General features: G+C 40.6%; 46 protein-coding genes and 1 tRNA gene. 28 read left to right on the plus strand and 19 right to left on the minus strand.

What is annotated here, in order from left to right:
- Window positions 1-591 precede the first annotated feature (591 nt).
- From CWB85_RS05880 to pspF, 6 genes are read right to left on the minus strand one after another with little or no spacing between them, the layout of a single operon-like run.
- Window positions 592-1,353 carry an ATP-binding cassette domain-containing protein gene (locus CWB85_RS05880; protein WP_138554372.1) on the minus strand — a complete coding sequence of 254 codons (762 nt, stop codon included), beginning with the start codon at window positions 1,351-1,353 and terminating at the stop codon, window positions 592-594.
- Window positions 1,353-2,345: a peptide ABC transporter ATP-binding protein gene (locus CWB85_RS05885; protein WP_016710244.1), complete on the minus strand. Its 993-nt coding sequence runs from the start codon at window positions 2,343-2,345 to the stop codon at window positions 1,353-1,355. Before CWB85_RS05885 ends, CWB85_RS05880 begins: the two co-directional genes overlap by 1 nt.
- Window positions 2,346-3,239, minus strand: a complete 894-nt coding sequence (locus tag CWB85_RS05890; RefSeq protein ID WP_064713890.1) for an ABC transporter permease subunit — start codon at window positions 3,237-3,239, stop codon at window positions 2,346-2,348.
- Window positions 3,226-4,260, minus strand: coding sequence for an ABC transporter permease (locus tag CWB85_RS05895; protein ID WP_138554373.1), 1,035 nt, complete (start codon window positions 4,258-4,260; stop codon window positions 3,226-3,228). The genes CWB85_RS05890 and CWB85_RS05895 overlap by 14 nt, the downstream gene beginning before the upstream one ends.
- Window positions 4,260-5,867, minus strand: coding sequence for an ABC transporter substrate-binding protein (locus CWB85_RS05900; protein WP_016710247.1), 1,608 nt, complete (start codon window positions 5,865-5,867; stop codon window positions 4,260-4,262). The genes CWB85_RS05895 and CWB85_RS05900 overlap by 1 nt, the downstream gene beginning before the upstream one ends.
- 18 nt (window positions 5,868-5,885) lie before the next feature.
- Window positions 5,886-6,944, minus strand: coding sequence for a phage shock protein operon transcriptional activator (pspF, locus tag CWB85_RS05905; RefSeq protein ID WP_016710248.1), 1,059 nt, complete (start codon window positions 6,942-6,944; stop codon window positions 5,886-5,888).
- A gap of 187 nt (window positions 6,945-7,131) precedes the next feature.
- Here pspF and pspA point away from each other — a divergent pair, with 187 nt between their 5' ends.
- The 8 genes from pspA to CWB85_RS05945 all read left to right on the plus strand — a co-directional run bounded on the left by pspA (window position 7,132) and on the right by CWB85_RS05945 (window position 13,678).
- Window positions 7,132-7,791, plus strand: a complete 660-nt coding sequence (pspA, locus tag CWB85_RS05910; RefSeq protein WP_016710249.1) for a phage shock protein PspA — start codon at window positions 7,132-7,134, stop codon at window positions 7,789-7,791.
- Window positions 7,792-7,861: 70 nt separating this feature from the next.
- Window positions 7,862-8,095 carry an envelope stress response membrane protein PspB gene (pspB, locus tag CWB85_RS05915; protein ID WP_016710250.1) on the plus strand — a complete coding sequence of 78 codons (234 nt, stop codon included), beginning with the start codon at window positions 7,862-7,864 and terminating at the stop codon, window positions 8,093-8,095.
- The gene (gene pspC / locus CWB85_RS05920) at window positions 8,092-8,493 is read left to right on the plus strand and encodes an envelope stress response membrane protein PspC (RefSeq protein WP_138554374.1); all 402 of its coding nucleotides are present in this window, start codon (window positions 8,092-8,094) and stop codon (window positions 8,491-8,493) included. Before pspB ends, pspC begins: the two co-directional genes overlap by 4 nt.
- Before the next feature lie 55 nt (window positions 8,494-8,548).
- The gene (locus CWB85_RS05925; RefSeq protein ID WP_493850809.1) at window positions 8,549-9,964 is read left to right on the plus strand and encodes a YcjX family protein; all 1,416 of its coding nucleotides are present in this window, start codon (window positions 8,549-8,551) and stop codon (window positions 9,962-9,964) included.
- Entirely contained in the window at window positions 9,961-11,004 is a 1,044-nt protein-coding gene (locus CWB85_RS05930; RefSeq protein WP_016710253.1) for a TIGR01620 family protein, read from the plus strand. The genes CWB85_RS05925 and CWB85_RS05930 overlap by 4 nt, the downstream gene beginning before the upstream one ends.
- 128 nt (window positions 11,005-11,132) lie before the next feature.
- Window positions 11,133-12,314 (plus strand): methionine gamma-lyase, encoded by a 1,182-nt coding sequence (gene megL, locus CWB85_RS05935; protein WP_138554375.1) that lies wholly within the window; start codon window positions 11,133-11,135, stop codon window positions 12,312-12,314.
- A gap of 212 nt (window positions 12,315-12,526) precedes the next feature.
- Window positions 12,527-13,324 (plus strand): phenylalanine 4-monooxygenase, encoded by a 798-nt coding sequence (gene phhA, locus CWB85_RS05940; RefSeq protein ID WP_016710255.1) that lies wholly within the window; start codon window positions 12,527-12,529, stop codon window positions 13,322-13,324.
- A 9-nt stretch (window positions 13,325-13,333) separates the two neighbouring features.
- Complete coding sequence (locus CWB85_RS05945; RefSeq protein WP_016710256.1) at window positions 13,334-13,678, plus strand: 4a-hydroxytetrahydrobiopterin dehydratase; 345 nt, start codon at window positions 13,334-13,336, stop codon at window positions 13,676-13,678.
- A gap of 237 nt (window positions 13,679-13,915) precedes the next feature.
- Here CWB85_RS05945 and CWB85_RS05950 read toward each other — a convergent pair whose 3' ends face one another.
- The gene (locus tag CWB85_RS05950; RefSeq protein ID WP_138554376.1) at window positions 13,916-14,839 is read right to left on the minus strand and encodes an AEC family transporter; all 924 of its coding nucleotides are present in this window, start codon (window positions 14,837-14,839) and stop codon (window positions 13,916-13,918) included.
- A gap of 49 nt (window positions 14,840-14,888) precedes the next feature.
- Complete coding sequence (gene smrB, locus CWB85_RS05955; RefSeq protein WP_016710258.1) at window positions 14,889-15,446, minus strand: endonuclease SmrB; 558 nt, start codon at window positions 15,444-15,446, stop codon at window positions 14,889-14,891.
- Between the two features lie 132 nt (window positions 15,447-15,578).
- On the opposite strand from smrB, the gene prmB reads away from it, so the two are divergent.
- The gene (prmB, locus tag CWB85_RS05960) at window positions 15,579-16,514 is read left to right on the plus strand and encodes a 50S ribosomal protein L3 N(5)-glutamine methyltransferase (RefSeq protein ID WP_138554377.1); all 936 of its coding nucleotides are present in this window, start codon (window positions 15,579-15,581) and stop codon (window positions 16,512-16,514) included.
- A 67-nt stretch (window positions 16,515-16,581) separates the two neighbouring features.
- Window positions 16,582-17,679, plus strand: a complete 1,098-nt coding sequence (aroC, locus tag CWB85_RS05965) for a chorismate synthase (protein ID WP_138554378.1) — start codon at window positions 16,582-16,584, stop codon at window positions 17,677-17,679.
- A 78-nt stretch (window positions 17,680-17,757) separates the two neighbouring features.
- Here the strand turns inward: aroC and CWB85_RS05970 are convergent, their stop codons facing one another.
- Window positions 17,758-19,767, minus strand: coding sequence for a spermidine synthase (locus tag CWB85_RS05970; protein WP_138554379.1), 2,010 nt, complete (start codon window positions 19,765-19,767; stop codon window positions 17,758-17,760).
- A 129-nt stretch (window positions 19,768-19,896) separates the two neighbouring features.
- Here CWB85_RS05970 and CWB85_RS05975 point away from each other — a divergent pair, with 129 nt between their 5' ends.
- A complete protein-coding gene (locus tag CWB85_RS05975) occupies window positions 19,897-21,897 on the plus strand; it encodes a winged helix-turn-helix domain-containing protein (protein ID WP_138554380.1) in 2,001 nt (666 codons plus the stop codon).
- A 13-nt stretch (window positions 21,898-21,910) separates the two neighbouring features.
- On the opposite strand, the gene CWB85_RS05980 is transcribed toward CWB85_RS05975, so the two are convergent.
- On the minus strand, window positions 21,911-22,765 hold the full coding sequence (locus tag CWB85_RS05980) for a LysR family transcriptional regulator (RefSeq protein WP_138554381.1): 855 nt from the start codon (window positions 22,763-22,765) through the stop codon (window positions 21,911-21,913).
- A gap of 109 nt (window positions 22,766-22,874) precedes the next feature.
- Here CWB85_RS05980 and CWB85_RS05985 point away from each other — a divergent pair, with 109 nt between their 5' ends.
- Both CWB85_RS05985 and CWB85_RS05990 read left to right on the plus strand, forming a co-directional pair.
- Complete coding sequence (locus tag CWB85_RS05985) at window positions 22,875-23,525, plus strand: glutathione S-transferase family protein (protein ID WP_138554382.1); 651 nt, start codon at window positions 22,875-22,877, stop codon at window positions 23,523-23,525.
- A gap of 30 nt (window positions 23,526-23,555) precedes the next feature.
- On the plus strand, window positions 23,556-23,915 hold the full coding sequence (locus CWB85_RS05990; protein ID WP_138554383.1) for a DUF4112 domain-containing protein: 360 nt from the start codon (window positions 23,556-23,558) through the stop codon (window positions 23,913-23,915).
- Between the two features lie 5 nt (window positions 23,916-23,920).
- Here the strand turns inward: CWB85_RS05990 and CWB85_RS05995 are convergent, their stop codons facing one another.
- The gene (locus CWB85_RS05995; protein ID WP_138554384.1) at window positions 23,921-24,622 is read right to left on the minus strand and encodes a 2'-5' RNA ligase family protein; all 702 of its coding nucleotides are present in this window, start codon (window positions 24,620-24,622) and stop codon (window positions 23,921-23,923) included.
- A gap of 255 nt (window positions 24,623-24,877) precedes the next feature.
- Here CWB85_RS05995 and CWB85_RS06000 point away from each other — a divergent pair, with 255 nt between their 5' ends.
- From CWB85_RS06000 to CWB85_RS06020, 5 genes are all read left to right on the plus strand, one after another.
- On the plus strand, window positions 24,878-25,432 hold the full coding sequence (locus tag CWB85_RS06000; protein ID WP_138554385.1) for an elongation factor P hydroxylase: 555 nt from the start codon (window positions 24,878-24,880) through the stop codon (window positions 25,430-25,432).
- Entirely contained in the window at window positions 25,422-26,558 is a 1,137-nt protein-coding gene (locus CWB85_RS06005; protein WP_138554386.1) for an ATP-NAD kinase family protein, read from the plus strand. The genes CWB85_RS06000 and CWB85_RS06005 overlap by 11 nt, the downstream gene beginning before the upstream one ends.
- 2 nt (window positions 26,559-26,560) lie before the next feature.
- Window positions 26,561-26,836 carry a YfcL family protein gene (locus CWB85_RS06010; RefSeq protein WP_138554387.1) on the plus strand — a complete coding sequence of 92 codons (276 nt, stop codon included), beginning with the start codon at window positions 26,561-26,563 and terminating at the stop codon, window positions 26,834-26,836.
- A 153-nt stretch (window positions 26,837-26,989) separates the two neighbouring features.
- The gene (locus CWB85_RS06015) at window positions 26,990-28,549 is read left to right on the plus strand and encodes an AbgT family transporter (RefSeq protein WP_016710270.1); all 1,560 of its coding nucleotides are present in this window, start codon (window positions 26,990-26,992) and stop codon (window positions 28,547-28,549) included.
- 215 nt (window positions 28,550-28,764) lie between these two features.
- Window positions 28,765-29,667: a hypothetical protein gene (locus tag CWB85_RS06020; protein WP_016710271.1), complete on the plus strand. Its 903-nt coding sequence runs from the start codon at window positions 28,765-28,767 to the stop codon at window positions 29,665-29,667.
- A 51-nt stretch (window positions 29,668-29,718) separates the two neighbouring features.
- Here the strand turns inward: CWB85_RS06020 and CWB85_RS06025 are convergent, their stop codons facing one another.
- The 6 genes from CWB85_RS06025 to CWB85_RS06050 form a co-directional block, all read right to left on the minus strand.
- Window positions 29,719-30,090 (minus strand): hypothetical protein, encoded by a 372-nt coding sequence (locus tag CWB85_RS06025; protein ID WP_016710272.1) that lies wholly within the window; start codon window positions 30,088-30,090, stop codon window positions 29,719-29,721.
- Between the two features lie 86 nt (window positions 30,091-30,176).
- Window positions 30,177-30,383, minus strand: coding sequence for a hypothetical protein (locus CWB85_RS06030; protein WP_084440777.1), 207 nt, complete (start codon window positions 30,381-30,383; stop codon window positions 30,177-30,179).
- A 7-nt stretch (window positions 30,384-30,390) separates the two neighbouring features.
- On the minus strand, window positions 30,391-30,651 hold the full coding sequence (locus tag CWB85_RS06035; RefSeq protein ID WP_050901607.1) for a hypothetical protein: 261 nt from the start codon (window positions 30,649-30,651) through the stop codon (window positions 30,391-30,393).
- Between the two features lie 395 nt (window positions 30,652-31,046).
- Window positions 31,047-32,864, minus strand: coding sequence for a DEAD/DEAH box helicase (locus CWB85_RS06040; protein WP_138554388.1), 1,818 nt, complete (start codon window positions 32,862-32,864; stop codon window positions 31,047-31,049).
- A gap of 160 nt (window positions 32,865-33,024) precedes the next feature.
- Window positions 33,025-33,288, minus strand: coding sequence for a GrxA family glutaredoxin (locus tag CWB85_RS06045; RefSeq protein ID WP_138554389.1), 264 nt, complete (start codon window positions 33,286-33,288; stop codon window positions 33,025-33,027).
- An 88-nt stretch (window positions 33,289-33,376) separates the two neighbouring features.
- Window positions 33,377-33,874, minus strand: coding sequence for a TlpA family protein disulfide reductase (locus CWB85_RS06050; RefSeq protein WP_138554390.1), 498 nt, complete (start codon window positions 33,872-33,874; stop codon window positions 33,377-33,379).
- 112 nt (window positions 33,875-33,986) lie between these two features.
- Here CWB85_RS06050 and CWB85_RS06055 point away from each other — a divergent pair, with 112 nt between their 5' ends.
- Window positions 33,987-34,514: a redoxin domain-containing protein gene (locus CWB85_RS06055; protein ID WP_029216061.1), complete on the plus strand. Its 528-nt coding sequence runs from the start codon at window positions 33,987-33,989 to the stop codon at window positions 34,512-34,514.
- Between the two features lie 225 nt (window positions 34,515-34,739).
- On the plus strand, window positions 34,740-35,186 hold the full coding sequence (locus tag CWB85_RS06060; RefSeq protein ID WP_138554391.1) for an Hsp20 family protein: 447 nt from the start codon (window positions 34,740-34,742) through the stop codon (window positions 35,184-35,186).
- Between the two features lie 132 nt (window positions 35,187-35,318).
- Here CWB85_RS06060 and CWB85_RS06065 read toward each other — a convergent pair whose 3' ends face one another.
- Entirely contained in the window at window positions 35,319-36,875 is a 1,557-nt protein-coding gene (locus CWB85_RS06065) for a cryptochrome/photolyase family protein (protein WP_138554395.1), read from the minus strand.
- A gap of 126 nt (window positions 36,876-37,001) precedes the next feature.
- On the opposite strand from CWB85_RS06065, the gene CWB85_RS06070 reads away from it, so the two are divergent.
- Complete coding sequence (locus CWB85_RS06070; RefSeq protein WP_138554392.1) at window positions 37,002-37,814, plus strand: hypothetical protein; 813 nt, start codon at window positions 37,002-37,004, stop codon at window positions 37,812-37,814.
- 20 nt (window positions 37,815-37,834) lie between these two features.
- On the opposite strand, the gene CWB85_RS06075 is transcribed toward CWB85_RS06070, so the two are convergent.
- Window positions 37,835-38,311 (minus strand): globin, encoded by a 477-nt coding sequence (locus tag CWB85_RS06075; RefSeq protein WP_016707666.1) that lies wholly within the window; start codon window positions 38,309-38,311, stop codon window positions 37,835-37,837.
- Between the two features lie 330 nt (window positions 38,312-38,641).
- Between CWB85_RS06075 and CWB85_RS06080 the strand changes: the two genes are divergently transcribed.
- From CWB85_RS06080 to rpsO, 7 genes are all read left to right on the plus strand, one after another.
- A tRNA-Met gene (locus CWB85_RS06080) sits at window positions 38,642-38,718 on the plus strand.
- A gap of 315 nt (window positions 38,719-39,033) precedes the next feature.
- Entirely contained in the window at window positions 39,034-39,489 is a 456-nt protein-coding gene (gene rimP / locus CWB85_RS06085) for a ribosome maturation factor RimP (protein WP_016707664.1), read from the plus strand.
- Window positions 39,490-39,528: 39 nt separating this feature from the next.
- On the plus strand, window positions 39,529-41,028 hold the full coding sequence (gene nusA / locus CWB85_RS06090; protein ID WP_016707663.1) for a transcription termination factor NusA: 1,500 nt from the start codon (window positions 39,529-39,531) through the stop codon (window positions 41,026-41,028).
- A 25-nt stretch (window positions 41,029-41,053) separates the two neighbouring features.
- On the plus strand, window positions 41,054-43,711 hold the full coding sequence (gene infB / locus CWB85_RS06095; RefSeq protein WP_016707662.1) for a translation initiation factor IF-2: 2,658 nt from the start codon (window positions 41,054-41,056) through the stop codon (window positions 43,709-43,711).
- A 111-nt stretch (window positions 43,712-43,822) separates the two neighbouring features.
- On the plus strand, window positions 43,823-44,224 hold the full coding sequence (gene rbfA / locus CWB85_RS06100) for a 30S ribosome-binding factor RbfA (protein WP_016707661.1): 402 nt from the start codon (window positions 43,823-43,825) through the stop codon (window positions 44,222-44,224).
- The gene (truB, locus tag CWB85_RS06105) at window positions 44,224-45,174 is read left to right on the plus strand and encodes a tRNA pseudouridine(55) synthase TruB (protein WP_138554393.1); all 951 of its coding nucleotides are present in this window, start codon (window positions 44,224-44,226) and stop codon (window positions 45,172-45,174) included. Before rbfA ends, truB begins: the two co-directional genes overlap by 1 nt.
- Window positions 45,175-45,282: 108 nt before the next feature.
- The gene (gene rpsO, locus CWB85_RS06110) at window positions 45,283-45,552 is read left to right on the plus strand and encodes a 30S ribosomal protein S15 (RefSeq protein WP_016707659.1); all 270 of its coding nucleotides are present in this window, start codon (window positions 45,283-45,285) and stop codon (window positions 45,550-45,552) included.
- Window positions 45,553-45,812: the final 260 nt, after the last annotated feature.

Raw genomic sequence — 45,812 nt, forward strand, 5'->3', positions numbered from 1 at the left:
GCCTCTTAAACGGAGCTCGTCTATGACGCGTTGTCTTAATGGGGTCATTGGTTTTCTCCGGTGAATAGGGGGAAGTCCCAATGACAAGTGTGGCAATTATGCTAGAGGTTGCTAGCTCCGCGTAGCGGCTTTGTTCAACATTTTATTGAACACTATTTTGGTGGTTTATAACACACCAAAACGGCGTATATTACATACCCTGATAATTTCACCAATAATTACCTTTGTAAACAAGTAATTAAAACCGCGGGGAACTAAGCGTGTTATTTTTCCCCAAAACGGCGTTTAATAATGTTATCGGACAAAATTAAGCTTCTACTCAAATAAGCAGGAATAAATTTAACTTTTCAATGACCGCTTATCGCTCTAAACCGTCTACCAGCTCACACACTAAATGTTGGGTTTCGTTGCTCTCTACTCAACCTACGGTGATAAATTCAACGCTGGGCTGCTCTGGCTTTTCCTAGAACCTTTCACCTCGAATCTTTTCCTTCAACATACACCCAACGGTAAAATTTAACGCCGGGCTGCTCTAAAACTGATAGCTGATAGCTGATAGCTGACAGCTTACGGCTTACAGCTATAACTTCTTCAACAGCTCAACAATTTCTGAGTGACTTTTGATTTTGGATTTTGAAATACATCTCTAGTTTTACCGTATTCAACGATTTCACCGTGATCCAATACCACGAGTTGGTCGCTAATATGGCGTACGAGACTTAAATGGTGGGTGATCAAAATATAGCTTAGGCCAGTGTCTTGTTGAAGCTTGAGTAACAGGTTAACGGTTTGCGCGCGTACGGATGGATCTAAAGATGATAACGCTTCATCGAGTACCACCACTTTGGGATCTAAAATTAATGCGCGGGCGAGGGCGACTCGTTGTAGTTGACCACCACTGAACATGTGTGGGTAATAATGTTGGTGGTCGTTTAACAAGCCTACTTTAGATAAGGTGGCGGTGATTTTTTCAGCACGACTTTGTTTATCTAAGTGAGTATTATATTGCAGGCAGTCGTTGAGCATTTCGCCTATGGTGAGGCCCGGGTTTAATGAAGCTTCTGAGTCTTGGAAAATCATCCGAATATGGCGACATTGTTGGTCGCGAATGCCTTTGTCTTCAATGATATTGCCACTGAGTAAAATTTGCCCTGCATCTGCGCTATCAGCTCCAGCAAGCAATTTTGCAAGGGTGCTTTTTCCTGAACCTGTTTCGCCGATAATAGCGAGTGTTTCACCTTGCTCTAGGCAAAATGAAATGTTTTTTAATACTTCGAATCGTTTTCGTGAAAATAAGCCAGCTCTAAGGTTAAAGCTTTTCGATAAGGCTTGCACTTTTAACAGAGGTTGCATTATTTCATTGCCTTAATTAAAGGAAAATGACACGCATAGCTGTGGCCATGCTGCTTAGTTAAAGGCGGTGTAACAACACAAGCTTTCTGGGCTTGTGGACAACGAGGGCCTAGTCGGCAACCGATTGGTAAATGTTGCAAAGTGGGAATTGTCCCTTTGAGCGCATAAAAAGGCTCTTTATGAGCAAGCCCTTGCTCGTAATCTGGCAAGCTTTTTAATAACGCTTGTGTATACGGATGACGTGGCAAAGTAAAAATACGTTGGGTTGGGCCAGCTTCAACCATTTGTCCGCAGTAAAGTACGTGAATGCCATGAGACCAGTTGACGATTTCTTCAAGTTCATGAGAGATCATTAAAATAGACATATTTTTCAGCTGATTTAAGCTTTTTAATAACCTAAAGACTTGTGCACGAGTGGTGCTTTCAAGGGCGGTAGTTGGCTCATCGGCAATCAGTAACTTAGGGGTACGAGCAATGGCCATTGCAATCATTACTTTTTGACACACGCCTTCTGAGAGCTCATGAGGGTAGCTTGATAGTACTTTCTCGTGATCTTTAATGCCCACTTTATGGATCAATGCTTTGACACGCTCTTTGCGCTCGCGGTTGCGCTTTAAGAAAAAGCCAGAGCTTGCTATTTCAGGAAGCGTTTCAGCAATTTGCTCAAATATTTTGGCGGTTGGATCAAGGCAGCGACTGGGATCTTGATAAATCATGGCGATATCGCTGCCAACAATTTTACGGCGCTGCTCGTTTGATAAACGCATTAAGTCAACACCGCGCCAGTGCATCCGGTCGGCGGTGATATGCCAGCGCTTATTTAAAACGCCAACAATGGCTTTGGCGATCAAGCTTTTACCAGATCCTGATTCACCAACCAATGCATGGACTTCGCCTTCTTTGAGGCTCAGGCTCACTCTATCTACGGCTCGGATCACTGTATCTGAAGTACGTAGCTCTATGGTTAAGTTTCGTATATCAAGTAATTGCATTTAGTCAGCCTTACGTGCTTTAAGCACTTGGCGTAGCCCGTCGCCAACTAAGTTGGTCGACAGCACGGCTAAAAAGAGTAATACCCCGGGCAAGCCTACAGTCCAAGGCGCCAAATAAATTAAACCAAGGTTTTCAGCTAAAATTGCGCCCCATTCGGTGGTGGGAGGTTGTGCGCCTAATTTTAAAAAGCCCAATGCTGAAATATCAAGAATAGCGGTCGAAAGCGCCATAGTAAAAATAACCACGATATGCTCATAAATATTAGGGAAAATTCCCCGTGAGAGGATATGCCAATTAGAGGCGCCATCGAGTTTAAATGCGGTGATGTAGTCTTTTCCAAGCTCTGTGACAATCAGGTTTCGTACCGAATGAATAAATTGTGGTAATAAGGCTAAAATAATCGCCCAAACGGTATTCATCAATCCAGGACCTAGTATTGCAATAATAATAATAGCTAATAGTAAGGAGGGGATTGATAAGGTGATATCAAGTAAGTGGTTTAAAAAACTTGAGCGTAATCCACGGCTAATACCTGCAAAAGTACCCACGAGTACACCAATCACTGTGGTTATAAGTGCTGCGATAACGGATAACCCAAAAGTATAGGTTGCGCCGTTCATTAATCGCGAGAGTACATCTCGGCCTAAGTCATCTGTACCCAAAATAAAGCGTACATCGCCCATTTCATGCCATGATGGAGGGATCAGCAAGGCATCACTGTGCTGTTGGTTTACTCCATAAGGGGCAATCAGTGGTGCGGCGGCAGCTAAAATGGCAAAGGCAATAAAAATCCAAAGCCCAACAACGGCGGGGTGATTGGATTTAAACTTTCGCCAAAACCGCGCCAGTGGCGATTTATTTGATTCTTCTGAAAATAAATTAAACTTTGCCATGCGCTTGATTCCGTGACAGCGGGTCGAACAAGGTATAAGTTAATTCTGCAATAATGGTTGCCAGAATTACAAACATCGATACCGCTAATAAACCACCTTGAATGGCTGGGTAATCCCGTTGGTATATACTATCAATTAACCAACGACCAATGCCAGGCCATGAGAAAATGACCTCGGTGATCATAGCAAGTGTGATCAAGGTGCTAAACTGCAAACCAATTTGTTTGATAACGGGTAATAGCGCATTACGTAACGCGTGATGGATAATTAATTGGGCGCGGTTTAAGCCCTTGGCTCGAGCAGTTTTAATATAACTTTGATCAAGTACATGTAACATCGACTCGCGAGTAAAACGCACTAATACGGTAGTTGGATACATTGCCAGCACTATGGTGGGTAATGTTAAGTGATGTAAGGCATCAAGCATTGCCATACCAGCATACGGGAAGTCAGCGAGGATAATATCCAGTAAAATAAAGCCTGTTTGGTAGGGGATCTCGTATAGTAAACCCATCCGCCCAGACATTGGGAACCAACCTAGCTGCAATGAAAACACCATAATCAATAGCAATGCCAACCAAAACACCGGCATAGAGTAACCCACCAAGGTGGTAGAGTTAACCAGTTTATCAGGCCATCGGTGGTGATATGCCGCTGCAAATATCCCCGCTGGCACACCAACCACTACTGAGATAATCAATGCATAAAGACTGAGTTCCAGAGTTGCCGGAAAGAGGTCAATAATATGGCTGAATACGCTATCTCCTGAGGCAAAAGATAGGCCCCAATCGCCTTGTACAATACGGGCCAGAAACGCAAAATATTGAATTAAATAATTATCTTCAAAATGGTATTTTTCTTGTAACTCACTGGTTTGTGAAAAGCTGGTATTACTAATGCCACTTAAATTACTAAGTGGATCACCGGGAAACAAATAACTCAGCGAAAATGTAAATACACTTAAAGTAAACATCATGAAAAACAGTAAGCCTAAGCGGCGCAAAATATAATGTAATACCATTATTTTTTCCTCGCATTAGCTAAGGAAATTGCCCCAAATGGACCAAGAGGAATACCCTCTACGTCAGCGCTACTGGCTTGAAAACGCATACCATGAGCCAATGGCAGTAGCGGCAGTTCATTTATCAGCATGGCTTGTATTTGTTGGTAATATTCTTTACGTTTGGTTAGATCCGTGGTGTCGAGTGCCTGAGTGAGTAATAAATCAAACTCAGGGTTACACCAATTTGCAGAGTTTTTACCACTAAATGCTGCGGTACAACTAAGCAGCGGACTAAAAAAGTTATCTGGATCGGGGGTATCTGCGGCCCAACCTAATAAAACGCTATCGTGGCGATGTTCACCAATTCGTTGAATAAAGGTATTCCATTCATATTCAACAATGCTGACGTTGACACCGATTTTTCGTAAATCGCTTTGCATTAGCTCAGCCATTTTACGCGCGTTAGGATTATATATACGGCTTACAGGCATCGCCCAAATAGTCATATCAAAACCATTTGGCAGCCCTGCATCAATTAATAGTTTTTTAGCTAGATCCGGATTAAAGGTGGGTAATTTAGGTTGTGCCTGATATGCCCACGATGTTGGTGGTAATAATGATTGTGCTCGAATACCATTGCCGTAATAAACAGCCTGCATGATTTTTTCAACATCAATAGCATGAGCCAGTGCTTGGCGCACGCGCAAGTCATCAAATGGCGGTCGCTGGGTATTAAACGCCCAATAACCTATGTTTAAATTGGTTTCTTTTTGTACGTTGATATCGTCACGTTGCGCTAAAATACTCAGCTGTGCGCTGCTTGGATGTGCCGTGATATCACACTCTTTGGTCAGCATTTTTGCAATGCGTGTAGTACCATTTGGCGTTATGTCGTAGACCAATTGTTCAAGTACAACGTGGTGCTTCCAATAATCAGGATTACGATAATAGCGCACTAAGTGATCGCGTCGATATTCTTTATAGATATAAGGACCTGTACCAACAGGGTATTGATCAAATAAATTCAGTTGCTCGCGCTGCTTTAATTGCATGGCGTATTCGCGAGATAACACGACGGCGAAATCAGTCGCCATATTAGCTAAAAAGCTACTTTCAGCATTAAATAGTTCAAAGCGCACTTGGTAGTCAGACACTCTGACTATTTGGCGGATCAGCTGATCGATTCCAACACTTTGAAAATAGGGGTAGTCAGCATTACCAACAAAATGATAAGGGTTATACACGTCGAATAAACGGCTAAAAGTGAAAATCACATCATCGGCGTTAAACTCTCTGCTTGGTGTAAAGTAAGCCGTGGTATGAAACTTAACCCCTTTACGGAGTGTAAAAGTGACTGATTTACCGTCTTTACTTATTTTCCAATCAGTGGCGAGTTCGCTTTTAAACTCTGCGGTAACCGGATCGATACTGATCAAACGGTCATATAATTGATTGGCAATAATATCGATAGTTGAACCCGTAGTCGTTACTTGCGGGTTAAACGACACAGGATTAGCCTCAGCGCAATAAACTAAGCCCTGGTTCTTTTCTTCTAACGTCTTTTCTTTGGTATCTAAGCATCCCGTTAGGGATAGCGATAAGATTCCAAGTAATAATTTATACACCCGTTTAGCCTCTGACTATTATTGTTGATCTAACAAGTTGTATTTTTTCAAATAGCCTCGTAGTTGATGATACGTCAAACCAAGTACTTCTGCAGTTTTCTTTTGATTAAATTGACTAAATTCCAACGCTTTTTTTATTAAATCAATTTCAAACTCATTGGAGAGCGCTTTTAAACTACAAGGAAACTGAAATTGTGTACGCGTTGTTGCAACAATCGGTTCTTCAGTGGCAGCAGGAATAGGGGGCGCCTCTGCTGTTTTTGTGATCGGCTTTTTGATCCGTTGCTTTGGTCTAAAGCGACTTTCAAATGGGTCTAAAATAATCTGGTGAACGGGAATATGTTCATTACCATGGCGGTATAAACTCCGTTCAACAACATTTTTTAATTCACGAATATTTCCTGGCCAGTCATAGCCTTGTAATATTTCCATGGCACTGCGGGTAAAGCCACTGAATAGTTGCCAGTCTAAATCTCGGGCCATATTCATGGCAAATTGCTCGGCCAGTAGCATGATGTCTTCTTGACGTTCTCGCAAGGGAGGCAATGTAATAACATCAAACGCGAGTCTATCGAGTAAGTCGCTTCTAAATTCGCCTTGCTCGGCTAAATAAGGGAGATCTTCATTGGTTGCACACACTAGGCGGGTATCGACCTTGACGGTTTGCTTACCGCCTACACGTTCGAATTCGCCGTATTCAATTACTCTTAATAGTTTTTCCTGCACCATGGCGGACGTATTGGCTAATTCATCTAAGAATAGAGTGCCGCTGTTGGCGCGTTCAAATCGTCCTTCGTGGCGTTTACTTGCTCCCGTAAATGCGCCGCTTTCATGACCAAATAATTCACTTTCAAGCAGGTTTTCGTTCAGTGCCGCACAGTTGAGCTTAATGTAGTTTTGCTCCCAGCGCTTTGATAAAAAGTGTAACCGCGCTGCTATTAGCTCTTTACCCGTACCACGTTCACCAATAATCAGCACAGGTTTATCTAAACTTGCCAGTTGTGAAACTTGATCAAGGACAGCTAAAAAGCTGTCTGATTGGCCGAGTAAATTATCTTGTTGGCGAAATTGGCTCATATTCCCTAACTCTTAGTCATTTTTACTAACAGTTAGTGTATTTCATAATCAAGAAGAACTAAAGGAATTTGTATTTTTAGTTTAACATTATGAAATTATTACTGTATTTTATGTTTTATAAAGTTGGCAAGCATATTGTAATAGTAACTGCAGACCAATTAAGTTAAACACTACAGAGGTAAATGTTATGGGAATTTTTTCGCGTTTTGCAGATATTGTTAATTCTAATATCAATGCCATTTTAGATAAAGCTGAAGATCCTGAAAAAATGGTACGTCTGATCATCCAAGAGATGGAAGACACGTTAGTTGAAGTACGTTCAACCTCTGCAAAAACATTAGCAGAGAAAAAAGAACTAGTACGTCGTGTTGATACACTGAAAGAGCAAGTTGCCCAGTGGCAAGATAAAGCTGAGCTTGCCTTGAGTAAAGATCGTGATGATTTAGCCCGCGCCGCACTACTTGAAAAGCAAAAGTCAGCGCAAGCGGTGACTGCTGTTGAAGAAGAGCTAAATCATGTTGAATCACACATTGACAAGTTACAGCAAGAGGTGAGCACGTTACAAGATAAGCTCGCAGACGCAAAAGCACGTCAAAAAGCAATTATTTTACGTCAGCGCTCGGCAGAGTCGCGCCTTGAGGTGAAAAAAGCACTCGACAGCTCTAAAGTAGAAGATGCACTAAATCGCTTTGAACGTTACGAAACCAAGATTGATGGACTAGAATCACAAGTAGAATCGTACGATTTAGGCAAAAAGTCATTAGCGGATGAAATTGCTGAATTACAGCAAAATGAAAAAATTGATGACGAACTTGCAGCGCTTAAAAAGAAGCTTGCTGATAAATAAAGCCAATAATTAATAAAAGGGGGAGCATCTCCCCCTATGCTTAAATAAACGGATTGTGTAGGAGAGGGTTATGTTTAATGCAGAAGTGTTTGTTGCGCCAATTATCATTTTTATGGTTGTGGTCGCACCCCTTTGGTTAATTTTACATTACCGAAGCAAAAAGCAAGTAAGTCAAGGTTTGAGCGAGCACGAACATCGCCAATTAGTTGAGCTTGCGCAAAAAGCTGAGAAAATGGCTGATCGAATAGAAACACTAGAAGCTTTACTTGATCAAGAGGCCCCACAGTGGAGGCGTAAAATATGAGTACTAAACGAGAATTGTTAAGAGACCCAGTACGCGGCAAGATAGCAGGTGTATGCGCAGGACTCAGTGATTATTTCAATATGGAATTGTGGCTAGTACGTATAATTACTGTTTCAGCATTCATACTAACAGGTGGCTCGTTCGTGTTTGTTATTTATATTGCAGCGTGGTTTATCCTAGATAAAAAACCCCGTAATGCACATGGTAAAACTGATACGTCGTTACATGAAGATCCGCTTGAAGTAAAATTTAAAGTATGGCAAAAAGGTGAGCCACCACGTCGTGCTTTACAAGATTTAAAAGATCGTTTGGGACGTGTTGATACGCGCTTACAAGAAATTGAACGCTATGTAACGTCAACAGAGTTTACGGTTAGCCGTGAAATCAATAAGCTATAAAGGATTTAATAGCACTTTAGACTAAGTAATTATGTAGCTGAAGTGCTAGCTCATTATGATAAATACTTCATCTGCAAAAAACGCCTTTAATAAGCTCAAAGGAAAGGCTGAAAAAGCCGTACATCGTAGCTTAGATCAACATGTAAAATTAGCGGTTACTGGCCTCAGCGGCAGTGGAAAAACCGCTTTTATTACCGCCTTAGTGAAACATTTGACCAGCCAAGCAACAGATAAAAACCTACCGTTTTTTGATGTTATGCAGCAACAGCGTCATATCGCGACCAAAATTGTACCGCAACAAGCATTGACGATACCGACTTTTGATTATTCAAAGGCCTTAAGTGCGTTATTACCGCTAGAAGGACAGCCTCAATGGCCTGCTTCAACTGAGCGTATAAACACGTTGCGCTTGGCTATTAAATATCGCAGTGACTCGGGTTTACGTGGCCACTTTGCTCCGCAATCAACCTTGTATTTAGATATTATTGATTACCCTGGTGAATGGTTGCTTGATTTACCAATGCTAGAGCAAAGCTATCAGCAGTGGAGTGAGCAGCAATATGCGCTATTACAACGCTCTCCTCGGGTTGAAAAAGCGCAGGCATTTTTAACCGCGTTGAGTGAACTTGATTTAAATGCTCCTGTAGATGAAAACGCGTTGAGCGAGATTGCTGCACATTATCAAACGCTATTAATCGGCCTAAAAAAAGACACAAAGCTTGCCATGTTACAACCTGGGCGGATGTTGATGCCCGGTGAATTACAAGGCGCCCCACTTTTATTGTTTTTTCCGGTTGCAAAGTTTACTGATGAAATCATTGCAGGATCGAATTTAGCGCATTTGAAAAAGCGTTTTGATGCTTATGTAAAAGAAGTGGTTAAACCATTTTATAGTCAACACTTTCGTAATTTTGATCGGCAAATCGTGCTGGTTGATGTACTCAGCGCGCTTAATGAAGGATCAGAGACGCTGCAAGAGCAAGGTGATGTGATCAAACAATTACTTGCTCATTTTAATTATGGCGAAACGGGCTTTTTAAAACGTTTATTCAAACCCAATATCGATAAACTGCTATTTGCCGCCAACAAATCGGATCACATAAGCAGTGCGCACCATAAAGACTTAGCGCTGTTATTAGATTCGTTAGTGCATGAACAAAGTAACCATTTAAAATTTGATGGCGTTAAAATTGAAACTATGGCGATGTCCTCGATTGCTGCCACCATGCCAAAGCAGGTAGTTGAGCAAGGTAAAACGCTTAATTGTATTTATGGTAAACCATTAGCTGAGTCACAATGGCTAACGTATTTACCGCCACAGCCCCCCATGCGTATCCTAGGTAAAGATGAGTGGCCAAGCCATGGATTTGAGTTTTTATCGTTTGCGCCAATGCCAAGTCCAGATAAACAGTTAAAACATATTCGTTTGGATCATGTCATGCAGTACCTTTTAGGAGACAAATTAACATGAGTGAGACCGCACCCGGTTTTCAAGCTGGAAGACGCATTGAAACCAGTGAGCAGCCTTTAGATAATGAGCTTGCTTTAACTCCAGCAAAAGTGATTGATCAAGGAGAATATGAATATCAAGCAATAAATGACGAACTGTTGGATGAAGAGATTGATTTAGCGCCAGTTTATAAAAAGTCAAAATGGCAAACACTGAAAGCCGTGTTTGCCATTAGCTTTATTGTTTTGGTGTTGCTGGAATTTATATTTTCCATGGTGTTCACATTTGAGCAGTCAATTATCTTAGGTAGTGTGTACTTAATTGCAGTGCTGAGTGGGGTGTTGTTATTAGGCAAGCTGTTATGGCGCGAGTATAGAATGCTGCGTAGTTTAAAGCGCAATCAATTGCATCGTCATGAAGCCGACCGCTTACTTAACAGTGAACAAGTGGGGGGAGCATTGCCATGGCTTGAAAAGCTAAACAAGCATCAGCAATTAACAGGCTTTGACGAGTTTAAAGCCAGTATTGATCATCATCACAGCGATAAAGAGATCATGACTTTATACGCTGATAGCTTACTGGTAAAACAAGATACTCAAGCTAAAAAGCTGATCAACCGGTTTGCCACTGAATCAGGTTTATTAGTAGCACTTAGCCCTTTGGCGCTGGTGGATATGATGGCTGTATTGTGGCGTGGTACTAAACTAATTGAACAAATTGGCCGTATTTACGGTATTGGTTTTGGTTATGCAAGCCGTATTAAGCTTTATAAAATGCTGATCAAACAGGTTATGTTTGTTGGTAGTGCGGAGTTAGTATCAGACTTAGCTGCTACGGCACTCAGTGCAGAGCTGTTGGGCAAGTTATCTGGGCGTGCAGCACAAGGTTTAAGTGCTGGTATTTTTACGGCACGAATCGGTTATAAAGCGATGGAGTTAAGTCGTCCATTACCGCGGCTCGAGCATAAGCGCAGTTTACTCAAAGGCACCGCACAGTTAATCGCAAGTAAAATAGTCTCTCGTAAAAAGACGGTTCAAGAGCAAGACGAGCCAGTTAACTGACAAGATATCTGTACAGTGCTTAAAAAGCGCTGTACAGATGATAGCCATCTGAGCATCCGGCATGCTTGTGATCTATCAGCTGATACGCTTTGATTATCATATTAATAATAATCAAAAAAGATCAAACAATGAACACACTCCACATCGACAGTCAATGCATTCATGGACCAGAAAAAGCCAACGATCCTCATGGAGCGTTAACCGCACCGTTATATCAAACATCAACGTTTCATTTTAGCAGTGCTGCACAAGGGGCTGCGCGTTTTGCTGGTGAAGAGCCTGGTTATATTTATACCCGCTTAGGTAATCCAACTACTACTGAACTTGAGCAAAAGGTTGCACAACTGGAAAGCTGTGAAGCTGCTGCAGCGACAGCAACGGGAATGGGGGCTGTTTCTGCTTCGGTATTAAGCTTCCTGTCGCAAGGCGATCACTTAGTGGCATCAAGTGCTCTATATGGTTGTACGTTTGCGTTCTTCGCTCATATGCTGCCACGCTGGGGAATTGAAGTGACCTTTGTGGATATGACCGATGAACAACAATTACGCGATGCAATTAAGCCAAATTCAAAAATGATTTTTGCAGAAACGCCAGTTAATCCAACGATGGCAGTGATTGATTTAGCGCTAATAGGACAAGTGGCAAAACAGCATAACTTGATTAGCGTAATAGATAACACCTTTCTTACCCCGTTACTGCAAAAGCCAATGGATTACGGCATTGATTTGATTGTTCACAGCGCCACTAAATATTTAAACGGCCATGGCGATGTGGTCGCAGGGTTAGTATGTGGTTCGCAAGAGCACATTACATTAATTAAAATGACGGTGCTTAAAGACATTGGCGCAACTATTAGTCCTCATGATGCCTGGCTAATAAACCGCGGGTTAAAAACATTAGCTATCAGAATGCAGCGCCATTGTGAGAGCGCGCAAATTATTGCTGAGTTTTTAGAGCAACACCCACAAGTGAATACTGTTTACTACCCGGGGCTTGCATCTCATCCTGGGTTCAAGTTTATTGGCAAGCAAATGAAAGCGGCCGGTGGCGTAATTGCTTTTGAGTTAAAGGGCAGCCTCAAAGATGGCGAACAGTTTATTAATAGTACACAGCTTTGCACGCTGGCGGTGAGTTTAGGTGATGCAGAAACACTTATTCAGCATCCCGCATCGATGACTCATTCTCCGTATTCACCAGAAGAAAGAGCCGCCGCGGGGATCAGCGATGGTTTGATCCGACTATCTGTTGGTCTTGAAGATGTTAACGACATAATTAACGATCTTAACCATGCCTTTACCAGTATTCGTTAGTTTGTTATCTTAAGTTTACACTTTTGTAGTTGTAAGCCCCTTTAAAATAAAGGGTGTAAACTTTTTGGTTTATCTCTGTAATTAAACGTGTACAAATTTGGGGCCGGTATCAATTACTGATATTGGCTCAGCTATTAAACTTTGTCTTACATTTGCTTAGTATCCCTTTAACACGTTGACACCGACACCGGTTTAACACTAAGAAGGTTATTATGGCTAAAGCAAGTAAATACACCTCCAGAACTCCCGATGAAAATGGGGTGATCCACTGGAGCGAAGAAGAAAATAAAATATGGTCAGAATTAGTCGCACGCCAGTTAAAATGCATTGCAGGCAAAGCGTGTAATGAGTACATGGAAGGCCTTGAAAAAATAAACCTTCCTCATGATCGTATTCCACAGTTAAGTGAGCTTAACGAGGTATTATTAGCGACAACGGGCTGGCAAGTTGCGCCTGTGCCGGCGTTAATTGATTTTGATGAATTTTTTCGTTTGCTAGCGAATAAACAGTTTCCAGTTGCAACCTTTATTCGTAGCCGAGAAGAGTTTGATTATCTGCAAGAGCCGGATATTTTTCATGAAATATTTGGTCACTGTGCCATGCTTACTAACCCTGATTTTGCTGAGTTTACTCATAAATATGGCCAGTTAGGGTATGCGGCTGAGAAAAAAGATCGCGTTTATTTAGCGCGTATGTATTGGTTTACAGTAGAATTTGGCTTGATGCAAACTGATGAAGGCCTACGCATTTATGGGGGCGGTATTCTATCAAGCCCAGGTGAAACACAATATGTGTACTCAGACAAGCCTGAGATAAACCCAATGAATGTATTGGATGTATTACGTACGCCATATCGAATTGATATTATGCAACCTTTGTACTACACCATTAATTCTATCCATGATTTATTTGATATTTCACAATTAGATATTATGGCGTTAGTTGCCCAAGCAAAAGAATTAGGGTTACATGACCCAAAGTTTCCTCCTAAAGAAAAATTAGCAAGTTAAGGATTTAAGATGTCATCATTAAGCGCACAAAAATGCGAAGCCTGTCACGTAGACGCTCCAAAAGTATCAGATGCCGAGTTAGCTGAATTAATCAAGATGATCCCAGATTGGGTGCCAGAAGTACGCGATGGCATTATGCAATTAGAGCGTGTTTATAAGTTTAAAAACTTTAAGCAAGCAATCGCGTTTACTAATAAAGTGGGCGATATGGCTGAAGATGAAGGCCATCACCCTGGCCTATTAACTGAGTGGGGAAAAGTGACGGTAACGTGGTGGAGCCATTCAATTAAAGGCTTGCATAAAAATGATTTTATTTGTGCTGCTAAAACGGATGAAGTATTCGCTGCACTATAAACACAATAGTGTTCTGCCAAAAGTACAGTAAAGGCGCTTAATAAGCACCTTAGTTTAATGATAGACCCTGCATTTTATGCGGGGTTTATTTTTGTGCTTTCCCTGCGTCAGGTGTGTAAATAGGCTCAAACAGGTAGTTAGTGGTACGCCATATTACGGCTGAGAATAATGATTTGCAGTCCCTAAAGTCACCTTATTCACTCTAGGTGGCAGTACCTGTAATGAAATAATAAGCGGTTATAGTAAAACCGATAACCAAAAACTAAAACTAATCACACTTAATACGGTTGACAGTACCACAGCTCCCGCAAGCGTAACTTGATGTTTGCCGATTTGACTCGCTATGAGGTAGGCGTTAACTCCCACTGGGGAGGCACTTAATAACACCAACACATTTAAAATTTCTCTGTCGAGTACAAATACATAGCTGCCGATTAAAAACACCCCAGCCGGAAGTACAAGAATTTTCATTAATGAGGCAATTAATGCAGGTTGCCAATTTGCAGCTATTTTGTAAAACGCCAAGTTTGCACCTAAAACAAAGAGTGCGCAGGCAATAGCTGGTGTTGCTAATAAGTCTAAACTATTGGCTAAATTATCAAATAAACGAATGCCGCTGATGTTTAATAAAAGTCCACAACCAATACTTAACACAATTGGATTAAGTACCATACTTTTAATAAATGTTGGCCATGAAAAAGCATGTTCGCTTCCCTTGGCGCCTATTAAATAAGTCAATGCAAATAAAAGCGTGCTATGAAAAGTAATGATCATAAATGCAATCGCTATCATCTCTTTGCCCAAAGACGCGATCACAATAGGTATTCCTACTAATACCATATTTGAGTAACTAGAGGCTAAACCAAAGACACTGTGCTCTTGGTAGTTTTTTTCTTTCGCTAGATAGAATCGGTCGATGAGTATGCCACTGGCAAAAACCAACAGAACCGGAATGTAAAAACTGAGAAAAGCCGACAAACTAATACTCTGTTGTAGATCAATACGTGACATATTCAGCAATAAAAAAGCAGGTAAGCTAATATAGAAAGTAAACTTACTTAGGCCAGCAATATGTTGTTGCTGAAAAAACTTTAACTTACAACAGCCGTAACCCAGAGCCACAATAAAAATCAGCGGAAAGATAATTGAAAAAATATGCACGGCTTTTTTGCCTTAAAGTTAAAGTAAATATGAAACTGACAGCGTGTTATTAACGCCTAAATTCATCGCTTTGTGGTAAGTTTATTAAAATAAGTACCGCGCCTTTACCACCATATTCAAGAGGCGCTTGGTGTATAGCAATAACATCTGGGTGTTGTACAAGGTATTGCGGTACTTTATGTCTGAGGATATGTCCGCCAATGCCATGCACTACACAGGCACAGTAATAATGCTTCTTTTTGCATTCATGGATTAGGCCCGCTAGCTCATCTTTTGCGATTTCTTTATTTAAACCGTGCAGATCTAATGTTAAATCAGGAATAAAATCCCCACGACGCAGTTGTTTAGCTAAAAATCGGTCATGGCCTTCTCGCACATAATTAACTGTGCCATGTGTGTCTATATCTGGCACATATTCATCAGAAAAGAAAAATTCTGACTGATGTTGCTTTTTTTGCTGGGCAAATTGCTTAGCTTGTGACACTTTAGGTTTACTGGCAAAACGGTGAGTGTCTTGTTTAAACACACGGGCACCACTAATACTTTGACGAAACAAGTCAATGTCGTCAGTGCTGATTTGGCTGTTTGAGGAAGGATCTTTTTTCATGGCGGCAGTCTAAACAAAAAAATGCTAAAAATCGAGGAAAAAGCAAGAGAAAAGGCGTTACAATAGGGCAATCATGGGGACAATGATGCGCCCCGATTGAGTTAATATTTTGAAAGTAGCAGGCAGGAACACATGAGCGAATTACTAATAGAAGAAGCAACCTTAGATGAAGCTGTTGCAGAACTTTCAACATTGCACGATTGGCTTCGTTGGACAACCAGCCAGTTTGCTAGTAGTGGTATTTTCTTTGGTCACGGCACTGATAACGCGTGGGATGAAGCTGTTAGCCTATTACTACCGGCGTTAAGTTTGCCGATCGATGCACCAAAAGAACTAATGCATGCACGATTAACCAGCACCGAAAAAAATCGCCTTGCAGGCTTAATCGCTGAGCGTATTAACGATTTTACTCCTGTTCCATATCTGACTAACATTGCTTGGTTTGCAAATATGCCTTTTTATGTGGATGAACGTGTTCTTATACCACGCTCGCCATTTGCAGAGCTGATCAATAATCGTTTTACCCCTTGGCTTGAAGAGCCACAATCAGTTAACCGCATTTTAGATTTATGCACAGGCTCTGGTTGTATCGCAATCGCACTAGCACAAGCGTTTGAAGAAGCACAAGTTGATGCCGTTGATATCTCGTATGAAGCACTCGAAGTGGCCGATATTAATATTACTGATTATCAGTTGAATGATCGTGTTTTACCAATTCAATCAGATGTGTTTAGTGGTGTTCCTGGTCAAAAGTATGATCTTATCGTGGCCAACCCACCGTATGTTGATGCCGAAGATATGGCTGATTTACCCCGTGAATTCCACCACGAGCCAGAGCTTGGCTTAGCGTCAGGTCATGATGGTCTAGATGTTACTCGTACAATTTTGAGTGAAGCGGCAGATCATCTAACTGATAACGGTTTGTTATTTGTCGAAGTAGGTAACTCTATGGTACACATGGATGCACTTTACCCTGGCGCACCGTTTGAATGGATTGAATTTGAACAAGGTGGCTTAGGCGTATTTGTGATCAGCAAAAAGCAGCTAGTTGAATATTTCGCTGACTGAGCAATATAAAAATTAAAACCGAGCCTAAGGCTCGGTACTTAGTAGTCATTAGGAATGAGGAAAGTTAATGGCAGGTAATAGCATAGGGCAACTATTTAAAGTGTCCACCTTTGGCGAAAGCCACGGCGTTGCCCTAGGCGGTGTTGTGGATGGCACGCCCGCAGGCCTTGAAATCACAGAGGCTGATTTACAAATTGATTTAGACCGTCGCAAACCGGGGCAAAGTCGTTATACAACACAGCGCCGCGAAGACGATCAAATAAAAATTCTTTCTGGTGTATTTGAAGGTAAAACCACCGGTACTAGCATTGGTTTATTGATTGAAAATACCGATCAGCGTTCAAAAGATTACGGCAAAATTAAAGATGTATTTCGTCCAGGTCATGGCGATTACACTTATTGGCATAAATACGGCTTGCGCGATTACCGTGGTGGTGGCCGTTCATCTGCGCGAGAAACAGCTATCCGCGTAGCGGCAGGGGCTATTGCGAAAAAATACCTAAAGCAATTTCATGGTATTGAAGTACGTGCATGTTTAAGTCAACTTGGGCCAATTAAAGCGCAAAGTTACGATTGGGATGAAGTTGAAAACAATTTATTTTTCTTCCCTGATGCTAGCAAGCTTGAAGCCCTTGATGAATACATGCGTGACCTTAAAAAACAAGGTGATTCAGTAGGTGCTAAAGTAAAAGTAGTCGCTAAGAATGTACCCGTTGGTTTAGGTGAGCCAGTATTTGATAGGCTTGATGCAGAGCTTGCTCACTCATTAATGAGTATTAACGCAGTAAAAGGCGTTGAAATTGGTGATGGTTTTGATGTGGTTGAGCAAAAAGGCTCAGAGCATCGCGATGAGTTAACACCTGATGGTTTTACTTCAAATCATGCAGGTGGCGTGCTTGCAGGTATCTCTACAGGGCAAGATATTATTGCATCGATTGCACTTAAGCCCACTTCGAGTATTACTATTCCTGGTAACAGTATTAACACCGAAAACGAAGCGGTGGAAATGATCACTAAAGGTCGTCACGATCCTTGTGTGGGTATTCGTGCAATCCCAATAGCGGAAGCCATGATGGCGATTACATTAATGGACCATTTACTGCGCCAACGTGGGCAAAACCCGCATGTTCATCATGAGCATGGGCCAATTAAAGGCTCAATTTAGGGGCTAGTTAATTGTATTTAGAGTGATTTAGAAGCGCGACTATATGTCGCGCTTTTTTGTTGTGAACGGTTTCATATATCAAAGCTTAAGGAGTGGGAGCAGGCTGTGTTTCTGATCTGTCCATTGTGTAATACGTGTTTTTAAATAGGGGGTAACGGGTGATAGATCAGTAATCGCTATAGAGTTTAAGAATGCCTGATTACTGGTTAGTACAACCCACTCAGATCCTAATTGCGTATCCGTATATTTAAATTTAAGCAGCGATTTATTAAAACGTTTACTGTGTATTTGTAACACCGGCATTAAATCAATATGGTTATTGGATATATGTAGGATCAATAAACCATTACGCGTTAAACGCTGCCAGTATAATGAAAATGCTTCTTCAGTGAGCAAATGAGTTGGAATTACATCACTAGAAAAAGCATCAATGATCAGTGCGTTCATCAATGGTGCTTTATTTTTTACTTCTTCGGTTAAGGTGATTCTGCCATCGCCAATGGCAACTTCAATTTGTGCAGGACTATCTTGTAAATACGAGAAATAACTTGTCGCCATAGTATAAACCGCAGGGTTAAGCTCATAAAAACGGATTCTATCGTGTTTATCGCCAAACTTTGCTAATACGCCTGCACCTAAACCTACAATGCCTATATTGAGGTTTTCTTGTTTTTTTAACGCAGACAGTGATTTGGCGATACCAGTATGTTGATGATAATAGCTATTTTTAAGCTCAGTGTGTTGATCAAGTGGCTGCGAGCCGTGAATGGTTGTGCCATCAATTAACCGTCTTTCAGCAAGATCAGGGGTTGTAATGTCTTTGACGGTGACATACCCATAGAAGTTTCGTTCAGAGGCCAAATTGTATTGATTAAAATTTATAAACAAATAACTGTAACTTGCGCCCCAAACCAACAGCGTAGAGAGTAAAGTCGTTTTATAAAGTACTGATAAATTTTCGGTTTCTGCGAATTGTAGGTAAATAAATAACGTGAGTATCGCAGCTAAGGCGACAATGTACTCTGTTATTTGTGTAAATAATACCGGGGCCAGTAATGCACTGAATAAACTGCCTATCACACCACCTAAAGCGATGTATAAGTAAAATACAGTAAGCTGTGAGCCATCGGGTGCGAGCTTCCTAAGTTCACCATGACAGATCATACAAACAATAAACAAAATAAAGCCATAAATTAGTAGTTGAGCAAGGGCATTAAATTGGCTACCGAGGAAAAACATAATGAGGCCTGCAAATACACTGAGTATGAGTAAATAAGCCCAATGAGTACGGTGATAGTTTTTTACAGAGGCAAAAGTATAACTGAAGGTCAGCAAATAAATTGCTAGGGGCAAAGTCCAGACCAGTGGCATAGGCGGGATATTAGTACTGATCATTTGTGTTGTTGCAATCAGCATTATTGAACTGGTTGCGGAAAATGCGATCCAGAGCACGTTAGGTTTAACGAACAAGCGATTTTTTTGCGCCGTAGCTGTTTGCTGTATAAGCGTACCATTTCTAAACAATACATAAAGCAAGCACAGTAGCAGGGTACAGTAAGTGATTAACCCCACTATCCAATAGTGCTTTTGTTCATTGATTGACAATGTCACTTCAAAAATAAATGGGTAGCTCATCAAAGCAAGTAGTGATCCCAAGTTAGAAAGTGAATACCAATGATACGGGACTGTTGAATGGGTTGATTCAATATACCAACGTTGTAAAAGCACGCTGGTGGCACTGAGTAATATAAAAGCAAGGCCGACTTGCACGAACAGTTTAGCGAATACTAAGGTGGTTGGGGGGAGCAGTAAAAACTTAGTAACATCAAGGTGGCTAAAGGTAATGATGCTTGATAAAAGCACAAGTACAGTATGGGTAAGAAGTTGGTTTTTTAGCTGATAACGACTTAATAAGTGGGCATATAAATAGCCAAGTAAGAGCATACCTTGATAGAAAAATAGGCTGCTAGACCACACCGAAGCACCGCCACCAAACTCTGGAAGCAGTTGTTTTGATAAGATAGGTTGAACTTGAAAGAGCAAAAATGCGCTCACAAAAATAATGAATGTTGATAATATCCGTTGCATCTTTTTTATTACGTAATAAATGGTGCACGAACCATCGACTTAACTCATTTATTCAGCAATGTAATAACCCTTGAGTTTATCTTAAGAAAACCTTAATCTATGATTTATATATATTTATTGGAGTTGTGAGTGACTGGGTTTCGTATAGGAAATTTTGATGTTGATGTTAGTCGGTGTAAAATTTCGTCAGCTGAAAGTGAACAAGTTGTGGAACCTAAGGTCATGGATGTGCTCCAATTTTTGTATTCTCAGCGTGGTAAGGTGGTTAGCCAAGAAGACATTTTTGCCGCTGTATGGCCTAACGCTGTTTTTAGTCCAAGTAACGTACAACGCAATATTGCTTTACTGCGCAAAGCATTAAAAGAAGACTCAAAAAGCCCGCAATTTATTATTACTCATCCTAAGCGGGGTTACTGCCTTGAACTTGATAAAGAAGAAAGTTCGCAAGGTGTAAAATGGCCGATATTCATTTTTATTGCTGTAACAGTAATATGTATAGCTGGAGGCTGGTTTAGTTTTTCTAAACAGATCATAAAAACCGACTTTTCTGTGCTTGTGCCTGTAACCTCTGATGAAGAGAATGAGTCTTATCAATCGCAATCCCATAGTGGAGATTATCTTGCGTTTGTGCGCGGCGATGATAATAAACAACACATATGGTTAAAAGAATTTAAAACAGGTAAAGAAGTAAAATTAACTCGTAACCCTTCGACTTACACTAGTTTAGGTTGGAGCCCTGATGATCGTGCGCTCGCTTTTATAGAAACATATAATGATGCAGTACAATTGGCGTATTTTAATTTGGATATGCTTAATTTAACGACTTTAAGTTATAGTAAGATACTAGAATTTAAAGAATATTTAGTTACTAGTCAGCAATTACAGTGGGCTAATAACAATCAGATTTATTTTATTGAGCGACAAAAAAATAACAATGAAACGCAGCTTTCGCTTGCCAATATAGAAACCAAACGAAAAAAAGTAATCAAAGCATCAGTGGGTCAAGACTGGTTAAAGTTACATGCGTTGTCGCCAGATCAAACGCAATTAGCACTAGGTTACGAGGCTGGGCAAAATAACTACCGCATTGACATACTCAATTTATCGGATAATAGCAGCAAAGCAATTGCTATAGTTGAAAATGGTATTCAGGGCCTTAGTTGGCATCCAAGCGGGGAATACCTGTTAATAAGCAACACCAATAAACTAGTGCTTATCGATCGACAGGGTAATTCAACTGATATTGCATTTAATAATTATCAAATTATCCGAGATGCGAGTTATACCCCATCGGGTGAAGAAATATTAATGGAGCTTGTTAATATTGATGTTGATATTTTGCGCAGCACCAATACAACACCTCAACAGTATGAAAAGCTTATTGATACTTCATCGGTTGATTTCTTACCTGTATTCTCGCCTGATTCAAGTAAATTTGTATTTGAATCTCATCGGTTTGGTTTAAAGCAACTATTTCTGTATGAGCAAGGTAAGCAAACACTTATTTTTGCAAACCCAAATAATGAAGAGCTGTTTGGGGTGGTTTGGTCAAAAAACGGCGAAGAAGTGATCACGGCAAGTAAAGATAAGCTATTTCGCATAGATTTAAATAGCGGTGATTATCAAGAAATACCTCATCCACATCATTCATTTTATCTCAGAGAAAAGTTTAATAACGAAGATGCGATATTAGTTTCATATCGCTCTGAAGACGGTGTTACATTTCATCCAGCAAAATTAGACATGCAAACACTAAGTTTAACGCCATTCACTGGCCAAGGGGAGCGGTTGGCTTGTTATGCAATGGCTTTAGATAAATATGATCGGGTTTACTTTTCTAACAACAAACAAGTATTTAGACTCGCTCATGATAACAGCTTTGAGCAACTATGGCAGGCTGATGACAACGATATTATCGGTCTGGCGGTCGATGATCAAACATTGAATATTACCTCAGAGCAACACGATGGCTATCTGCTCACTATGCTTAATTTACACAGTGCTCGCTCAGAAGTACGGCATATAGTGAATGAGAAGGGCAATATGCTAATCAATGCTTCACATGATAGTACGCAGTTTTTATATCTTACCAAGCCGAAGCGAACACGCACTTTGGTGAGGTTACGGTAGCGCCTTTAGACACCTAAATTGACATGTTTAGTGAATAATCTTGCGCTATTAGTTTCACTAATTCTCTTTTTATAGGGTTGTGAGGAGCGTGATCAGCATGAAGCAACACAATATCAATAACGGGCAAAGGTGGTAGAGCTGGATCATTAATCACCATTAGTCCATTAGTGTTACTTACCTCAGCCATCACACCAACGGCCAGATTAGCTTGCACCAGTGCAGTGAGTGCGCTTACGGAGCCACAGCAGGCAATAATGTTGAATTGGCGCTCGGCCTTTAATAATCCTTCTACAGCTGCTTGATGAAATTTGCAATCACGCTGAAATATCGCAATAGGCAAAGTCATATCGGGTTGATAGTTAAATTTAGGGCTTTTAACCCACACACCTTTACTTGCTTGTAAAAAGTAACCTTCTTCTGAGCTGGGTGAGCGCGTCGCTATTACCATATCAAGTAAGCCTTGATCTAGCTGTGCTTTGAGCTGATTGGTAGGCGCGCAACTAACTTGCAGATCAAGGTGCGGTATATGTTTATGCAGTAATGCCACAACTTTCACTAATACCGTCCCAGCATAATCGTCAGGGCAGGCTAAGCGCACACGGGTTTGTCCGCTAGCGGTTTTAAGTTGTTTATAGGCTTCACCATGCAGTGCTAATAGCTGCTTTGCGTAGCTTGCTAAATGAATGCCGCTGGTAGATAAAACCAGTTGTCGTCCTTGTTTTACAAATAGTTGATTACCCAGCTCTTGTTCGAGTTTTTTCATTTGCATACTGACCGCTGATTGGGTGCGGCATACCTGTTGTGCTGCACGAGTAAAGCTACCAGTATCAACAAAGGCGCAAAAAGTGCGCAGGGCGTCTAAATCCATAGTTAACTCATTTATCAATTTTACTTATGTATTGTATAAAAACTATTGGTAAGTAATTAGTTTAACACTGCTATATAGTGAGGCTATTAAACACTAGCAAGGAACACAAATGCAATTATTTATCGGTAATAAAAACTATTCGACGTGGTCACTTAGAGCATGGTATTTAATGAGTAAATTCAATATTGTTTTTACTGAAAAACAACTCGTGTTAGATACTCCTGAGTTTTATGAAGCGCTTAAAAATAATTTTTCAGTACAAAAAGTCCCCGCCTTGATAGATGGTGACTTACAGGTGTGGGACTCACTGGCAATTTGTGAATACATCAATGATACTTATTTATCTAATGCAGCTTGGCCGAAAGAGCGTGCACAGCGAGCGACAGCCCGCAGCTTAAGCGCTGAAATGCATTCGAGCTTTATGGCATTACGTAATGAAATGCCGATGAATATACGCGCTAAGCGCAAAGTTGAGTTATCTGTGGCGGCAAAAAAAGATCTAGCGCGCATTGATGAAATTTTTACCACACAACAAGCGTGTTACCCCAATGCGTGGTTGTTTGGTGAGTTTAGTATTGCAGATGCCATGTACGCTCCGGTTGTGCTTAGGCTAAAAACCTATCAAATAGTTTTGTCAGCTGCAGCAGAGCAATATTGCCAGCATGTTTTAAGTTGCCCTACTTTACAACAGTGGATCATTGAATCAGGCAAAGAAACAGATATTGTTGCTTGCGATGAAGCGGGTATTGATGTTACCTAAAGTGAATTGTTAATCGATAAGTGTATACGTATGGAACAGATTGAGCTATCACATCAGAGGGCATTAAAGCGGTTAGAAAGGTTTAGTCGTTTTACCGATAGTAGTATTGGTATTCCTTTTACCAATTTTAAATTAGGTGCAGAGTCTCTGATTGGCATTTTGCCTGGGGTAGGCGATTTAGCAGGTCTAATTTTATCAAGTTATGTGCTTTTTGAAGCGCAGCGTTTAGGTGTTAGTTGGGGTGTTAAATTACGGATAATCACAAATATGCTGATTGATTTTTTTGGTGGCCTAATTCCTATAGTGGGCGATATTTTTGATATGTTTTTTAAAGCCAATACCCGTAATACGAAGTTATTGAAAAAGCACTTAGCAGAACGGGTAGAATAGCGGGTTTATTTTTTACTATTAAAAAAGTACTCGGCAATTACTTGTTTTTGTTGGCCAAACTGGTCTGAAATGCCAATACCAATACCGATAATTTTGCCCTCTGCAAATGGGGGATGAGCTTGCATATAGTCATTAACCGTCGCGAGGTTTGGGTTTTTCTCGTTCGCTAGTAATGTTAAATGTGGCTGAAAATTTTGAAATACATTAGGACTACCATAGCGTTCAAATGCCGTTAATTTATTTGGGTAGTGTTTAACCCAGCTTGGGACGGCCGCGTTTGTATCACGTAATGGCTCAATGGCGAGTGTTACTTCGTCAGATAGCCTTTGTAGCTCAGATGAATAGTGCAAATTAATAAATGCCCAATTACTTTGTGACACACTAAAACCTTGTGCGGTGATAGTAAATGCTTGATGTTGCTTAGTAATACTTTCGACCGCATGTTTAATTGCTTGCTCCGAACCCTCTGCAAAATCAGTTAAATATAAAGTAGCGTGAACAGGCATGCCTTTTTCATAAAAGCTAATCATCCCTTGTTTTTTTAATGCTTCGCTGGTTTGTTCAACTAAGTTAATAATTGGCTTTGAAGGAATGGCAAATATATTAATGCTGATACTTTGTGCAAAAGTGGGCAAGGACACGAAAAGTAACCCAATTAACGTTACAACTAAACGTAAAGGCTGTTTTATAAAAGCTAATTTGAACATGAGAGATAACTTCATTCTTAAATTTACAGATTAAATGCAAAGAGTAAGGGTTCTTGCCTGCACAGTAAATAAAAGGAGATAGATAACTGTAAATTTTATGTCCTTAGCCTAAACGTTAAATTTGCGATACAAAGACAGCAACGTGTGAGGCCTGCTACCATTATCAATTTTTACATTCTGAGTAAAAGCCCGTACAATTCGCCTCGATTTAGCGTGTACGCATTGTATTTTTTCGAGGCGAAATAACAGAATTATATGCATCAAATAGCCGATCTTACTTCTATTTTCGAACACACTTTCTACCAAAGTCACAATACGCGCTTGGTTAAAGGTGAGCATGAGCCTATTTATATTCCCGCTAATGCTAATACCTCGTTTCATCAAATTGTGTTTGCGCATGGTTTCTACGCCAGTGCCTTGCACGAAATTGCTCACTGGCTGGTGGCCGGAGAAAAACGTCGTCTAGTAGAGGACTATGGCTATTGGTATTGCCCTGATGGCCGCGATAAGGCGCAGCAGGCTGAGTTTGAAGCGGTTGAAGTAAAGCCACAGGCCATTGAGTGGGCACTGAGTGTTGCCGCGGGTTTTGATTTTAATGTCTCGGTTGATAATTTAAATGGTGAGCAAACCTGTCGATTTGATTTCCAAAAGCGTGTACATCAACAGCTTCAACAATTAATAAAAAATGGCTTTAATTCTCGCACTACCGCACTTTTAAAAGCGTTAAGTGATTTTTATAACACGCCATGGCCTTTAACTGCGGCGCAGTTTGTATGGCAACATCCTCAGGAGTTTAGTGATGCAGTTTAAATTAGGTTTAATCGTTAATCCGGTCGCAGGATTAGGTGGCAGTGTCGCACTTAAAGGTAGTGACGATGTTGCGGCTAAAGCAATAGAGCTTGGCGCAGAGCCGAAAGCCAATTTACGCACTAAAGCCGCACTTGAGGTATTGCTGTCTTATCAAGATCAAATAACAATTTATACTGTTAGTGACTTAATGGGTGAGAACACAGCGAAAGAGCTTGGTTTTAATACCGAGGTTGTTTATCAATGTGAAGATGAAAGCTGCGCTGACGATACTGAAAATGCAGCCAAACTTTTGCAACAGTTAGGTGTTGATTTGATTTTATTTGCCGGTGGCGACGGCACGGCACGCAATATTTGTCATGCTGTAGAAGACGCAGTCCCCGTGCTTGGGATCCCAGCAGGTTGTAAAATTCATTCAGGGGTCTATGCCATTACCCCAAAAGCGGCTGGTCGAGTTGTTGAAATGCTAGTGAAAGGTGAGCTGGTCACCTTGGCTGATGCTGATGTGATGGATATTGACGAAGATGCGTTTCGTCAAGGAACAGTAAAAGCAAAACGTTATGGCGAAATGCAAGTACCGAGTGAAGTACGTTATGTGCAAGCGGTTAAAAACGGTGGTAAAGAAACCGATGAATTGGTGCTAGCAGATATTGCTGCACACGTTGTTAGTGAAATGGAAGAAGATACCTTGTATGTGATGGGCAGCGGCTCAACAGTCGAAGCAATTATGCAAGAGATGGGGCTTGAAAACACCCTGTTAGGGGTTGATTTAGTTGAAAATCAAAGTTTACTTGCTCAAGATCTGACTGCACAACAATTGTTAGAGCTTACTCATGCACGCAATACTAAATTAGTGATCACCCTAATTGGTGGGCAGGGGCATATTTTTGGCCGCGGTAATCAGCAATTAAGCCCCGCACTTATTCGCGCTGTTGGTAAAGACAATATTATTGTCGTGGCAACTAAAACCAAATTACAGGCTTTAAATGGCCGACCGCTTATTGCCGATACAGGTGATAGCGAATTAGATGATGAATTAAGCGGTTATATTCGGGTAACGACCGGATTTAACGACCATGTTATGTACGCTGTGGGTCACCAAGATAGCCTGCAAGCACAGGAGAAGTAATAGTGAGTTTAGTAAATTATATTGATGCAGCTCAACAGTATTTTGACGACTTAGTGATCAAAGCCACTGATGATGAGCTATTTGCCGGTGGTTATTTACGCGGCCATTTTGATTTAGCCGTAGGTTATGCGCAAGTTGAAGAACTGAACCTAGAAGTTGATGAACTTAACGAAACTGTTGAAAAAAGCCTAGTGAAGGCATATCGCAATGGCGAGCTTAATGAAGAAGATAAAGCCCTGGTTGTAAGACTATGGGATGAAGTAAAAGCATTAGCATAATACTCAACTCATACAAAAAACGGCTTTTTAGCCGTTTTTTTGTGCGCTTGAGATAATAACGTTCCTAAAAAGTGAGTTTTTATTCACTTAAAATTTACCTACCGTAGCATTTACGGTAGTGTATATACGTTAAACTTCTAGGGAATAAGCGAAATGAATAACAATAATGATGCGACAATGCCGACAGGGCTAGTTGCACGATTTTTAAACTTTGTAGAAAGGGTGGGTAACAAGCTACCTGATCCAGCAATTATCTTTTTGTTCGCCATGTTATTAATTTGGTTTTTGTCGTGGTGGTTATCGGGCGTTAATTTTGACGCTATCGATCCACGTACAGGCGAAGCCATTATTGTTAATAACATGCTGGCAAGCGACTCATTGGCGACCTTTTTATCGTCAATGGTCAAAACCTTTACAGGTTTTGCACCATTAGGTGTGGTGTTAGTGGCAATGCTAGGTGTTGGTGTGGCCGAACACTCAGGCTTTATTAATACCGGTTTGAAGCTCATGCTTAAAGTCACACCTAAGCAGCTACTCACGCCGTCAATTATCCTCGTGGCAATTGTCAGCCATACAGCCACTGATGCGGGTTACGTATTAGTTATTCCGCTGGCGGGAGTTATTTTTTATGCCGCAGGACGCCATCCACTTGCCGGTATTGCCGCCGCATTTGCTGGAGTAAGTGGTGGTTTCGGTGCTAATTTTATTCCATCAGGGATCGACCCACTACTGCAAAGTTTTACCCAAAGTGCAGCACAAATTATCAATCCAGCGATGTCGATTAACCCGCTTAATAACTGGGCGTTTACCTCCGCTTCAAGCTTATTCATTATTTTACTAGGTTGGTACATTACAGATAAAATTATTGAACCACGGTTAAAAAACACCCCACTTGATGGCAATAAAGAAGACTTACCTGTATTTGAAGATGCCCGTAGTGATGAAAAACGCGCGTTTTTTATTGCAAGTGCTGTGATGGTTGCAGGGCTTGCGTTGTTAGCGTTTGTATCAGCACCAGCAGATTCAGCAATGCGCAGCGCTGATGGCTCGCTCACTAACTTCCGTTCACCGTTAATGCAGTCAATTGTACCGCTCATCTTCTTACTGTTTTGGATACCGGGTGCGGTTTATGGTTTTACCGTTGGCACCTTTAAAAGCTCTAAAGATATGATCGATGCCATGAGCAAAGCAATGAGCGGCATGGCGTATTACATTGTAATGGCGTTCTTCTGTGCTTTATTTATTGCCGCGTTTAGTAAATCTAATTTAGGCGCATTATTGGCAATAGAAGGGGCACAGTTGTTAAAGGCCATGCAATTACCTAGTGCAGTAACTGTTGTGGGCATCATCTTTTTAACGGGCTTTGTTAACTTATTTGTGGGTTCGAGCTCTGCTAAATGGGCGTTACTAGGCCCTGTATTTGTGCCTATGCTGATGCAACTGGGTATTTCACCGGACTTAACCCAAGCGGCGTACCGAGTAGGCGATTCCAGTTCAAACATCATCACGCCATTAATGCCGTACTTCCCGCTGGTCGTGGTGTATTGCCAAAAATACGTCAAAGGCACAGGCATCGGCACGCTGATCGCCATGATGCTGCCATACTCAATCGCTTTTATGATCGGTTGGAGTTTATTTTTACTCGGCTACTGGGCATTAGGTATACCACTAGGCTTAGATGCAAGTTACGTTTATCCTGCTATAGCACCTTAATAACTAGGACGTAAACTTTAAAAAGGGGGCCTCATCATGAAAATGGTGAGGCTTTTATTTTAGTTTTAAATTTTATGAAAAACTAAACAAGCTCATTTTTTTTACTTTTGTTTACAAGTAATATTCATTACCTTGTATCTTCCGAAGGTTTTTTATACTATTATTGATGTTGACTACTATAAGGATTAAGGATTAAGGATTAAGGATTAAGGATTATGATTAAAAAACTATTTTTACTTATTGGTGTATATTTTTTATTTACATCAGCCCCTACACTAGCAAACTCTTGCCTAGATAGCTTGAAAAGTTCAAACCCAACTTGCCAACAGAGTTACTCTTATGATGTATTAGTTATGTATTTTAAGGATGCAGACAACAAAGAGCATAAAGTACATGCGAAGCGGGTGCGTCAAAAATCAACAGGGGCTTTAGTGCATGTTGACTATGATTTTGTGTCAAACTGTACAAATGATTGCAGCTCATTAGATGCAAAAACAAATGATATTCTTTGGGCATTTCGCACCGCTTATATGGAAAACAAACTTTATCAAAAAGTGATTTATAAATGCGATCCAACAGTCGAAGTTTGTTGTGATGAAACTGGCTGTACTGAAATATACGATGTAGATAAGCCATTGGATGAGAGTCGCTCTTCACTCGAAGAAGTTTATAATGATCATCAATTTATTCAGAAAAGAGGTAGTAAAAATAAAGATGGAGATTTGATTGATAAGTATATTGGCCGAGCTGATGGTGTTACTAACATAATAGATAAAATCATGCGTAATAGTTCCAACGGGCAACAAGTTAAGCAGGACATGGAGGAGGCAACTGCTCAACCATTGCAATTTCAAATTGTACAAACAGATACTGGTGCAACTTTCGTATGTGCTGTTACAGGAGCGTTTTGTAAAACAATTTCTGGGATAGCAACCTCAAGTGCTCACATGGCAAAGTTTGATTTATATCATGATAAAGGTGACAGATTTAATAGGAATCTACGAAACTTTTTAGAAGGCATTTATCAAGATGGACGAGAAATGACTTGTAGTCAATCAACATCATGTAGCTCAGATGGGAAAAACTGCACAATTAATATGACTTGCAGAAAGTATTAGTAATATTTGCTTCTGTATGAAAATACAGAAGCTTTTAATTTTAAATCAACTTCACTTCTCATAGCTAATTATAATTTTTTCAGTAGTGGTGGATATAACGCCACCATTTTTATTGAGCATCTTTGTTATACGTATGTCTGGCAGGCCGTCCCCGGTAATATCTTTAATGATTATTTCTTTTTGATCACTGAAACTGGTAAAAGTAGAGAAAATAAGATTATCTTTCCTATTGATCACAAAAGGAGAGGGGGTAACGCTCGTTTCTTGTATTTCATAACTAGTGTCAGTAAAAGCTAAACTAGTTTTAAAGTTATCCGTCCATACCGTAGAACTTAAGTTATCATTTATAGCTGATATTACCGCAGGATTAGCCTTAACAGCTAAAGTAAATATAATAAGTAGTAGAGCAGTAAATAGCCTCATGATTTTTCCTTAACTAGCAGTTTGCGTGTGTTGATAAGTGGAAGATCATCAAAGCATAGTTACTTTGATGATCTTACATTTGCTATTTATAGGCTGATAGTTGAGTTATTATTTGAAGTAGGCAGGTTCTGCTGGTTTTGATCTTGTGCGCCAACATCTGTCGATGGGCTTGTTGATGAAGCAATATTATATGTAGCACCAGAAGAGCTTTGGATTTGTAGTACCAGAATATACGCTGTAGCACTTACTTCAAAGCCTGGGATCAAACCGGTTACCATAAGATCAACATCCACAGAGCCGTTACTGTTGACTAAGTTCTTGCATTGCTTCTTTGATTTCTTGCTTGTGCGTTTCGGCATTGGCACCGAAACCAAGCCAGCCCCAAAAGCCACTAACACCCCCAGGTATACTGTATTCAGACACCATTTTTTGATAGGTGCGAGAGCTTTCTAGATTTACAATCGAAAAATCAAACGAGCCAGACATTTTTGCCCAAGCACCTGCACCGGATACCGTGACCCCGCCCCCTGAAATAGTCCCTTTTTTTCTGAGAGCTGCCAAGTTTCAGCTTCAGTTGATGCAAGCGCGGTTTTATTCGCAGGAGTCGTATTCGTGACTAAGATTGTTGTTGGATTCGAAAATATAGTAAGTGTATTTGACATGATAAATCTCCATTTTAAGTTTGCTGAGTATTAACTTGAATAAAGATGTATTCCTTATCCCACAAACTTTATAGTTGAGAAAATCACCATTGTTCTACATGAAAAATTTATAACGCAGTTAGCGCTTTATTTAGCCCGCTAGAATGGTTAAATATTTAAGTCGATTGGTATTACATACTATTACAAGTAATAAAGTGAAGGTTTGCCTAGGACTGAGATTTACTGCTGTAACGCTGTGCTAAAAAAAAACCTTGGCACTTTCGTGGCAAGGTTTTTTTATTAAAGAGACGTTGCTTATTTAGCTGTAAAGCTTACTGGGCGACGTTCTTTACGAGGACCGCTACGCTTATCACCGCGAGGGCCGTCATTGCGCTTTCTGTCACCAGCTGGGCGTTCGCTGCGCTCAGGGCGCTCAGAAGCTGCTTCAGCTTTTGTAAGTGTCATTCCCATTGGGCGTTTACAAATAAACACTTTTTGGAAGTGATCTAATACATCTTTCGGCATGTTTTGCGGTAGTTGTACCGTACTGTGACTGTCGTGAAGACGAATGTCACCAATAAACTTGCTTGAGATATCTGCTTCGTTAGCGATTGCACCCACAATGTTCTTAACCTGAACACCATGCTCACGACCCACTTCGATACGGTATGTATCCATAGGACCTGCATCACGGCTATTACGCTCACGAGGTTTTGAATCACGGTCACGAGTAGGGCGATCACCACGCTCGTTACGACGGCCACGATCACCACGGTCATTACGTGAGTTACGTTCGCTACGCTCACGTTGTTGAATTTTAACTTCTTCAACTTTAATTGGTGATTGTTGCTGTGCTAAACACAGTAATGCACCCGCTAGGTCTTCAGGAGTAAGTTCAAGCTTTTGCGCCATATTAGCAGCGACTTCATTAAAGAAAGTAATATCTTTGTTTTCAAGTGCAAGGCTAAGCTTGGCTTGTAATGCTGCGATACGTTTTTCTTCAACTACTTTTGCCGTTGGTAATTCAACTTGTGCAATATCTGAATTCGTATGACGAATGATATTTTTAAGTAAATAACGTTCGTTATGTTTTACGAAAAGAATCGCTTTACCAGTACGACCAGCACGACCTGTACGGCCGATACGGTGAACGTAGGCTTCAGAATCTTGCGGAATATCGTAGTTGATAACAAGGCTTAAACGGTCAACATCTAGACCACGTGCCGCAACGTCAGTTGCGATAACAATGTTTAACATGCCGCTTTTTAAGCGATCAACTGTGCGTTCACGTGCTTGCTGGTTCATGTCGCCGTTAAGTGGCGCAGCAGAGAAACCTTCGCGCTCTAATAACTCAGCAAGTTGTACAGTGTCGTTACGTGTACGTACGAAAACAATCGCACCTTCGTATTGTTCAGCTTCTAAGAAACGAACAATCGCTTTATTCTTGTGTACGCTGGCATTCCAAAACACTTGCTCAACAGATGATACAGTTGAGTTACGCGCAGAAATATGAACCTGTTCAGGGTTATTCATATATTTGCTGCTGATGTTTTGAATTTGCTTAGGCATAGTCGCAGAGAAAAGACATGTTTGCTTTTCACGCGGTGTTTTTTCCATGATGTTTTCAACATCATCGATAAAGCCCATACGTAACATTTCATCGGCTTCATCAAGAACAAGCGCTTGTAAGCTGTCGAACTTGATTGTACCGCGGTTAATATGATCGATTAAGCGACCAGGTGTCGCGACAATAATTTGCGCGCCACGACGAAGTGCACTTAATTGGATGCTGTAGCTCTGGCCACCATAAAGTGCCAACACTTCAACACCACGAGTGTGTTTAGCATATTGTTCGAATGCCTCAGCTACTTGGATCGCAAGCTCACGGGTTGGTGTGAGAACAAGGATCTGTGGCTGCTTCACAGACGGGTCAATATTATTAAGTAATGGCAGTGCAAATGCTGCTGTTTTACCTGTACCCGTTTGCGCTAGTCCCAGTACGTCCTTTCTTTCTAGCAATAACGGTATACATTGAGCTTGGATTTCAGATGGTGTCTTGTAACCCAACTCTTCAACTGCTTTTAAAATTGCAGGAGAAAGATTTAGAGATTCAAACGTGACTGGTTCTGACATTAATACGCCTCAACGAATTTAAAGAGGCGCGCATTGTATAGGAAATACGAGGCAATTGCTTGTATAAATTACAACTAATTTGTATGTGGTTGATGTTGGTCATAATTTAACCAGCTTGATTGAGGTCAAATTAAGCTGGTTAACATATTTGATACAGAACTTATTGATAAAGTCCAAGATTTTCTTTTGCGTACGCTTCAAACTCAGTGAAACCACCAATGTGTTTTTGGTCAACAAAAATTTGCGGCACAGTTGGACAAGGTTTACCTGCTGATTGCTCTAAATCAGCTTTACTGACGCCTTCTTTAATAATATCAACATAGCGATATTTAAAATCGTCACGTTCATCAGCTAGTTTCTGTGCAACATCTTTTGCACGAACACAAAATGGGCAGCCTTCACGGCCAAAAATTACAGTTAACATATCGCTCTCCTCGATTTAATTTGAACCTATCATAACTAACTTACTAAAAATATATAGCGTAAAAATGCGATTGGCGTATTCCATTTTTTTAATTGTCGGCACGTAAGCTAATACCTAATTCACTCGAATAGCCCATTGAACGGGCAGTGATCTGCAGTTGCTCATTAATCACATAATAAGTTGGAAACGCGCTGATTTTATAATTACTCTGAGTTTGCTGATCGCCTAACAAAATTGGCATGGTGAGTTTAAGTTCGTCAACAAACTGTATAACCTCGTGTTGATTTTTATAATCAAGCGCAATACCAACGGCATTAATATCAGAGTCAAGTAGCGCTGCTTCTAGATTTGGCATGCTGTATTTGCACACTGTGCACCAGGGCGCAAAAAAGTATATAACAGTCGTTTTGCCTTTAAGTTCAGCAATACTTAAACGTGTATCAGTAGCGCTTAGTAACGGTAAGTTAAAGTAAGGGGCTGGACTGCTATCTGTTTTTAGTAAATTGCGCTCCTGGAATGCACTAACCAGAAAAAAGATTATTGCTGCTAAAGCTATGTTTATTAGTGTACTGCGTAAAAGTTTCAAACACATCTCCAAGGTTAGTTGCATTTTTATGGTTGAATTAATCAGTTTAACCCTAAGGTCTAGTAAAACCATGTAAATGTTTAAATTTTATTTTTAACAGGAGAACATGATTATGAGTAACACTATACAACCGGCAATGAAAATGCCTACCTTTAAAGCAAATGGTATTGATGGCAAATCTTTTGATTTAACGCAGCGGCAGACTGATCTGCCATGGAAGATGATTGTTGTGTACCGTGGCAAGCATTGCCCATTATGTACCAAACAATTAAATGCATTGGCGAAAATGAAAGGTGACTTTTCTGACGCAGGAGTTGAGTTAGCTGCGGTTAGTGCTGATAGTTCAGAGCAACTTAAGCAGCATCTTAATGATTTAGATGTCAATTTCCCTTTATATAGCGGGTTAACTTTAGTGCAAATGAGTGATTTTGGTTTGTATATTAGTGAGCCTCGTAATGAAAATGAGACCGACCATCCATTTTCAGAACCAGCTATATTTGTACTGAATGAGCAAAATCAAATTCAGATTTTAGATAAATCGAATGCACCATTTTCACGTCCTGATCTAAATGCGCTTCTATCGGGAATTAAATTTATTCGTGAAAACGATTACCCAATTCGTGGCACACTCGCGCCATAAAAGTACTTTGAGGCACGCTTAATGCGTGTCTCTGACATTTTTTTAAATTTTTTTATTTATTTACTTGAAAACAATTTTGCCGTCCATATATAGTTTAATGAGGACGCCTGATGGGTCCCAAACCAAACAGAAGTAATTGAAATTTATATTATTAATTAAACTTTGCCCGTGCTTGTTCAACCGAAAAGCACCTGCAAAATATCGCTTAAATATGAGGATATTATTATGCGTACAGTAGACTTATCACCACTTTATCGTTCATTCATTGGTTTCGATCATTTAGCATCTTTAATGGATGCGGCAGCTCGCACAGACAAGCAGCCAAGTTTTCCTCCTTATAACATTGAAGCACTCGATAAAGACAAATATCGCATCACTATGGCTGTGGCCGGTTTTAGTGATAATGAACTGACTATCGAGTCAGAAAACAACACTTTAAAAGTAGCCGGTATCAAAGCTGATAAAGGTGAAACTGAAGAACGTAAATTTATTCATCAAGGTATCGCAGAACGTAACTTTGAGCGTAAGTTTCAGCTAGGCGACCATGTCAAAGTACTGGGTGCTGATCTAGCGAATGGCTTATTAAGTATCGATTTACAGCGTGAAATACCTGAAGCACTTAAACCACGTAAAATTGAAATTGGCAGTGGTAACTTGCTAGAAGGGAAATAACGAACCCTTTGACATTTTTCTCCCTGATTTAATTGTTATTTTTAGCCGCCTCAATTGAGGCGGCTTTTTAATGTTTGTTTAATGAGTGTCGTTTTCACACAGTAATAATAGTGAAGGGAATACCTTATCGTGTTAGAGTTTTTCTATATTATCTAGGCACCACTGCGCTCTATTAAGAATAGCTTGCTGCTGCTCTTGAGGTTGCTTTTGCCAATTTTTATAGACCATACCAATCCGAGGATTACTCGCTAAGCGCGTTTGATGGCTGTGCATAAATTGCCAGTATAAGCTGTTAAACGGGCAGGCCGTGATTTCAGTTTTTTGCTGTACCTTGTAGTGACAATTTTTACAGTAATCACTCATTTTGTTTATGTAGTTACCGCTTGCAGCATACGGTTTGGTGGCGATAAGACCACCATCAGCAAATTGACTCATCCCACGGGTGTTAGGCATCTCTACCCATTCAATAGCATCGATGTAAATGCCTAAATACCAGCTATCAACTTCCTTTGGCTCAATACCGGTTAATAAGCAAAAGTTACCAGTGATCATTAAGCGTTGTATATGATGCGCATAGGCGGTTTCCAAACTTTGCGTGATTGCTTGTTTCATGCAGTTCATTTTTGTTTTGCCACTCCAAAAGTAATCGGGTATCGAGCGGTTGGCATGTAGTGCATTTTTAGTTGCGTAAGCGGGCATATTTTGCCAATAGATCCCTCTAACATACTCACGCCATCCTAAAATCTGCCTGATGAATCCTTCAACTTGGGCAAGATTGATCTGATCTTGGCGTGCTGTAAATTCAGCGAGGACTCGATTAATAACGTGCATTGGGTGCAACATCTTAGTGTTTAACGCAAACGCTAATCGGCTATGATATAAGCTCCATTGGTGTGGACTTTGACAGGTCATAGCGTCTTGAAATTGTCCAAATTTGGGTAAAAGGTCACTGCAAAAATAGTCGAGTAATTGCTTTGCTTGCGCGCGACTGGTTGGCCATAGTAAGGTTGTTGAACATTGACCAAAAGTATTTACGCGGTGCCTTTTGATGCGCTGTAAAATGACCTCAATATTATTGGTAAATATTTTTGGTTCAGGGATGGCGGCTAAATCGGTTTTTTTTAACTTGTTACGGTTGTCTTGATCAAAATTCCATTGCCCTCCTTGCGGTGCATTATCTTGTATTAGTATATTAAAGCGCTTACGCATCATGCGATAAAAAAATTCCATCTTTACCTGTTTATCTCTTGTAAAGTGATCGCCAATGTCAGCATAAGGTAATAAAAAATGTTCGCTATCGCAGCCACTTACTTTTAAGCTACTGCGTGATTTAAACTGCAGCATTTGTTGTTGCAGGCGATACTCATCAGGATACTGATATTGAATTTGCTGGCACTGATATTGCTCGGCTAAGCGCGTTAATAGTAATGTGATGCAAGCATCGTTCTGGGTATCATCTAAGGTTAAATGAAGTACATTTAATTGGGCTTTTTTGAGCGCAGCGGCAAAGTTTTCCATTGCTGTGAAAAACGCCACCACTTTTTGTATATGGTGTTTTACATAATCGGTTTCTTGTTTTAATTCAGCAATGACATAAAGGTATTGCGTTTGGTTCTCTTCTTTATACCAACTGTGGTTAGCGTTGAGTTGATCGCCAAAAATAAATCGCAGCGTTTTATACATTATAATTTTTGCCCAAAATAACTCTATACGGACTAAGGTAGCAATTAGATCGCATTTATTAATTCCCAAAGCCGTGGTATATAGATATAAGAACCTGTGTAGGTTAACTACATGAACGAAGGAATGTCGGCTATGAACAAACATCAGTGTAATATTCGAAAATTAAAAATTATTTTACCTTGCTTCATTACGCTCAGCTTTGTTGCGCCGTTGCATGCAAGTGTTTATAAGTGTGAAAAAGAAGGTGAGGTGGAGTTTAGCCAATTTCCATGTGGAGATAATGCAAAGCTCATTACAGTGAAGGAGCAAAACCCTGCTGTACCCAGTAACATTGTTACTCATGGCGATATGAATACATCCGAGGTAGATACATATATCCGTACTAAACAAATTGATGCGGATATTCAGCAACACCAAGATAAGATTGATACTTTTAGCGAAAAAATGAATGCGGAGATCGCTGGATTACGGGATCAATCTGATGCGCAATTAAATAATTTATCCGGTGCCAAAAAAGAAACGGCGATTGCTAACCAAATGGCTAGTGTGTCAGAGCGCTATAATGTATTAATTGAGCGCGAGCAGCGAGACATCGACCGTCTATTAAAAGAAAAGTTAGCCTTGCAAAGTATGACAAACAGCTCCGAAATTGACGAGCAATCAACACAGAGCAAAGACATTGATTCATTTATTCGTGGGCAAGAGATCAAGCGTGATATTGAACAACGGCAATCAAAAATTGATACTTATCAAGCGCAAATGGATAAACAAATAGCGACACTTGAAGCGCAAGCTAGTGAACAACCAAAAAACTTAACCGATGCGACTTTTGATAATTCATTATCGCGAAAAATGACCGCGATAACGTCAAAATACGCGACTCTGATTGATGTAGAACAACGCCAAATAGATCGCTTATTACAAGAGTTAGCCACTTTACAATAAAACAGATGGCATATTAACCGCTATTTTTTTTCAAGGACTCTGTGGCTTTTGTGTATTTGAGTATTAATAGCTACTACATTACTAAAGTTAAATAAATATGATTTAACGATATTTTTAAATAGTCGTAATGAGTAGCTCCAAGCAATTTGTGCTTTATGTGTAAAGTGATTGCCTAAATGAATTTGTAATGTGTTATAGAAAGCATCACAAAGTAAGTTGACATCAGTATTGCTGATACCTAATTTTGCTAAGTTATTAGCGTGATGCTCTATAAAAGGAGTCACCATAGATAGATTATCTAAATGACTTAATGTTCTTTCCAAAGCACAATAGAGTATGTAACTTTTTTCGCTGATAGCGTTACTACTCGGACACTTTATTGTAAGTGCTTGACGCTTCAGTTGAACCTGAAAAGTGACAGTAAAGCAGTGGAAGTTTGGTTTTATTATTGCAATATTTTGCAATAATAGTTTTTGTTGGTCATTACTAATACACATAGATTTATTCGCTCTAAGTAAAACTATTTCACTCACTTTAAGTAAAGTGTAGTTGGAGAATTCAACTGTGTTTGTAAAAAGTAGTAAAGGACTTGCTGTGAAATACGTTATTAGTGATTTAGATCAACTTTATTGCATATAGCTCAATAATTAATAGCCGTTCAATTAAAGTTAATTGTTCAGCTGTGTAATCTTGCACTTTAACTTTATAGTCTAAGTATTCTTTATGAGTTTTTGGTTGCTAATTATGCCAAGGCTCTCTATAATAGCCGCCATTGTTTAGCTTAGTTGATTAGCTAGATGGGTATCGTATAGTTTGATACCAGTTGGCGCGGGATGGAGCAGCCTGGTAGCTCGTCGGGCTCATAACCCGAAGGTCGTCGGTTCAAATCCGGCTCCCGCAACCAAATTCTTGGAGTTAGTTCTCGTTTTAACGATTCTAAGATTTTGTTGCCATACTTATGAGTAGCGATTTTAGTTACTGATTTGAAGTCGCGCATTCTATGTAATGCGCGTTTTGCGTTTAAGCCTTTGGGTTTATTTAGGTGGTGTTTGCTGCCCGCAGCCAAGCTTGGCCCATGGCCACACAGTTTTATGCTTTAGGTGTGACGCCCCGCTTGGTTCGGGGCGTTGTTGTATCTGCACCACTTGATTTTTACTCAAGGAATAAGCTAGGTATTTTAGGGCTATAAGCCCTTTTTTTGTTTGTATGGAGGATTTTCGTGACAAAACTTGAGCAAGATTTATTAACCATGCTTTCACCGTCAGTTGAGATGTTAGGCTTTGAATTACATGGTCTAGAGTTTGTGCAAGCGGGTCGCCATTCTACGCTTAGGGTCTATATCGATCATGAAGCGGGGATTTCGGTTGATAATTGTGCTGATGCAAGTCGTCAAATAAGTGCGATTTTAGATGTCGAAGACCCAATTACAAATGAATATGATTTGGAAGTATCGTCTCCTGGTGTTGATCGTCTATTATTCAAACAAGATCACTACGAGAAGGCACAAGGAGAGGAAGTACGTGTACGTACTAAGCTTCCGCAAGATGGTCGTCGTAATTTTAAAGGCGATTTAGTTTCAGTTAGCAGTGATATGATCACACTTTCAAGTGACGGCACTGAACACTTAATCATGCTCAGTAACATTGAACGTGCGAACATTATCGCAAAGTTTTAATTTCGAGTGCGAAGGAATAGGGCAAGCGAGGCATAACCCATGGCAAAAGAGATATTATTGGTTGCTGAAGCCGTTTCCAATGAGAAAGCGGTTCCAAAAGAAAAGATTTTCGAAGCGTTAGAGTTCGCATTAGCGACCGCGACTAAGAAAAAACACACGGGTGAAATTGAAGTACGTGTTGCAATTGACCGTAAAACAGGTGACTACGACACATTCCGTCGTTGGCAAATTGCTGAAGTACTTGAAGATGGTTCACTAGAGCACCCATACAGCGAAATTACCTTAGAAGCTGCGCAAGTTGATGATCCTGATCTTAAGGTTGGTGATTTCGTTGAAGAGCAAATCGAATCAATTAAGTTTGATCGCATTACAACACAAATGGCAAAGCAAGTAATCGTACAAAAAGTACGTGAAGCTGAACGTGCATTAGTTGTTGAAGCCTATAAAGATCAGCAAGGCGAGTTAGTAACAGGTGTTGTTAAAAAAGCAACGCGTGATGCAATCGTTCTAGATCTCGGTAACAATGCTGAAGCGGTTATTTACCGTGATGACATGTTACCACGTGAAAACTTCCGTCCAGGCGACCGTATTCGTGGTTTACTTTACGAAGTAAAACCTGATGCCCGTGGCGCACAGTTATTTGTAACGCGTTCTAAGCCAGAAATGCTGATGGAGTTATTCCGCATTGAGGTGCCAGAAATTGGCGAAGAAATGATTGAATTACGTGCTGCAGCGCGTGATCCGGGGTCGCGTGCAAAAATTGCTGTTAAATCGAACGACAAACGTATCGACCCAATTGGTGCGTGTGTAGGTATGCGTGGCGCCCGTGTACAAGCTGTTTCTACCGAGTTAGGTGGTGAGCGTGTTGATATCGTACTGTACGACGATAACCCTGCGCAGTTTGTTATCAATGCTATGTCACCGGCTGAAGTTGCGTCAATCGTGATGGACGAAGACACTCATTCAATGGATATCGCTGTTGAAGCAGATAACCTAGCACAAGCAATTGGTCGTAATGGTCAAAACGTTCGCCTTGCTAGCCAGTTAACTGGTTGGGAATTGAATGTAATGACCGTTGAAGAAATGCGCGCCAAAAATGAAGCTGAATCTGATAAACTAATTAACTTATTTACAGAAAACTTAGATATCGATGAAGATTTTGCAACGCTCCTTATCAATGAAGGTTTCTCAACGCTTGAAGAAGTCGCCTATGTTCCTGCATCTGAATTCTTAGAAATTGATGGGCTAGACGAAGAAACCGTTGATGTTTTACGTTCACGTGCTAAAGATGCGCTAACAACGAAAGCATTAAAAACAGAAGAAAGCCTTGACGGTGCTGAGCCTGCAGAAGACTTATTAGCACTAGAAGGATTAGAGCGCCACCTTGCGTTTGTTATGGCAAGTAAAGGGGTTGTAACGCTTGAAGATTTAGCTGAGCAAGGTATTGATGAATTAGTTGATATCACAGAAGTTTCTCCAGAAGAAGCTGGTAAGCTCATTATGGCTGCGCGTAACATTTGTTGGTTCGCAGACGAGTAATTTATTAACGGAGGTATTTGAGACTATGGCAGAAGTAAATGTTGAAAAACTAGCCGGGGATATCGGTACAACTGTTGATAAATTGCTTCAACAATTATCGCAAGCCGGAATCACTAAGCAAGCGGGTGATAATGTAACTGAAGCTGAAAAAGCAACGTTACTTGATCACTTGAGCAAGCAGCACGGCGGCACAGGCTCAGACGGCCCAGCCCGTATGACATTGCAACGTAAGAGTAAAAGCACACTGAGTGTGACAGGCTCTACGGGTCAAGCAAAGTCAGTGCAAGTTGAAGTACGTAAAACACGTACTTACGTGAAGAAAAGTGCTGTTGAGCAAGAACAAGAGCAAGCACGTATTGCTGCAGAAGAAGCTGCACGTCGTGAAGCTGAGCAACAAGCTGCAAAAGAAGCGGCTGAGCTAAAAGCAAAACAAGATGCTGAGCGTAAAGCCAAAGAAGAGGCTGATCGCAAAGCGAAAGAAGAGGCTAAACGTAAAGCAGACGCTGAACGTGCAGCAAAACAGAAGCAGATGACTCCAGAACAAACCGCTAAGTCTGAAAAAGACCGTGTTGAAGCTGAGCGTCTGCAAAGAGAAGCAGAAGAGGCCGCATTGAAGAAAGCTGAAGAAGAAGCGAAACGTCAAGCAGAAGAGGCAAGAAAGCTAGCAGAAGAAAACTCAGCTCGCTGGAAGAAAGAAGAAGAAGAGCGTAAGAAGCGTGAAGAAACCGCTGATCACCACCTTACGACTTCAACTTACGCACGTGAAGCAGAAGATGTTGCTGATGCGCGTGATGAGCAAGGCGCACGCCGTGCGAAGAAAAAGAAAAAAGCCCCAGCGAAAGAGAAATTCGTTCCTTCTAGAGGCAAGAAAAGTAAGCTAAAAGCGCCTTCGTCATTACAACATGGTTTCCAAAAACCGACTGTTGATGTGAAAAACGAAGTACGTATTAGTGAAACAATTACAGTTGCTGAGCTTGCATCACGCATGGCAGTTAAAGGCGCTGAAGTTGTAAAAACAATGATGAAAATGGGTGACATGGTTACCATTAACCAAGTGATTGACCAAGAAACAGCGCAACTCGTTGCTGAAGAAATGGGTCACAAGGTTATCATTGTTAAAGAAAATGAATTAGAGCAAACGGTACTTAACGACCGTCACGAAGATGGTAAATCATTACCACGTGCACCAGTTGTTACCGTAATGGGTCACGTTGACCATGGTAAAACATCAACGCTTGATTACATTCGTGAAGCAAAAGTAGCCTCTGGCGAAGCGGGTGGTATTACCCAGCACATTGGTGCTTATCATGTTGACGTAAATGGTAACATGATCACGTTCTTAGATACGCCTGGTCACGCGGCATTTACGTCAATGCGTGCTCGTGGTGCGAAAGCAACCGATATCGTAATCCTAGTAGTTGCAGCAGATGATGGTGTAATGCCACAAACTAAAGAAGCCGTACAGCATGCGCGTGCAGCTGGCGTTCCTTTAATCATCGCTGTCAATAAAATGGATAAAGAAGGCGTAGACCCAGATCGCGTTAAGAATGAGCTTGCTCAGTTAGACGTTATTCCTGAAGAGTGGGGCGGTGATACACAATACGTGCATATTTCAGCTAAAACGGGTTTAGGTATTGATGAGTTATTAGAAGCTGTATTAATGCAAGCTGAGTTATTAGAATTAACAGCGCCAACAGTCGGTATGGCGGCGGGTGTTGTAATTGAATCACGTTTAGATAAAGGCCGTGGCCCAGTTGCATCTATTCTTGTTCAATCTGGTACGCTTAATCAAGGTGACATCGTATTATGTGGTCTTGAATATGGCCGTGTTCGTGCGATGCGCGATGAAAATGGTAAAGATATCAAATCTGCTGGTCCTTCAATTCCTGTTGAAATTTTAGGTCTGTCAGGTATTCCGGCAGCCGGTGATGAAGCAACTGTAGTTAAAGACGAGCGTAAAGCCCGTGAAGTTGCACTTTATCGTCAAGGTAAATTCCGCGATGTTAAACTAGCACGTCAACAAAAAGCCAAGCTTGAAAACATGTTCACTAACATGACTGATGGTGATGTGTCAGAAGTTAACGTGGTACTTAAAGCTGATGTACAGGGTTCAATCGAAGCAATCTCTGATTCATTGACTAAACTGTCAACTGATGAAGTTAAAGTGAAAATTGTTGGTTCTGGCGTAGGCGGTATCACTGAAACTGATGCAACGCTTGCTGCGGCATCGAATGCAATCGTTGTTGGCTTTAACGTTCGTGCTGATGCTTCTGCGCGTAAAGTGATTGAGTCTGAAAACTTAGATTTACGTTACTACAGCGTTATCTACAGCTTGATTGATGAAGTTAAGCAAGCTATGTCAGGTATGTTAGCACCTGAGTTTAAACAAGAGATTATTGGTCTTGCTGAAGTACGTGACGTGTTCAAGTCACCTAAAATTGGTGCTATCGCAGGTTGTATGGTTACTGAAGGTGTGGTTAAACGTAGCGCGCCAATTCGTGTACTTCGTGATAACGTGGTTATCTATGAAGGTGAACTTGAGTCACTTCGTCGCTTTAAAGACGACGTTGCTGATGTTCGTAACGGCATGGAATGTGGTATCGGCGTTAAGAACTATAATGACGTTCGCGTTGGTGACCAAATCGAAGTATTCGAAACAGTTGAAGTACAACGTTCACTTTAATTGCTCGTAAGCTAAGATAATAAATGGGGGCTCAGCCCCCATTTGTGTATTCATTATTTAAAATAACTTATTTATATTTGTCAATGAGTTATAAATTTAGAGTAGAGTATAATGAGAGAGTTTTCTCGTACAGATCGCGTTGCTCAGCAAATTCAAAAAGAGATTGCTGTTATTTTACAACGTGAAATTAAAGATCCACGTTTAGGTATGGTGACAGTGTCTGCTGTTGAAGTATCGCGTGATTTATCTTATGCCAAAGTGTTTATTACAGTGTTTAATACCGAAGATGAAAATGCGGCAAAGCAAAGCGCTAAAGTATTAAACGAAGCAACGGGTTATATCCGTTCATTGCTTGGCAAGCGTATTCGTGCCCGTATTATGCCGGAATTGAAGTTTGTTGTTGATAACTCATTAATGGAAGGGATGCGTATTTCAAACTTAGTTGATTCGGTTATCCGTGAAGATAAAGCGAAGCACGTAGATGATGAACCAGAACAAGGCACTAAAGACTAATGGCAAGACGCAGTAAAGGCCGCGCAATTGACGGCATTTTATTACTAGATAAGCCACAAGGTATTTCGTCAAATAAAGCTTTGCAGCAAGCAAAGGGCATCTATTTTGCGCAAAAAGCAGGTCATACAGGTGCGCTTGATCCGTTAGCAACGGGTATGTTACCGATTTGCTTTGGTGAAGCGACAAAGTTTACTCAGTTCCTACTTGATACTGATAAAACATACGTTGTGCGTGCGAAACTAGGTGAGCGTACAACAACCTCTGATTCTGACGGTGAAATTGTCAGTACAAAAGAGGTTAATGTAAGCGTAGAGCAGTTGAGTAGTGAAATTGCAAAATTTTTAGGTGAGTCTGATCAATACCCTTCTATGTATTCGGCGCTAAAGTATGAAGGAAAACCTTTGTATAAGTATGCCCGTGAAGGCATTGAAGTGCCTCGTAAGTGTAGAAAAATCAATGTATTTAGTTTAACGCTTGATGAGTTTGATGAAGCGAATAATGAAGTACAAATGACCGCTCATGTATCAAAAGGCACTTACATTCGTACTATTGTTGACGATTTAGGTGAGAACCTCGGCTGTGGCGCACATGTTATTATGTTACACCGTAGTGCTGTGGGACATTACCCTGCAGATAAAATGGTGTCATTAACGCAGTTAAAAGCGCTCCTTGCTAAAGCAAAAGAGCAAGAACTGAGCCCATCTACTTATCTTGATGAACTGTTATTACCTATGGATAGCGCTTTAGTTGACTTACCCGTTGTTGAAATAACCAAAGAGCAGGGGGTTTCCTTTGGCCATGGTCAGGCTGTTGTACTTGGTGTAGAACTACCTGAAGGGGCCATTAAAGTGTTGGCGGATGGTGTGTTCATCGGCACGGGTGAGAAAAATCCTGATGGCCATTTGAAGTCAAAACGCGGCTTATCAAATCAACAAGAAGCGACTGAGTAAAGTTTCGCTTGTAGTTATTGCCGTAGCTGGTAGAATACGCCCGCTAATCGTTTTGGCTGAATTAGTGATCGGCTAAGACACCTTTTAAATTTTATTTTTGGAGTTACTATGTCACTAAGCAATCAAGAAAAAATCGATATCATCGCAAAATTCGCACGTGCAGAAGGCGACACTGGTTCACCTGAAGTACAAGTTGCACTTTTAACTTTCGATATCAACAAGCTTCAAGGTCACTTTGCTGATCACAAGCATGACTTCCACTCACGTCGTGGTCTGCTTCGTAAAGTAAGCACTCGCCGTAAACTGCTTGATTACCTTAAAGGTAAAGACATTGCACGTTATACTGCGTTAATCCAAGAACTTGGCCTACGTCGCTAAGAACTAGATTTCATAAAAAGGAGCATTTAGCTCCTTTTTTTGTGCCTGGCATTCCCTTCGTTGTTCTACATGAAAAATTCATAATACCAATCGTGTTAAGTTACTGACCATTTATAGCGACAGATAAATGGCGTGATAACAAGGCATAAATTTTGACATGTAGTTGTTCTACATGAAAAATTTATAACGCAGTTAGCGCTTTATTTAGCCCGCTAGATTGTTTAAATATTTATGTATATTTTTATAAATAATTATGCTAC

The organism is Pseudoalteromonas sp. S1727 (assembly GCF_005886375.1).
GTDB lineage: Bacteria > Pseudomonadota > Gammaproteobacteria > Enterobacterales > Alteromonadaceae > Pseudoalteromonas > Pseudoalteromonas haloplanktis.

Excerpts from the sequence above, each read along its gene's own strand:
- CWB85_RS06055 (WP_029216061.1), top strand. The coding sequence starts at position 33,987 with ATGAGTAACACTATACAACCGGCAATGAAAATGCCTACCTTTAAAGCA.
- pspC (WP_138554374.1), top strand. The coding sequence starts at position 8,092 with ATGAGTACTAAACGAGAATTGTTAAGAGACCCAGTACGCGGCAAGATA.
- CWB85_RS06070 (WP_138554392.1), top strand. The coding sequence starts at position 37,002 with ATGAACAAACATCAGTGTAATATTCGAAAATTAAAAATTATTTTACCT.
- truB (WP_138554393.1), top strand. The coding sequence starts at position 44,224 with ATGGCAAGACGCAGTAAAGGCCGCGCAATTGACGGCATTTTATTACTA.
- aroC (WP_138554378.1), top strand. The coding sequence starts at position 16,582 with ATGGCAGGTAATAGCATAGGGCAACTATTTAAAGTGTCCACCTTTGGC.
- CWB85_RS05925 (WP_493850809.1), top strand. The coding sequence starts at position 8,549 with ATGATAAATACTTCATCTGCAAAAAACGCCTTTAATAAGCTCAAAGGA.
- CWB85_RS05985 (WP_138554382.1), top strand. The coding sequence starts at position 22,875 with ATGCAATTATTTATCGGTAATAAAAACTATTCGACGTGGTCACTTAGA.
- CWB85_RS05945 (WP_016710256.1), top strand. The coding sequence starts at position 13,334 with ATGTCATCATTAAGCGCACAAAAATGCGAAGCCTGTCACGTAGACGCT.
- CWB85_RS06015 (WP_016710270.1), top strand. The coding sequence starts at position 26,990 with ATGAATAACAATAATGATGCGACAATGCCGACAGGGCTAGTTGCACGA.
- CWB85_RS05970 (WP_138554379.1), bottom strand. The coding sequence starts at position 19,767 with ATGCAACGGATATTATCAACATTCATTATTTTTGTGAGCGCATTTTTG.
- phhA (WP_016710255.1), top strand. The coding sequence starts at position 12,527 with ATGGCTAAAGCAAGTAAATACACCTCCAGAACTCCCGATGAAAATGGG.
- prmB (WP_138554377.1), top strand. The coding sequence starts at position 15,579 with ATGAGCGAATTACTAATAGAAGAAGCAACCTTAGATGAAGCTGTTGCA.
- pspA (WP_016710249.1), top strand. The coding sequence starts at position 7,132 with ATGGGAATTTTTTCGCGTTTTGCAGATATTGTTAATTCTAATATCAAT.
- nusA (WP_016707663.1), top strand. The coding sequence starts at position 39,529 with ATGGCAAAAGAGATATTATTGGTTGCTGAAGCCGTTTCCAATGAGAAA.
- megL (WP_138554375.1), top strand. The coding sequence starts at position 11,133 with ATGAACACACTCCACATCGACAGTCAATGCATTCATGGACCAGAAAAA.
- CWB85_RS06000 (WP_138554385.1), top strand. The coding sequence starts at position 24,878 with ATGCATCAAATAGCCGATCTTACTTCTATTTTCGAACACACTTTCTAC.
- infB (WP_016707662.1), top strand. The coding sequence starts at position 41,054 with ATGGCAGAAGTAAATGTTGAAAAACTAGCCGGGGATATCGGTACAACT.
- CWB85_RS05995 (WP_138554384.1), bottom strand. The coding sequence starts at position 24,622 with ATGTTCAAATTAGCTTTTATAAAACAGCCTTTACGTTTAGTTGTAACG.
- CWB85_RS05930 (WP_016710253.1), top strand. The coding sequence starts at position 9,961 with ATGAGTGAGACCGCACCCGGTTTTCAAGCTGGAAGACGCATTGAAACC.
- CWB85_RS05895 (WP_138554373.1), bottom strand. The coding sequence starts at position 4,260 with ATGGTATTACATTATATTTTGCGCCGCTTAGGCTTACTGTTTTTCATG.
- CWB85_RS06020 (WP_016710271.1), top strand. The coding sequence starts at position 28,765 with ATGATTAAAAAACTATTTTTACTTATTGGTGTATATTTTTTATTTACA.
- CWB85_RS05880 (WP_138554372.1), bottom strand. The coding sequence starts at position 1,353 with ATGCAACCTCTGTTAAAAGTGCAAGCCTTATCGAAAAGCTTTAACCTT.
- CWB85_RS05990 (WP_138554383.1), top strand. The coding sequence starts at position 23,556 with ATGGAACAGATTGAGCTATCACATCAGAGGGCATTAAAGCGGTTAGAA.
- CWB85_RS06075 (WP_016707666.1), bottom strand. The coding sequence starts at position 38,311 with ATGTGTATTAGTAATGACCAACAAAAACTATTATTGCAAAATATTGCA.
- pspF (WP_016710248.1), bottom strand. The coding sequence starts at position 6,944 with ATGAGCCAATTTCGCCAACAAGATAATTTACTCGGCCAATCAGACAGC.
- rpsO (WP_016707659.1), top strand. The coding sequence starts at position 45,283 with ATGTCACTAAGCAATCAAGAAAAAATCGATATCATCGCAAAATTCGCA.
- CWB85_RS05980 (WP_138554381.1), bottom strand. The coding sequence starts at position 22,765 with ATGGATTTAGACGCCCTGCGCACTTTTTGCGCCTTTGTTGATACTGGT.
- CWB85_RS06040 (WP_138554388.1), bottom strand. The coding sequence starts at position 32,864 with ATGTCAGAACCAGTCACGTTTGAATCTCTAAATCTTTCTCCTGCAATT.
- smrB (WP_016710258.1), bottom strand. The coding sequence starts at position 15,446 with ATGAAAAAAGATCCTTCCTCAAACAGCCAAATCAGCACTGACGACATT.
- CWB85_RS05890 (WP_064713890.1), bottom strand. The coding sequence starts at position 3,239 with ATGGCAAAGTTTAATTTATTTTCAGAAGAATCAAATAAATCGCCACTG.
- CWB85_RS05885 (WP_016710244.1), bottom strand. The coding sequence starts at position 2,345 with ATGCAATTACTTGATATACGAAACTTAACCATAGAGCTACGTACTTCA.
- CWB85_RS06045 (WP_138554389.1), bottom strand. The coding sequence starts at position 33,288 with ATGTTAACTGTAATTTTTGGCCGTGAAGGCTGCCCATTTTGTGTTCGT.
- pspB (WP_016710250.1), top strand. The coding sequence starts at position 7,862 with ATGTTTAATGCAGAAGTGTTTGTTGCGCCAATTATCATTTTTATGGTT.
- CWB85_RS06060 (WP_138554391.1), top strand. The coding sequence starts at position 34,740 with ATGCGTACAGTAGACTTATCACCACTTTATCGTTCATTCATTGGTTTC.
- CWB85_RS06005 (WP_138554386.1), top strand. The coding sequence starts at position 25,422 with ATGCAGTTTAAATTAGGTTTAATCGTTAATCCGGTCGCAGGATTAGGT.
- CWB85_RS06025 (WP_016710272.1), bottom strand. The coding sequence starts at position 30,090 with ATGAGGCTATTTACTGCTCTACTACTTATTATATTTACTTTAGCTGTT.
- rbfA (WP_016707661.1), top strand. The coding sequence starts at position 43,823 with ATGAGAGAGTTTTCTCGTACAGATCGCGTTGCTCAGCAAATTCAAAAA.